This window comes from Bacillus sp. LNXM12-1, assembly GCF_003004375.1.
Lineage (GTDB): Bacteria > Bacillota > Bacilli > Bacillales > Bacillaceae > Bacillus.
Genome location: NZ_PVWX01000001.1, coordinates 403,317 through 460,987 on the forward strand (window position 1 = coordinate 403,317; position 57,671 = coordinate 460,987).

Annotated in this window: 61 protein-coding genes and 2 pseudogenes (2 of these 63 cut by a window edge); 23 read left to right on the forward strand and 40 right to left on the reverse strand. The window is 40.1% G+C overall.

Going from position 1 to position 57,671, the window contains the following annotated elements; genetic code table 11:
* The 3 genes from tkt to C6Y07_RS02050 form a co-directional block, all read left to right on the forward strand.
* Positions 1–1,952 carry the 3' portion of a transketolase gene (tkt, locus tag C6Y07_RS02040; protein ID WP_060596422.1) on the forward strand. 52 nt of this gene lie to the left of the window's left edge, so 1,952 of the gene's 2,004 nt are visible here — the last part of the coding sequence; its start codon lies off the left edge, out of view; its stop codon occupies positions 1,950–1,952.
* A 198-nt stretch (positions 1,953–2,150) separates the two neighbouring features.
* Complete coding sequence (gene sirA, locus C6Y07_RS02045; RefSeq protein ID WP_012010100.1) at positions 2,151–2,597, forward strand: sporulation inhibitor of replication protein SirA; 447 nt, start codon at positions 2,151–2,153, stop codon at positions 2,595–2,597.
* 84 nt (positions 2,598–2,681) lie between these two features.
* The gene (locus C6Y07_RS02050) at positions 2,682–2,900 is read left to right on the forward strand and encodes a YneF family protein (RefSeq protein ID WP_003212379.1); all 219 of its coding nucleotides are present in this window, start codon (positions 2,682–2,684) and stop codon (positions 2,898–2,900) included.
* A 263-nt stretch (positions 2,901–3,163) separates the two neighbouring features.
* On the opposite strand, the gene C6Y07_RS02055 is transcribed toward C6Y07_RS02050, so the two are convergent.
* Entirely contained in the window at positions 3,164–3,337 is a 174-nt protein-coding gene (locus tag C6Y07_RS02055) for an aspartyl-phosphate phosphatase Spo0E family protein (RefSeq protein ID WP_369810454.1), read from the reverse strand.
* A 208-nt stretch (positions 3,338–3,545) separates the two neighbouring features.
* On the opposite strand from C6Y07_RS02055, the gene C6Y07_RS02060 reads away from it, so the two are divergent.
* Positions 3,546–4,253, forward strand: a complete 708-nt coding sequence (locus C6Y07_RS02060; protein WP_060596423.1) for a cytochrome c biogenesis CcdA family protein — start codon at positions 3,546–3,548, stop codon at positions 4,251–4,253.
* A gap of 94 nt (positions 4,254–4,347) precedes the next feature.
* Positions 4,348–4,830: a CcdC family protein gene (locus C6Y07_RS02065; RefSeq protein WP_034660774.1), complete on the forward strand. Its 483-nt coding sequence runs from the start codon at positions 4,348–4,350 to the stop codon at positions 4,828–4,830.
* Between the two features lie 21 nt (positions 4,831–4,851).
* Here the strand turns inward: C6Y07_RS02065 and C6Y07_RS02070 are convergent, their stop codons facing one another.
* The 4 genes from C6Y07_RS02070 to sspO form a co-directional block, all read right to left on the reverse strand.
* Positions 4,852–5,280 carry a DUF2621 domain-containing protein gene (locus C6Y07_RS02070; RefSeq protein WP_060596424.1) on the reverse strand — a complete coding sequence of 143 codons (429 nt, stop codon included), beginning with the start codon at positions 5,278–5,280 and terminating at the stop codon, positions 4,852–4,854.
* Positions 5,281–5,540: 260 nt separating this feature from the next.
* The gene (locus C6Y07_RS02075) at positions 5,541–5,942 is read right to left on the reverse strand and encodes an Hsp20/alpha crystallin family protein (RefSeq protein WP_106071494.1); all 402 of its coding nucleotides are present in this window, start codon (positions 5,940–5,942) and stop codon (positions 5,541–5,543) included.
* Between the two features lie 102 nt (positions 5,943–6,044).
* Positions 6,045–6,191, reverse strand: a complete 147-nt coding sequence (locus C6Y07_RS02080; RefSeq protein ID WP_066030853.1) for a small acid-soluble spore protein P — start codon at positions 6,189–6,191, stop codon at positions 6,045–6,047.
* Between the two features lie 16 nt (positions 6,192–6,207).
* Positions 6,208–6,354, reverse strand: coding sequence for a small acid-soluble spore protein SspO (gene sspO / locus C6Y07_RS02085; RefSeq protein WP_003210995.1), 147 nt, complete (start codon positions 6,352–6,354; stop codon positions 6,208–6,210).
* A gap of 220 nt (positions 6,355–6,574) precedes the next feature.
* On the opposite strand from sspO, the gene acnA reads away from it, so the two are divergent.
* The 7 genes from acnA (at position 6,575) to C6Y07_RS02120 (ending at position 11,369) form a co-directional block, all read left to right on the forward strand.
* On the forward strand, positions 6,575–9,304 hold the full coding sequence (gene acnA / locus C6Y07_RS02090) for an aconitate hydratase AcnA (protein ID WP_106071493.1): 2,730 nt from the start codon (positions 6,575–6,577) through the stop codon (positions 9,302–9,304).
* Between the two features lie 72 nt (positions 9,305–9,376).
* The gene (locus C6Y07_RS02095) at positions 9,377–9,880 is read left to right on the forward strand and encodes a TlpA family protein disulfide reductase (RefSeq protein ID WP_106047847.1); all 504 of its coding nucleotides are present in this window, start codon (positions 9,377–9,379) and stop codon (positions 9,878–9,880) included.
* Positions 9,881–9,951: 71 nt separating this feature from the next.
* On the forward strand, positions 9,952–10,077 hold the full coding sequence (locus tag C6Y07_RS02100; RefSeq protein WP_003211002.1) for an FbpB family small basic protein: 126 nt from the start codon (positions 9,952–9,954) through the stop codon (positions 10,075–10,077).
* A gap of 51 nt (positions 10,078–10,128) precedes the next feature.
* Positions 10,129–10,272: an acid-soluble spore protein N gene (locus C6Y07_RS02105; protein ID WP_008357830.1), complete on the forward strand. Its 144-nt coding sequence runs from the start codon at positions 10,129–10,131 to the stop codon at positions 10,270–10,272.
* Between the two features lie 13 nt (positions 10,273–10,285).
* Positions 10,286–10,528, forward strand: coding sequence for a small acid-soluble spore protein Tlp (gene tlp / locus C6Y07_RS02110; RefSeq protein WP_003211760.1), 243 nt, complete (start codon positions 10,286–10,288; stop codon positions 10,526–10,528).
* 103 nt (positions 10,529–10,631) lie between these two features.
* The gene (locus C6Y07_RS02115) at positions 10,632–11,054 is read left to right on the forward strand and encodes an acyl-CoA thioesterase (protein WP_034660781.1); all 423 of its coding nucleotides are present in this window, start codon (positions 10,632–10,634) and stop codon (positions 11,052–11,054) included.
* A gap of 3 nt (positions 11,055–11,057) precedes the next feature.
* The gene (locus C6Y07_RS02120; protein ID WP_034660782.1) at positions 11,058–11,369 is read left to right on the forward strand and encodes a hypothetical protein; all 312 of its coding nucleotides are present in this window, start codon (positions 11,058–11,060) and stop codon (positions 11,367–11,369) included.
* Positions 11,370–11,408: 39 nt separating this feature from the next.
* Here the strand turns inward: C6Y07_RS02120 and C6Y07_RS02125 are convergent, their stop codons facing one another.
* A complete protein-coding gene (locus tag C6Y07_RS02125; protein ID WP_003210876.1) occupies positions 11,409–11,696 on the reverse strand; it encodes a HesB/YadR/YfhF family protein in 288 nt (95 codons plus the stop codon).
* A 98-nt stretch (positions 11,697–11,794) separates the two neighbouring features.
* Entirely contained in the window at positions 11,795–12,376 is a 582-nt protein-coding gene (gene plsY / locus C6Y07_RS02130; protein WP_060596428.1) for a glycerol-3-phosphate 1-O-acyltransferase PlsY, read from the reverse strand.
* Between the two features lie 154 nt (positions 12,377–12,530).
* On the opposite strand from plsY, the gene C6Y07_RS02135 reads away from it, so the two are divergent.
* The 3 genes from C6Y07_RS02135 (at position 12,531) to parC (ending at position 17,769) form a co-directional block, all read left to right on the forward strand.
* A complete protein-coding gene (locus C6Y07_RS02135; RefSeq protein WP_106156178.1) occupies positions 12,531–12,944 on the forward strand; it encodes a CoA-binding protein in 414 nt (137 codons plus the stop codon).
* Positions 12,945–13,360: 416 nt separating this feature from the next.
* Positions 13,361–15,328, forward strand: coding sequence for a DNA topoisomerase IV subunit B (gene parE, locus C6Y07_RS02145; RefSeq protein ID WP_060596429.1), 1,968 nt, complete (start codon positions 13,361–13,363; stop codon positions 15,326–15,328).
* Between the two features lie 2 nt (positions 15,329–15,330).
* Entirely contained in the window at positions 15,331–17,769 is a 2,439-nt protein-coding gene (gene parC / locus C6Y07_RS02150; protein WP_060596430.1) for a DNA topoisomerase IV subunit A, read from the forward strand.
* A 53-nt stretch (positions 17,770–17,822) separates the two neighbouring features.
* On the opposite strand, the gene C6Y07_RS19180 is transcribed toward parC, so the two are convergent.
* The 3 genes from C6Y07_RS19180 to C6Y07_RS02160 form a co-directional block, all read right to left on the reverse strand.
* Complete coding sequence (locus tag C6Y07_RS19180) at positions 17,823–17,948, reverse strand: hypothetical protein (protein WP_008343787.1); 126 nt, start codon at positions 17,946–17,948, stop codon at positions 17,823–17,825.
* 43 nt (positions 17,949–17,991) lie between these two features.
* On the reverse strand, positions 17,992–18,327 hold the full coding sequence (locus tag C6Y07_RS02155; RefSeq protein ID WP_034660789.1) for a hypothetical protein: 336 nt from the start codon (positions 18,325–18,327) through the stop codon (positions 17,992–17,994).
* 194 nt (positions 18,328–18,521) lie between these two features.
* Entirely contained in the window at positions 18,522–19,694 is a 1,173-nt protein-coding gene (locus C6Y07_RS02160) for an MFS transporter (RefSeq protein ID WP_066030851.1), read from the reverse strand.
* Positions 19,695–19,871: 177 nt separating this feature from the next.
* On the opposite strand from C6Y07_RS02160, the gene C6Y07_RS02165 reads away from it, so the two are divergent.
* Entirely contained in the window at positions 19,872–20,948 is a 1,077-nt protein-coding gene (locus C6Y07_RS02165; RefSeq protein ID WP_060596432.1) for an isocitrate/isopropylmalate dehydrogenase family protein, read from the forward strand.
* Positions 20,949–20,964: 16 nt separating this feature from the next.
* Positions 20,965–21,243, forward strand: a pseudogene (locus C6Y07_RS02170) (maltose acetyltransferase domain-containing protein); the annotation flags it as partial.
* 348 nt (positions 21,244–21,591) lie between these two features.
* On the opposite strand, the gene C6Y07_RS02175 reads toward C6Y07_RS02170, so the two are convergent.
* Both C6Y07_RS02175 and C6Y07_RS02180 read right to left on the reverse strand, forming a co-directional pair.
* Positions 21,592–22,461: an arginase family protein gene (locus tag C6Y07_RS02175; protein WP_223251249.1), complete on the reverse strand. Its 870-nt coding sequence runs from the start codon at positions 22,459–22,461 to the stop codon at positions 21,592–21,594.
* 48 nt (positions 22,462–22,509) lie between these two features.
* On the reverse strand, positions 22,510–23,367 hold the full coding sequence (locus tag C6Y07_RS02180) for an arginase family protein (RefSeq protein WP_106156180.1): 858 nt from the start codon (positions 23,365–23,367) through the stop codon (positions 22,510–22,512).
* A 193-nt stretch (positions 23,368–23,560) separates the two neighbouring features.
* Here C6Y07_RS02180 and C6Y07_RS02185 point away from each other — a divergent pair, with 193 nt between their 5' ends.
* A complete protein-coding gene (locus C6Y07_RS02185; protein ID WP_106042027.1) occupies positions 23,561–23,920 on the forward strand; it encodes a winged helix-turn-helix transcriptional regulator in 360 nt (119 codons plus the stop codon).
* 29 nt (positions 23,921–23,949) lie between these two features.
* On the opposite strand, the gene C6Y07_RS02190 is transcribed toward C6Y07_RS02185, so the two are convergent.
* A complete protein-coding gene (locus tag C6Y07_RS02190; protein ID WP_106042029.1) occupies positions 23,950–25,044 on the reverse strand; it encodes an NADH:flavin oxidoreductase in 1,095 nt (364 codons plus the stop codon).
* A gap of 134 nt (positions 25,045–25,178) precedes the next feature.
* Between C6Y07_RS02190 and C6Y07_RS02195 the strand changes: the two genes are divergently transcribed.
* Entirely contained in the window at positions 25,179–26,033 is an 855-nt protein-coding gene (locus C6Y07_RS02195) for a LysR family transcriptional regulator (RefSeq protein WP_106071490.1), read from the forward strand.
* 35 nt (positions 26,034–26,068) lie between these two features.
* Here C6Y07_RS02195 and C6Y07_RS02200 read toward each other — a convergent pair.
* The 10 genes and pseudogenes from C6Y07_RS02200 to C6Y07_RS02250 form a co-directional block, all read right to left on the reverse strand.
* Positions 26,069–26,404: pseudogene (locus C6Y07_RS02200) on the reverse strand (transposase); the annotation flags it as partial.
* 184 nt (positions 26,405–26,588) lie between these two features.
* Positions 26,589–27,170, reverse strand: coding sequence for a GNAT family N-acetyltransferase (locus C6Y07_RS02205; protein WP_106156486.1), 582 nt, complete (start codon positions 27,168–27,170; stop codon positions 26,589–26,591).
* Between the two features lie 409 nt (positions 27,171–27,579).
* A complete protein-coding gene (arsC, locus tag C6Y07_RS02215; protein ID WP_106071487.1) occupies positions 27,580–27,999 on the reverse strand; it encodes an arsenate reductase (thioredoxin) in 420 nt (139 codons plus the stop codon).
* Between the two features lie 14 nt (positions 28,000–28,013).
* Entirely contained in the window at positions 28,014–29,312 is a 1,299-nt protein-coding gene (locus tag C6Y07_RS02220; protein WP_106071486.1) for an arsenic transporter, read from the reverse strand.
* A 12-nt stretch (positions 29,313–29,324) separates the two neighbouring features.
* Complete coding sequence (locus C6Y07_RS02225) at positions 29,325–29,672, reverse strand: ArsR/SmtB family transcription factor (RefSeq protein ID WP_106156182.1); 348 nt, start codon at positions 29,670–29,672, stop codon at positions 29,325–29,327.
* Positions 29,673–30,229: 557 nt separating this feature from the next.
* Entirely contained in the window at positions 30,230–31,333 is a 1,104-nt protein-coding gene (locus C6Y07_RS02230; protein ID WP_066030841.1) for a threonine synthase, read from the reverse strand.
* A gap of 72 nt (positions 31,334–31,405) precedes the next feature.
* Entirely contained in the window at positions 31,406–31,780 is a 375-nt protein-coding gene (locus tag C6Y07_RS02235) for a RidA family protein (protein ID WP_106071485.1), read from the reverse strand.
* An 11-nt stretch (positions 31,781–31,791) separates the two neighbouring features.
* The gene (locus tag C6Y07_RS02240; protein ID WP_106071484.1) at positions 31,792–32,442 is read right to left on the reverse strand and encodes a helix-turn-helix transcriptional regulator; all 651 of its coding nucleotides are present in this window, start codon (positions 32,440–32,442) and stop codon (positions 31,792–31,794) included.
* Between the two features lie 164 nt (positions 32,443–32,606).
* Positions 32,607–33,287 carry a TetR/AcrR family transcriptional regulator gene (locus tag C6Y07_RS02245; protein WP_189293828.1) on the reverse strand — a complete coding sequence of 227 codons (681 nt, stop codon included), beginning with the start codon at positions 33,285–33,287 and terminating at the stop codon, positions 32,607–32,609.
* A 42-nt stretch (positions 33,288–33,329) separates the two neighbouring features.
* Complete coding sequence (locus C6Y07_RS02250) at positions 33,330–34,499, reverse strand: FAD-dependent oxidoreductase (protein WP_106047865.1); 1,170 nt, start codon at positions 34,497–34,499, stop codon at positions 33,330–33,332.
* Positions 34,500–34,766: 267 nt separating this feature from the next.
* On the opposite strand from C6Y07_RS02250, the gene C6Y07_RS02255 reads away from it, so the two are divergent.
* Both C6Y07_RS02255 and C6Y07_RS02265 read left to right on the forward strand, forming a co-directional pair.
* Positions 34,767–34,967 (forward strand): hypothetical protein, encoded by a 201-nt coding sequence (locus C6Y07_RS02255; RefSeq protein WP_106047867.1) that lies wholly within the window; start codon positions 34,767–34,769, stop codon positions 34,965–34,967.
* Between the two features lie 435 nt (positions 34,968–35,402).
* Positions 35,403–36,740: a TrkH family potassium uptake protein gene (locus C6Y07_RS02265; protein WP_106072788.1), complete on the forward strand. Its 1,338-nt coding sequence runs from the start codon at positions 35,403–35,405 to the stop codon at positions 36,738–36,740.
* Positions 36,741–36,967: 227 nt separating this feature from the next.
* Here the strand turns inward: C6Y07_RS02265 and C6Y07_RS02270 are convergent, their stop codons facing one another.
* Together C6Y07_RS02270 and C6Y07_RS02275 are read right to left on the reverse strand one after the other, a co-directional pair.
* On the reverse strand, positions 36,968–38,113 hold the full coding sequence (locus tag C6Y07_RS02270) for an alpha/beta hydrolase (RefSeq protein WP_106047868.1): 1,146 nt from the start codon (positions 38,111–38,113) through the stop codon (positions 36,968–36,970).
* A gap of 108 nt (positions 38,114–38,221) precedes the next feature.
* Positions 38,222–38,881, reverse strand: coding sequence for a TetR/AcrR family transcriptional regulator (locus tag C6Y07_RS02275; protein WP_060596454.1), 660 nt, complete (start codon positions 38,879–38,881; stop codon positions 38,222–38,224).
* A gap of 164 nt (positions 38,882–39,045) precedes the next feature.
* On the opposite strand from C6Y07_RS02275, the gene C6Y07_RS19265 reads away from it, so the two are divergent.
* Positions 39,046–39,201, forward strand: coding sequence for a pentapeptide repeat-containing protein (locus tag C6Y07_RS19265; protein WP_223250440.1), 156 nt, complete (start codon positions 39,046–39,048; stop codon positions 39,199–39,201).
* A gap of 255 nt (positions 39,202–39,456) precedes the next feature.
* Here the strand turns inward: C6Y07_RS19265 and C6Y07_RS02285 are convergent, their stop codons facing one another.
* Positions 39,457–40,383: an alpha/beta hydrolase gene (locus tag C6Y07_RS02285; RefSeq protein ID WP_106072789.1), complete on the reverse strand. Its 927-nt coding sequence runs from the start codon at positions 40,381–40,383 to the stop codon at positions 39,457–39,459.
* Positions 40,384–40,778: 395 nt separating this feature from the next.
* On the opposite strand from C6Y07_RS02285, the gene C6Y07_RS02295 reads away from it, so the two are divergent.
* Entirely contained in the window at positions 40,779–41,087 is a 309-nt protein-coding gene (locus tag C6Y07_RS02295; RefSeq protein WP_034660817.1) for a magnetosome magnetite crystal formation protein family, read from the forward strand.
* A gap of 55 nt (positions 41,088–41,142) precedes the next feature.
* Here the strand turns inward: C6Y07_RS02295 and C6Y07_RS02300 are convergent, their stop codons facing one another.
* The 14 genes from C6Y07_RS02300 to C6Y07_RS02365 all read right to left on the reverse strand — a co-directional run.
* The gene (locus C6Y07_RS02300) at positions 41,143–42,546 is read right to left on the reverse strand and encodes a sensor histidine kinase (RefSeq protein WP_106156183.1); all 1,404 of its coding nucleotides are present in this window, start codon (positions 42,544–42,546) and stop codon (positions 41,143–41,145) included.
* A gap of 2 nt (positions 42,547–42,548) precedes the next feature.
* On the reverse strand, positions 42,549–43,256 hold the full coding sequence (locus C6Y07_RS02305) for a response regulator transcription factor (RefSeq protein ID WP_106047872.1): 708 nt from the start codon (positions 43,254–43,256) through the stop codon (positions 42,549–42,551).
* Positions 43,257–43,387: 131 nt separating this feature from the next.
* The gene (xynC, locus tag C6Y07_RS02310) at positions 43,388–44,656 is read right to left on the reverse strand and encodes a glucuronoarabinoxylan endo-1,4-beta-xylanase XynC (RefSeq protein WP_060596459.1); all 1,269 of its coding nucleotides are present in this window, start codon (positions 44,654–44,656) and stop codon (positions 43,388–43,390) included.
* Positions 44,657–44,709: 53 nt separating this feature from the next.
* Positions 44,710–46,245, reverse strand: a complete 1,536-nt coding sequence (locus C6Y07_RS02315; RefSeq protein WP_060596460.1) for a glycoside hydrolase family 43 protein — start codon at positions 46,243–46,245, stop codon at positions 44,710–44,712.
* A gap of 223 nt (positions 46,246–46,468) precedes the next feature.
* Positions 46,469–47,929, reverse strand: a complete 1,461-nt coding sequence (locus C6Y07_RS02320) for a CoA-acylating methylmalonate-semialdehyde dehydrogenase (protein WP_060596461.1) — start codon at positions 47,927–47,929, stop codon at positions 46,469–46,471.
* 347 nt (positions 47,930–48,276) lie between these two features.
* The gene (gene melA, locus C6Y07_RS02325) at positions 48,277–49,608 is read right to left on the reverse strand and encodes an alpha-glucosidase/alpha-galactosidase (RefSeq protein ID WP_060596462.1); all 1,332 of its coding nucleotides are present in this window, start codon (positions 49,606–49,608) and stop codon (positions 48,277–48,279) included.
* 31 nt (positions 49,609–49,639) lie between these two features.
* A complete protein-coding gene (locus C6Y07_RS02330) occupies positions 49,640–50,470 on the reverse strand; it encodes a carbohydrate ABC transporter permease (protein ID WP_066030827.1) in 831 nt (276 codons plus the stop codon).
* Positions 50,470–51,402 carry a carbohydrate ABC transporter permease gene (locus C6Y07_RS02335; RefSeq protein WP_060596464.1) on the reverse strand — a complete coding sequence of 311 codons (933 nt, stop codon included), beginning with the start codon at positions 51,400–51,402 and terminating at the stop codon, positions 50,470–50,472. The genes C6Y07_RS02330 and C6Y07_RS02335 overlap by 1 nt, the downstream gene beginning before the upstream one ends.
* A 30-nt stretch (positions 51,403–51,432) precedes the next feature.
* Entirely contained in the window at positions 51,433–52,689 is a 1,257-nt protein-coding gene (locus C6Y07_RS02340) for an ABC transporter substrate-binding protein (RefSeq protein ID WP_060596465.1), read from the reverse strand.
* 216 nt (positions 52,690–52,905) lie between these two features.
* A complete protein-coding gene (locus C6Y07_RS02345) occupies positions 52,906–53,946 on the reverse strand; it encodes a LacI family DNA-binding transcriptional regulator (protein ID WP_060596466.1) in 1,041 nt (346 codons plus the stop codon).
* Positions 53,947–54,129: 183 nt separating this feature from the next.
* The gene (gene alsE / locus C6Y07_RS02350) at positions 54,130–54,822 is read right to left on the reverse strand and encodes a D-allulose 6-phosphate 3-epimerase (protein ID WP_106156185.1); all 693 of its coding nucleotides are present in this window, start codon (positions 54,820–54,822) and stop codon (positions 54,130–54,132) included.
* Between the two features lie 17 nt (positions 54,823–54,839).
* Complete coding sequence (gene ulaA / locus C6Y07_RS02355) at positions 54,840–56,102, reverse strand: PTS ascorbate transporter subunit IIC (protein WP_060596468.1); 1,263 nt, start codon at positions 56,100–56,102, stop codon at positions 54,840–54,842.
* Positions 56,103–56,126: 24 nt separating this feature from the next.
* Positions 56,127–56,393, reverse strand: a complete 267-nt coding sequence (locus C6Y07_RS02360; RefSeq protein WP_060596469.1) for a PTS sugar transporter subunit IIB — start codon at positions 56,391–56,393, stop codon at positions 56,127–56,129.
* Between the two features lie 15 nt (positions 56,394–56,408).
* Positions 56,409–57,671 carry the 3' portion of a BglG family transcription antiterminator gene (locus tag C6Y07_RS02365; RefSeq protein ID WP_223254137.1) on the reverse strand. The gene runs 810 nt beyond the window's last position, so 1,263 of the gene's 2,073 nt are visible here — the last part of the coding sequence; its start codon lies beyond the right edge, outside the window — the gene reads right to left on this strand; the stop codon is at positions 56,409–56,411.

Here is a 57,671-nt window from a genome sequence, read left to right on the forward strand (position 1 = left end):
ACGCAATTGAAAAAGCGAATTCCGGTCACCCTGGAATGCCAATGGGTGCTGCACCAATGGCATACGCTTTATGGACGAATCACTTAAACGTAAGTCCGCAAAACCCTAATTGGTTTAACAGAGACCGTTTTGTTTTATCTGCGGGGCATGGTTCTATGCTTCTATATAGCATGCTTCATTTAAGCGGATACAACCTGAGCATCGATGATCTAAAACAATTCCGCCAATGGGGTAGCAAAACACCTGGACATCCTGAATTTGGACACACAGAGGGCGTAGATGCCACAACAGGTCCTTTAGGGCAGGGGATTGCCATGGCAGTTGGTATGGCACTTGCAGAAAGACATCTTGCGGAAACGTATAACAAAGACAACTTTGATGTTGTAGATCACTATACATACAGCATTTGCGGAGATGGGGACTTAATGGAGGGAATTTCCTCTGAAGCTGCTTCACTTGCTGGTCATTTAGGCTTAGGCCGTTTAATTGTTCTTTATGATTCAAATGATATTTCCTTAGATGGCGACCTAGATCGTTCATTCTCTGAAAATGTGAAGAATCGTTTTGAAGCGATGAACTGGGAAGTTCTCTATGTGAAAGACGGCAACAACATTGAAGAAGTGACGGCTGCTATCGAAAAGGCGAAACAAAGTACAGACAGACCTACATTGATTGAAGTGAAAACAACGATTGGTTTCGGATCGCCTAACCGTGCAGGAACGTCTGGTGTGCATGGTGCACCGCTTGGCAGCGATGAAGCCAAGCTGACGAAGGAAGCTTACTCTTGGACGTTTGAAGAAGATTTCCATGTACCTTCTGAAGTGTACGATCATTTCAAAGAAGCTGTAAAAGACGCTGGTCAGAAAAAAGAAGCAGCTTGGAATGAACTATTTGAACAATATGAAAAAGAATACCCTGAGCTTGCAGCTCAACTGAAGCTTGCGATTGAAGGAAAGCTTCCTGAGAATTGGGATCAAGAGGTTCCTGTTTATGAAGCAGGTTCAAGTCTTGCCTCCCGCGCTTCTTCAGGCGAAGTATTAAATGGCATTGCGAAGCAAGTACCTTTCTTTATTGGTGGGTCTGCTGACCTTGCAGGTTCAAACAAAACAACGATTAAAAACACAGACGATTTTGGTAAAGATAATTATGCCGGCAAGAATATTTGGTTCGGTGTCAGAGAATTTGCAATGGGTGCCGCGTTAAACGGTATGGCACTTCACGGCGGCCTTCGTGTATTCGGCGGAACGTTCTTTGTTTTCTCAGATTACTTAAGACCAGCTATTCGTCTTGCTGCCTTAATGGGACTTCCAGTCACATATGTTTTTACTCATGACAGTATCGCTGTTGGTGAAGATGGTCCGACACATGAGCCGGTTGAACAGCTTGCTTCATTACGTGCGATGCCTAATCTTTCAGTTATTCGCCCAGCGGATGGAAACGAAACAGCTGCAGCGTGGAAACTTGCGGTATCTTCAACGGATAAACCGACAGCACTAGTTCTGACTCGTCAAAACCTTCCAACGATTGACCAAGCACCAGAGAAGGCGTATGAGGGAGTAGAAAAAGGTGGATACGTCGTCGTTGAAGCTGCTGATGCACAGCCAGAAGCACTTCTACTCGCTTCTGGATCTGAAGTCGGTTTAGCGATTGAAGCGCAAAAAGCACTTGAAAAAGAAGGGATCCGCGCGTCTGTTGTCAGTCTTCCTGCATGGGATCGTTTCGATCAGCAGTCAGATGAATACAAAGAATCAGTCCTTCCTACAGCAGTGCGGGCTCGTATTGCGATTGAAATGGGAGCTTCACTTGGCTGGGAGCGTTACACTGGTCTTGATGGTGACGTGATTGCCATTGATAAATTTGGTGCTTCTGCACCAGGTGAAACCATTATTGAGAAATACGGATTTACTGTCAGCAATGTGGTCAGCCGTGTGAAAGCAAAGCTGAACAAATAATCAATCTCCAAGCATCATGCTTTTTTTCCATCTGTTTGCAGAGCATTTTCATCCGCTCTGCAAACTTTTTTCTTTTTTCTTGTTTTTTTGACAAAACTAGTTTCTTCTTGCTTCATATATAGACAATTCTTTCTTTCACATTTTTGTATAATACAAGCAATAAACGAGATTGACGAAATGTGAAAGGAAGGGATAGACATGGAACGCCATTATTATATTTATTGGATTGAGGATGAATTTGCACATCATTATTTTGGCAGAGAATCAATTTTGTTTCATTTGTTTGAGTCGTTACACTGGACGAACCGCACGGAAGATGAATTGGTGATGCTTGTGAAACAAGTGGATTACGTGACGAAACGAATCCCTGCTTTTCATATGCACCAGCGATTAATGAACAACTTAACGAACATTCACTATACACAAATTGGCTCGATATACAGCGCTTCCTTACCTGATGGAAAAGGAACGGCTGCATTTATTATAAAAGACCGTTATATCCAAATGTCTGCCACCGGCAGTTACGAGGCAGAAGCGGTGTTTTTTGAAGTGCTGAGAAAAATTAGTCCTTGCTTTCTTGCGATGGACTTCGGTTCAAAGAAGCACGGGTGGCTCAATCCGGTAAAAGTGAGGAATTTTGTTTAAAAAAATAAAATTGAACGTGAAATGTTGTATAATAGCCTTTTGTTTAGTACACTTTATACGAGACAACATGAAGGAGGAAGAATTATGGATTTATGGGTTGTCATCCTTGTAGGCGTTGTTGCACTGCTTGCAGGAGTTGCACTCGGATTCTTTATTGCTCGTAAGTATATGATGAGCTACTTGAAAAAGAATCCACCAATTAATGAACAAATGCTTCGAATGATGATGATGCAAATGGGCATGAAACCGTCCCAGAAGAAAATCAATCAAATGATGAAAGCCATGAACAACCAAGCGAAATAATACGGTACGATATTATGATCATAGATGGAACATGGTTATAAAGAATGGACAAGCGTTGTCCTTTCTTTATTGAATTCACCTTCATCAGACGCTTTAAAACCACTGTACTTGCATGAATAAAGCAGGGAAGGTGGTTTTTATTTTGGCGTCAGCCTCCTTAAAAAACAAAAAACCCCTGTCATCAGAGGTTTTTGTTTCGTTTATGGTCACACATATCAACTGTTCTAAAAATCGTGCAGCATGATAGATATCATGAGATATGATTAGTTGGCTGAGTTTGAGTGTAAGTGTCGTTGATATTGTAAGAGGAGATGATCTAGCTGCTGGCTATGTTCGATGGTCACTGTTGATGTCATCCCATTATGCAAGACAACTTTCATCAGCTCTTCTCTTTTTTCTTCGATTTGAGTTAATAATGATGTTTTTACCAAAGTCATGTTCCTTTCATGCAAATCTTGATAAAAAGAATCGATTCTATTATATCCATTTTAAGGTTTATTTTCAAATTTAAAGGATTCGTTATCTTGATGTCAAATTAAATTATATAAGGTTTTAAGAGAATAGACCATCTTTATTGAGAGGATGTAAAAAAAATGAAATGATTTTGTCATCTCTTATTGTATATTGTAAGAAGGGGGTGTTCTTTTGACAGATTTGAATTACTTTTTAGCTTTTGGAGCAGGGTTTCTTTCTTTTATCTCACCATGCTGTCTGCCGCTTTATCCAGCCTTTTTATCGTATATTACGGGCGTTAGTATAGATGAAGTGAAATCTGAGAAGGTGATGCTGAGAAGAAGAAGTCTGCTTCATACCTTATTCTTTTTAGTTGGGTTCTCTATTATATTTATTGCGATTGGCTTTGGAACATCATTTGTTGGGAAGTTTTTTTATGATTACCATCAAGCAATTCGCCAGGTTGGAGCCATTCTCATTATTTTCTTTGGTTTTATGATTCTTGGTGTCTTCCAGCCTTCTTTCCTTATGGGGGAAAAGAGAATGCAGTTCAAAAATCGTCCTGCTGGTTTTTTTGGGTCGATTCTCATCGGAATGGGCTTTGCTGCTGGATGGACACCTTGTACAGGACCTATTTTATCTGCTGTTATCACACTTGCTGGCAACAATCCGGAGTCGGCTGTCACATATATGATTGCGTATGTATTCGGATTTGCCGTTCCGTTTTTTGTTCTATCCTTTTTCATCACGAAAATGACGTGGATCAGAAAGCGCCAGCAGCTTATCATGAGAATTGGCGGGATCATTATGATTGTGGTAGGGATATTGCTGTTCTTTGATCTTCTGACATGGATTATCATCATGTTCTCCTCATTGTTCGGCGGATTTACAGGCTTTTGAAATCGTTTTCTACAGTCGCGGCGAATGGTTTTTTTTCGTCAATTGGAGTATATTATACATAGGCTGACCTTAAAGAATAAAGGAATGATTTGATATGATGGTCTTGATCTCTTCTATAATTGCGATATGTATGGCGGTAGCCGTCATGTTTATTCGCATTAAGTCATCTGCAAAACCTGCAACTGCGAAAAAAATTATATTACCTCCTATTTTCATGAGCACTGGGGCACTAATGTTTTTTGTTCCTATGTTTCGAGTAACTGGGGCTGAATTTCTAGAGGCGATCACAGTGGGGATGTTTTTCTCCATATTTTTAATCAAAACATCGAAGTTTGAAATTAGAGGGAATGACATTTATTTAAAGCGATCAAAAGCATTTGTGTTTATTCTCATTGGACTTCTTGTTCTTCGTATCGGGATGAAGACCATCCTGAGTTCTTCTATTGATTATGGTTCTCTAAGCGGGATGTTTTGGATTCTTGCCTTTGGCATGATCGTACCTTGGCGCGTTGCTATGTATTTGTCGTTTAGAAAGCTGTCTAAGCAATTAGATCCGCAGCAGGTTCAAATGAATTAAACCTCCTTTTGATAAAGGAGGTTATTTTAATAACGATTCATATGGCGTGTGATCGATGTCTTTTTCTTGAAGGCGCTTCAGTAAAAACTTATGATCCCGCTTTGGGGTAGCGATAATATAGCCGCGAATGATTAAATCTAAATTAATGCTGGCAGCTTGTTCTTTTAAAGCCAGCTCGCCAATCTTTCCCGCAATTTTTTCTTTGGCGACATCTCTAAACAGCTCTGGAACAGGTAATACGAGTTCATTTAAAAGCTGTTTGTCTTCTTCCCGCCATAGGTGGAGGCTCTTTTGAATATATTCATCCTGCCAATCAAGCTCTGATTTCCCATCTTCCTTCGGCAATCGTTTTAAAAATTTGCGAAACATAAAAAAGCCACCGATTGCGAGTAATCCGATCATCACCGTGCCCCAAAATAAAATGAACCACAAAAACCAGCCGCTTAACATGTTCTCACTCCTTATACCCCTCGTCTCTCTATCTTATTTTACATGAAGAGATGATAGAAGAAAATAACAAAAATGTATGTCTCTCATCTCTATGAACGCCTTTTTTCATTCATAACTGCCCATTTACTAGAAAGACCCAAACCATCTAGTAGAAAAAGAATACATTATCATATAGCGACTCTACTATTTGGCCATGGTGGTTCGCAAAAGGTATTGACTTGACACGAACGGAAGAGAGCCCACCAAATGAAGGTGGGCTCTTAATGTTTGAAGTGCGGGATTTGAAAGGAAAATGCCCCGCTTGGATAGTCGGAACTTTTTTTAATTCTTATCGAAATGATTCGGTTTTCGTATTCTGTTTCAATATCTTTGTCGTTCAGATAAAAAGGGAGCATGACACTTTTTTCAATTGGCTGTTCGCCTTCATCATTTGGCTTTTGTACCGTGTAAGCGAGAGTCAGCTCATGTCCAGCGAAGGTCAGCTTTACATCAGTGATCGACAGGGTGGAGACATCAATCTCAATAATATAATCGCGGCTTGTTTCATAAAGATCAATTGGGAGGTGTTCATCATACCAGGCAAATGGATCATCCATTAAGACATTGAGCCAATCATCTATTTCTAGAAAATCAGAGGAATTCGATTGTTTTTCATTCTCCATAAACACTCCTCCATCACATCTCATAATAAATGATATGTTGAGAACTGAAATGTGTGAAAGACCTAAAACATCCCGCTTTGCCACGGGATGAGAGGAGGATGTTTACATATCATGATGAGAATTGTGCTTTTGTCTTGAATGGTTGCGGTTTTTTACTTTTTTACTGCCTGATAATGGCTCCGGCTGTCCGCTTTGATGTTCCTTAGGCGAGTTTTGACGGATGTCTTTTCCTGTGTTTTTATTCGTCATAATGTTTGCTCCTTTCTTATTGGTTTTTTTTACGTTTTTTATTATTTTGTCTTTGTTCTTCTGTTAAAACGAGTTGATCATTTTCAATATAGCCTGCACCATTTCCTTGGCTTTTGGCTGCGTTCATGCCGTCAATCACATGATTTGCTTTACGTTTTGTCATGTTCTATCACCTCAATTGTAGTATGAACCCGCTCTGCTTGGATTATGAAGAGTAATCATTTCCTAATGATAAGATAAACTTATTGAATTTAATAAAAGCATTGTTATTTACTTATGTATGAATTTGTTTTAAGATGAAATTGTGAGAAAATTGTGGTGAAATACGACGATTTTTCTGAGAATTGAAATTGATCTTGATCATCAAAAGGGGGATTTTGGACATGTCGAAACAGCAGCAAGTCGCTAAACAAGACGCTTTTCAATCTAGAAAAACGTTTTCGACAAATGGGAAAACGTATCACTATTATTCGTTAGAAGCACTAGAGAAACAAGGAATCGGAAATGTTTCTAAGCTGCCTTATTCCATTAAGGTACTTTTAGAATCAGTGCTTCGCCAAGTAGACGGTAGAGTGATCAAGAAGGAACACGTTGAAAACTTGGCAAAATGGGGAACTGCCGAGGTCAAAGAAATTGATGTTCCATTTAAACCTTCTCGTGTTATTTTACAAGACTTCACGGGTGTACCAGCCGTCGTTGACCTTGCTTCTTTAAGAAAAGCAATGGCAGATGTAGGCGGGGACCCGGATAAAATCAACCCTGAAATTCCAGTTGACCTTGTCATTGACCACTCAGTACAAGTTGATAAAGCTGGAACTGAAGATGCTTTAAACATTAACATGGATTTAGAATTCGAACGTAACGCAGAGCGTTATAACTTCCTTAGCTGGGCAAAGAAAGCGTTTAATAACTATCAAGCTGTTCCGCCTGCAACAGGGATTGTTCACCAAGTAAACTTAGAGTACCTTGCAAGTGTTGTTCATGCGATTGAAGAAGATGGCGAGATCATCACTTACCCAGATACATTGGTTGGTACCGACTCACATACAACCATGATCAACGGTATCGGCGTACTTGGATGGGGCGTTGGCGGTATTGAAGCGGAAGCTGGTATGCTCGGTCAGCCTTCATACTTCCCAGTACCAGAAGTCATTGGTGCTAAATTAGTTGGAGAGCTTCCAAACGGAACGACTGCAACTGACCTTGCATTAAAAGTGACACAAGTTCTGCGTGAAAAAGGCGTAGTGAACAAATTCGTTGAATTCTTCGGACCTGGAGTTGCACAGCTGCCGTTAGCGGATCGTGCAACGATTGCGAATATGGCGCCTGAATACGGTGCTACTTGCGGATTCTTCCCAGTAGATGAGGAAGCTCTTGCTTACCTTCGCCTTACTGGACGTGATGAAGAGCAAATTAATATCGTTGAAGAATATTCTCGCGCAAATGGCTTATTCTATACGCCAGATGCAGAAGAGCCAATTTTTACGGATGTTGTGGAAATTGACCTTTCTCAAATTGAATCAAACTTATCTGGTCCAAAGCGTCCACAAGATTTGATTCCACTTTCTGAAATGAAAGAGACGTTCCATCAGCACATTGAAAGCCCAGCTGGTAACCAAGGATTTGGCTTAGAAAAATCAGAGCTGGATAAACAAATTGAATTTGATCTAGCAAATGGTGAAAAAGCTGTGATGAAGACAGGTGCGATTGCGATTGCAGCGATTACGAGCTGTACGAATACATCGAACCCATACGTCTTAATCGGAGCAGGTCTTGTTGCGAAGAAAGCAAGTGAGCTTGGTATGAAGGTGCCAAACTACGTGAAAACGTCACTAGCACCAGGTTCTAAGGTTGTGACAGGATACCTCGTGAACTCAGGACTTCTTCCATACTTAAGAGACCTCGGATTTAACATCGTTGGGTATGGCTGTACAACATGTATCGGAAACTCAGGACCGCTTGCGCAAGAAATCGAGGATGCTGTCTCTGAAAATGATCTGCTGATCACTTCTGTTTTATCAGGTAACCGTAACTTTGAAGGGCGTATCCACCCGCTTGTGAAAGGAAACTACCTTGCATCTCCACCATTAGTTGTGGCGTATGCACTTGCTGGTACGGTGAATATTGATTTAACAAAAGACCCTATCGGTGTGGATAAAAATGGTGAGAACGTTTATTTCGATGATATTTGGCCATCAATGGACGAAATCAACAGCGTCGTCAAAAGCACTGTCACACCTGAGTTATTCCGTTCAGAGTATGAAACTGTTTTTGACAACAATGACCGCTGGAATGAAATTAAAACGACGGATGATGCATTGTACAAATGGGATGAAAATTCCACATACATTGATAACCCGCCATTCTTTGAAAACCTATCAGTTGAACCTGGTAAGGTTGAACCGCTTAAAGGCTTGCGCGTCGTTGCCAAGTTCGGTGACTCTGTGACAACTGACCATATTTCTCCTGCTGGAGCGATTGGTAAAGACACACCTGCGGGTAAATACTTGCAAGAAAGAGGCGTATCGCCTAGAGACTTTAACTCATACGGATCTCGCCGTGGTAACCACCATGTCATGATGAGAGGTACTTTTGCAAACATCCGTATTAAGAACCAAATCGCACCAGGAACTGAAGGCGGATATACAACTTATTGGCCAACTGGTGAAGTGACATCCATTTATGATGCATGCATGCGTTATAAAGAAGATGGAACAGGTCTTGCAATCTTAGCAGGTAAAGACTACGGAATGGGTTCTTCACGTGACTGGGCTGCAAAAGGAACAAACCTTCTTGGAATTAAATTTGTACTAGCTGAAAGCTTTGAGCGTATCCATAGAAGTAACCTTGTCTTCATGGGCGTACTTCCTTTACAGTTTAAAGACGGAGAAAGTTCAGAAACTCATGGTCTAACAGGAACAGAAACATTTGAAGTTCATGTTGATGAAACAGTTCGTCCACGTGATCTTGTCACTGTGAAAGCAATTGATACAGATGGCAATGAGAAAATATTTGAAGTGGTTGTTCGTTTTGATAGTGAAGTCGAAATTGACTACTATCGTCATGGCGGTATCCTTCAAATGGTACTTCGTGAAAAATTGGCAAGCAACTAATACTCATACAGCAAAGAAGAGAAGGCGCCTAGACAGCTTTCTCTTCTTTTTTAAAATAGTGGAGGATCAATCATGTGGAAAAAAGGAATGGCAAGCGCTGTTTTACTTGTGTTGATTGGTTTACTTGTGTGGAATTTACTTGAACCAAAAGAGCCCGCAATCGGTCTTGAAAAAGGGGATCAAGCCCCTGATTTTGAACTTAAAACCCTAGATGGTCAAACGGCCTCGTTATCTGATTATCAAGGGAAAAAGGTGCTCGTCAATTTTTGGGCGACATGGTGTAAGCCATGCAGGACAGAAATGCCGGATCTAGACGCAATTAGAAGCGAATATGATCAGGTCGAAGTACTTGCGGTGAATTTGACGACCACTGAAAAAAGTGCAGATCATGTTGCAGCATTTGCAGATGAATTAAAGCTGAGCTTTCCTATTTTATTGGATCAAAAAGGCATTCAAGCACGATATCAGGTGCTTTCATACCCCACGACATACATATTAGATGAAAAAGGACGAATCGTGTCTGTAAAGCATCAAATGCTGACAAAAAAAGAAATTGAGCAAGAGCTGGGTCTATAATGATTCAGCTTTTTTGCTTATTTTCTAAATGTTTTGGCGAAAATGAAATACAAACACTGGAGGTGAGTACAATGAGAAGAAGAAAACGACGTACATTTGAAGAGCTTGTACTTGAAAATAAAAAAGAATTATTAAGCAATGAGGAATTTTTAAACCAGCTTGAAGAAAAGTTGGAAGAGCGTTTTAGACAGAAATAAGTTATGAATTATCCTTTTTCGTTCATCCTAAAGAAGAGGGAGGGATGAATGATGGGCAGAGAGCATGATAAACAAGCGCAGTTTACACCAGACCATTTAGGGACAAAACCTGTAGCGTACAAACGTAATAAAGGAAAAAAGATGCATAATAAATCAAATGAACAGCCTGATGTCATACAGACGAAGGGCGAATAAGGAGGGAATCATGATGAATGGAAAGTCATATCAATCCAATCCAGATGATCGTTCTGATAACGTTGAAAAGCTGCAAGATATGATCGAAAACACCCTTGACAATATCGATGAATCTGAAGCAGCGATGGCCCTTTCGACAGATCAAGAAAAACAGATGATCAAGCAAAAAAATGAAAATAGAAAAATGAGTATTGATGCCATGCGTTCTGAGATCAAGGACGAAGAAGCAGCAAGAAAAAATGGCTATACCGAATAAACCAGGGATTCCTGGTTTATTTTATTGCCTCCTTTTAGAAGAACCATTTCGATTGTGGTAAAATGGCAGAGACCTTAGGTTTTGATAGGAGAGCGATGAAAACGTGTATGTATCTAAAAAAGAAATAGAAGTCCGTTATGCAGAAACAGACCAAATGGGCATCGTGTATCATGCCAATTATTTAATCTGGATGGAAGTCGGCAGAACAGCACTGATTAAAGAATTAGGATTCTCCTATGCGCAGCTAGAAGCAGACGGCGCTCTTGCACCCGTTATAGATTTACAGGTGCAATATAAAAAACCATTGCTGTACGGTGAAACAGCGACAGTTCATACGTGGATTGAAGAATACAATGGACTCAAAACGGTGTATGGCTACGAAATTCAAAAGCCTGATGGGCAAACAGCGATTACAGGGACAACCTCACATATTTGTGTAGACAAAGAAACCTTTAGACCTATTCAATTTAGAAAAGCTTTTCCTGCCTGGCACAAAGTATACGAACAGTCGAAGAAGCAGGTTTAATTCATGGCGTTTGGTATTAAAAGAAGCGATCTAAATGCGTGGAAATCAGCTGTCCAGCAAGGAGAACTGGCCTTTTTAACCCATTATTGGCTTGATGACCGTTTCCCGCATGCCAATACCGTCACTAAAGCAGCCTGTCAGGATATGAAGCAGTTAATTGAGTGGGGAGAAAAACATGGACTCAAAAAAGAATGGATTCATGACCGCGCAGGGTTTCCACACTTTGACTTGATTGGTGAACCACAAAAAAGAATCCTGCAAAAGGAGCGGTCTTTAGGAAACATTCATGAGTATGGGCTATATATTGAAGGATAAAACAAAAAAGATACCCGAGGGATGAGGTATCTTTTTTGTTTATTCATAATGAAACTCTGGTTCTTTCACGGACTCGTTATAATCAATATGCAGATCATGGTTGTCAAAATACCAAATATCACTTTCTTCAACAAAGAAAGTAATACCTTCTATTTCAGCGGTTGCGCCGGCATTTTGAGGTTCATCTTTTGCGACGCCGAGAGAAAAGCCTTTTTGTACATTACTGCACCCGCCATATCTCACAAAAAAGCGAACTTGATCACCTTTTTCTAAATCTAGTTCATCCTTGTACCAATTGAGTGCATCTTCTTTTATCGTTAATTTCAATGTGATCGCCCCTTTTTGAAGTCATGCTGTTTTTTTAAATGCAGGATGCAAAAACAGCTTTTCTTTCCTTTTACCACATAATGAAACTTATGAAACGGCTAGAGCCATTTGATTTTCGGTTCAGTTTTGTTGAGGATTCGTTTGAGGTTGGCGATGTGTCTGTAGATCACAAAACCAGCTAGAACGGCAACAACAATGATTAAGAATACGTCTTTGGTGAAAATGCTGTAAATGAATGTATAGATACCGGTCAGCATAGATGATAGTGAAACATATTTACTAATGTATAAAAATAAGAAAAAAGCAGCGATCATCGTGATAAATAAGAATGGGGCATAAAATAATAACACGCCGCCAGATGTAGCGACTGCTTTTCCCCCTTTAAATTTTGCAAAGACAGGAAAGCTGTGACCGATAACAGCAGCAACTCCTGCTAATAAGGGATGAATGTCCAGTTGCATGAAAAACGGTAAAGCAGAAGCAAGGGTTCCCTTTAAAATATCAGCTGAAATCACGATAGACCCTGCTTTTACGCCAAGTGTACGAAATGCATTCGTTGCACCTAGGTTTCCGCTGCCATGTTCACGGATATCGATACCCTTTGCAGCTTTCCCGACAATGAGACCGGATGGAATACTGCCGAGAAGATAAGCCAAAATAAACATCAAAGCAATTAACATCTGCATAACTCCTTTATATTCTCCCTCTTGTCTTACATTTTAACATGATCTTATGAAAAACATGGGGATCTTTTTTTGAAAAAATCAAAAGCAGATGGATTCAGCTTTGTTTTTAAGCAGAAGTTCGCTAAAATAGAGGAAAAGGGGTGTTTGGATGAATCATCCTACGAAACAAGAAATTGGCCGTATATTAAAGAGCAGTAAACGAATTGCTGTTGTTGGATTATCAGATCAGCCGCACCGAACGTCTTATATGGTGTCTAAAGCGATGCAAGATGCCGGATATGAGATCATTCCGGTGAACCCAACGATTGATGAAGCACTTGGTGTGAAAGCAGTCGCTTCTTTAAAGGACATCAAAGATCCTGTTGATATCGTCAATGTCTTTAGACGTTCAGAGTTTTTGCTCGAGGTGGCAGAAGAATTTCTTGAAATGGACGCACCTGTTTTTTGGGCGCAGCAAGGCATCTATCACGAGGAAGCGAAAAGGCTGATTGAGGAAAATGGCAAGGTCGCCATCATGGATTTATGTATCAAGGTGGCTCATGCAATGACAAAAACTCATTAAATCGTCAAAAATCCTTGGTTTTCAAGGATTTTTGCTTTTTTGTTGCAGAAATATATTTGCGATTCTAGAAGAAAGCGATAAAATAAGGCGACAGGGACATAGCGGTGACCTTGCATATCAAGAAAAAGAGCGATAAGATAAAGGTAGAACGTTTGTTCTGTTTTGTGAAAACCATCATATGATTGCATTTGGCTTATCAAACAGTCTTGTTTATAATGGACTTCTAGTTCTGATTGCAGAATGTAGAACATTTCTCATAGCCGTGCAAAAGAGCATGTTTTGTTGATTCACACATGCATGGTGATGATGCAGCTTATTAAAGTGGACAGTAATGAGCAGCATGATCATCATTAAAATCTAGAGAGATCATTTGATGGTTTGCCGGTTATGTTTGTTAGTGAAAGGGGATTAAGCATTTGGTTAAAAAGCAGCAAGTAGATTATAACGATGATTCTATTCAGGTGCTAGAGGGACTTGAAGCGGTCCGTAAACGTCCAGGGATGTATATTGGGTCTACGGATTCACGCGGTCTTCATCACCTTGTCTATGAGATTGTAGACAACTCTGTCGATGAAGTGCTCGCTGGCCATGGAGATCATATCATTGTCAAAATACATAAAGATAACAGCATTTCCGTTCAAGATAAAGGACGCGGGATGCCTACTGGTATGCATAAGCTTGGAAAACCGACACCTGAGATCATTTTAACGGTCCTTCACGCAGGCGGAAAATTTGGTCAAGGCGGATATAAAACAAGTGGTGGGCTTCACGGAGTTGGGGCATCTGTAGTAAACGCGCTGTCAGAATGGCTCACTGTCACAATTGAACGCGACGGCTTTATTTATCATCAGCGCTTTGAAAATGGCGGAAAGCCTGCCACATCACTTGAAAAAGTCGGAAAAACGAAAAAAACAGGAACACTGATTCATTTTAAACCTGATCCAACTATGTTCAGTGTCACGACCTATAACTTCGATACTTTATCAGAACGTTTAAGAGAATCTGCCTTTTTATTAAAAGGATTAAAAATAGAGCTGATTGATGAACGACATGATGTACAAGAAACCTTTTATTATGAGACGGGCATTGAAGCCTTCGTTGCTTATTTAAATGAAGAAAAAGATGTTCTGAGTGAAGTGGTCTCATTTGAAGGAGAGCATCAATCCATCGAAGTAGATTTTGCTTTTCAATTCAATGACGGCTACTCGGAGAATATTCTTTCTTTCGTCAATAACGTCAGAACGAAAGATGGCGGTACGCATGAGTCTGGTGCCAAAACGGCGATGACGAGAGCCTTTAATGAATATGCACGCAAAGTAGCCCTTTTAAAAGAAAAAGACAAAAATTTAGAAGGCACTGATATTCGCGAAGGACTGTCAGCCATTATTTCTGTCAGAATTCCTGAAGAACTGCTTCAATTTGAAGGCCAGACAAAAGGAAAGCTTGGGACAAGTGAGGCTCGCTCGGCTGTTGATGCTGTTATTTCTGAAAAGCTGGCTTATTTCCTTGAAGAAAACCGGGAAACAGCCACTCTTCTTGTGAAAAAAGCGATTAAAGCGCAGCAGGCAAGAGAAGCTGCTAGAAGAGCACGTGAAGAAGCAAGGAGCGGCAAGAAACGGAAAAAGTCCGAAGCAACACTGAGCGGAAAATTAACACCTGCTCAATCTAGAAACCCAGCAAGAAACGAATTGTACCTAGTAGAGGGCGACTCAGCGGGCGGATCAGCAAAGCAAGGGCGTGACCGTAAATTCCAAGCGGTGCTGCCGCTTCGTGGAAAGGTCATCAACACAGAAAAAGCGAAGCTTGCTGATATTTTCAAAAATGAAGAAATCAACACCATTATTCATGCGATCGGTGGAGGCGTCGGTGTCGATTTTAATGTAGAAGACATCAATTATGACAAAATCGTGATCATGACAGATGCTGATACAGATGGAGCGCATATTCAAGTGCTTCTACTGACGTTCTTCTACCGCTATATGAAGCCGCTGATTGAGCATGGCAAAGTGTTTATTGCACTACCCCCTTTATATAAAGTCAGCAAGGGCTCAGGGAAAAAAGAAATCATTGAGTACGCATGGTCTGATGAAGAAATGGATGACGTACTGAAGAAAGTTGGAAAAGGGTACACGATTCAGCGCTATAAAGGTTTAGGTGAAATGAACGCCGACCAGCTATGGGAAACGACAATGAATCCAGAATCGAGAACACTTGTCAGGGTCAAAATCGACGATGCTGCACGTGTGGAACGCCGCGTCACGACATTGATGGGTGACAAAGTAGAACCACGACGTAAATGGATTGAAAAGAATGTCGCCTTTGGACTTGATGAGGAAAGCAACATTCTTGAAAATGAAAACTTGTCGCTAGCTGAGGAGGTTTAAACATGGCACAACAAGAACGATTTCATGATTTACCATTAGAAGAAGTGATCGGAGACCGGTTTGGTCGCTATAGTAAATATATTATCCAAGACCGTGCGCTTCCAGATGCGCGAGATGGACTAAAGCCTGTACAACGAAGAATCTTATATGCGATGTACGCAGAAGGAAACACGCAAGATAAAAACTTCCGTAAAGCCGCGAAAACAGTCGGTAACGTGATTGGTAACTATCATCCGCACGGTGACTCATCTGTTTATGAAGCGATGGTGAGAATGAGTCAGAATTGGAAAGTACGAAATGTGCTCATTGAGATGCATGGGAATAACGGGAGTATCGATGGAGATCCGCCTGCTGCCATGCGTTATACGGAAGCAAGGCTTTCTGCCATTGCTTCAGAGCTATTAAAGGACTTAGACAAGGAAACGGTCGAATTTGTCGCAAACTTTGATGATACAAGCAAGGAGCCAGTTGTTTTACCAGCGATGTTTCCAAACCTTCTCGTGAATGGATCAACAGGGATTTCAGCAGGTTATGCCACCGATATCCCGCCGCATCATCTGGGAGAAGTGATTGATGGTGTCATTAAACGAATCGAACAGCCGCATTGTACGGTTGAGGATTTAATGACAGTCATCAAAGGTCCAGATTTCCCAACAGGCGGTATCATTCAAGGGGTCGACGGCATTAAGAAGGCTTATGAAACAGGAAAAGGAAAGATTATGATTCGCGGAAAAGCGGAAATTGAAACCATCCGCGGCGGACGCCAGCAAATCGTGATCACAGAAATTCCTTATGAAGTGAATAAAGCCAATCTTGTCAAAAAGATGGACGAGTTCCGAATTGAAAGAAAAGTTGAAGGAATTTCAGAGGTTCGAGATGAGACTGACCGAACTGGGCTTCGAATCGTGGTAGAGCTGAAAAAAGAAGCAGATGCAAATGGTGTCTTGAATTTCTTATATAAAAACTCAGATCTGCAAATTCCATATAACTTTAATATGGTGGCGATACATAATCGTAGACCAACCTTAATGACGCTGACAACTATACTTGATGCATATATTGCCCATCAGAAAGAAGTGGTGACGAACCGCTCAGCATATGAGCTTCGAAAAGCGAAGGAACGCCACCATATTGTAGACGGATTAATTAAGGCGCTTTCCATCTTAGATGAAGTCATTGCCACAATCCGCTCCTCTAATGATAAGCGAGATGCGAAAAACAACTTGATGGAGAAATATGACTTTACAGAAGCACAATCAGAAGCGATTGTTTCCCTCCAGTTATATCGATTAACGAATACGGATATTACGCAATTAAGAGACGAAGCTAGTGAGCTTGATGTGCGTATAACAGAACTTGAAGACATTTTAGGTAACGAGAAAAAGCTGCTAAAGGTCATTACAAACAGTTTGAAAAAGCTCAAAAAGACATATGCTGATGAGAGACGGTCTGTCATTGAGGAAAAAATCGAAGAAATTAAGATTAACCTTGAAGTGATGATCGCCTCAGAGGATGTTTACGTCACGGTGACGAAGGATGGGTACATCAAACGGACAAGTCAGCGCTCCTATGCTGCATCTAACGGTAAGGACTTTGGCATGAAGGATACAGACCGCCTGATTCATCAGTTTGAAATGAATACAACGGATGTCCTCCTATTGTTCACGAATAAAGGGAGCTATATTTATTGTCCAGTTCATCAGCTGCCAGACATACGCTGGAAAGACATGGGGCAGCATATTACGAATATCATTTCAATTGATCGTGATGAATCAATTCAAAAAGCCATACCAATTAAAGAATTTGATGAAACGTCGTATCTTCTGTTCTTTACAAAAGGTGGAATGGTGAAGAAAACAGAGCTTCTTCAATATAAAGCGCAGCGCTATTCGAAACCGCTTGTCGCCTTGAACCTAAAAGGGGACGATGAACTCGTGGATGTTCATGTGACAACAGGACAGCAGGAATTGTTTATTGCGACGAAGAATGGCTATGGATTGTGGTTTGATGAAGAAGAAGTAAGTGTTGTTGGTCCGAGAGCGGCCGGTGTCAAAGGTATCAACTTGAAAGATGGGGACGAAGTAGTCTCTGGCCAGATCATTGATCCGAAAAACGATGTCCTCGTACTGACGACACAAAGAGGGGCTGTGAAGCGAATGAACCTCTCTGAATTTGATAAAACATCTAGAGCCAAACGCGGAGTTCTGATGCTAAGAGAATTAAAGAAAAACCCGCACCGTATTGTGGCTGTTATTGCTGCATCACTGCACGATACACTTGAGATTGATACGGATAAGGGTGCAACGATTCCGCTTGATATCTCTACTTTAAGAGCGAATGACCGCTATAGCAATGGATCATTTATTGTAGATGAGGAAGAGCAGGGAGAAGTAACACATGTCCTTGTCACACCTCAACCTGCACCAGATGACAATAAATAAGCAAACGAAAACCCCCTGTTTATCGCAGGGGGTTTCTTTTATATACGGGTCATTTAGCTCTCGTGGTTGCCAAACATGCTTGTAATGGCGTGCACTACTTCAATTCCTTGGTAGACGAAAAGAGAAAGTGAAGTGACAGAGAATAGACCTAGAATGAATACTCTTAAGAAAAATAACATCGTGTAAAACCTCCCAATTTTTGTTTTGATTTAGATGGTTGGGTTAAACACGAGATAGTCGGAAATAAGAAGATTGATAGAATACTGCAAGTAAATGCTTCTTTTTCCGGTCAAATTGATCAGTATGAGTGATGCGTGCAAATCCAGCTGTCATACTGCCAATCATCAGCAGTACTGTAAATGCGGCAAATACTGCGCTCACATGTTTTTGTTTCTTTTCATCGCCCATTGTCTGAGCGATTTTCATTTCATGTGATTCTTGATCGGCAACCACCTTTGCATGATGGTATACCTGAACGGAATGAGGCATTGAGAACAAATGAAAACTTGCGAGTGCTATAAATAAGACAGCTAATTTTAGCAGCATATTTTTTTTCATTTTTCTCACCCCTTCCTGTTTATTTTCATGATCTTACCACGTTTTCTGTTATTTGAAAAGTCTTATTTTTTTACTTTCCCTCTTTAAAAAAGCGATAAACATCAGGACATTTATAGGACTGTTTCACTTCATGAAAGGTTTCAATTTTATTTTTTAAATTTAAAAAAAGTGCCATGATCGAGGATCAGACACTTTTAGTGAACTTGTAATGAACGCGGTTTTGCTACAGCTTTTGTAAAGATTCCTGCAATACATATGGCGAATAAAACAAAAATAAAGGCATGAAGCAGTCCTACTTGATTGGCAAGCAGCCCTAATATAGGCGGCCCAGAAAGAGAGGCTGTATAACCTGATAAGGTCACAATGCTGACGCGTTTCACGGCGTACCGGCTATCATCACCAGCTGCAGAAATGGTTAGCGGGAAGCCTAAAGAAGCGCCAAGTCCCCATAAAAAGATCGATATCATACATACAACAAGTGAAATCTTTAAAATGACCAGAAATAGTCCGGCGGCGGCTGATAAAATCGCAATTCTTAGCAATAACACCCTGCCGAAACGATCGATCAAACGTCCGCTAATTAGTCTGCCGCTAATCATCCCGCATAAAAATAAAGCATAGATGACTGTACTCATGGAATGTGAAACCTGGTAGCCATCCACCATTGCAAGTGGAATCCAATCATTGGCAGACCCTTCGACAAACGCAAGACATAAGGCGATCATCGCAAGAGAGACTGTTCGTTTGTTCAGCCATGGCGTTTGAGTATCATCTATTGTATCTGACTGCTTCTCATGCTGATCCTTTCCTGTACCGTGCGGAATAAACCGTGTGCAAATCAAGATGCTGAGAAAGAAAAGAAGGGCAATGACAAGTAGGTGATTCAGCACAGAGACCCCTAGATGGATAAAAAGAATGCCAGCTCCTGCTCCAATTAAAGTGCCAATGCTAAAGGAAGCGTGCAATATAGGCAAAATGGTTTTCTTGATACTGTATTCAATTTCTGTCCCTTCTAGGTTCATCGCCACATTGCACATACCTGAGCCTGCTCCAAAAAGAAATAGACCGGCAGTGACGACAAAGATAGAAGAGAGTGTTGAACCAATGGCAAGAGTGGTGAATCCAAGGAACATCAAAAAAGCACTGATCACAATCGCCACGCGGCCGCCTTTTTTTCGAACAAATACATTTGAAAGAACAAGCCCGACAATTGAACCAACGGATAAGCCAAGTAAAATAAGTCCCATCGTTCCTGTATTGGCTTGTAATAAATCTCTGACTTCCGGTGTCCGTGAAAACCATGTAGAGATGGAAATTCCAGACATCGTGAAAATGACTATTATCGCTTTATACCACTTTAATTCCATCTAATCCCTCACATTTAAAGATGTATCTGTCACTGAACAAATCTACTCGATTATAAATGAGATGGGCTGATTCGTAAATAACTTGAGGCAGGAACATGAACAATTCTAGTCAAAAGAAATCTTGCCTTCCCAATTCTTCTGACGAGAAGGTAAAATAAACATAAAGGGGGAGGAAGCATGAATTCATATCGTATCGGTGTGTTGAAAGGAGACGGGATTGGGCCAGAAATTGTACAAGCAAATATGCGCATCTTAAAGGCAGCGCTATCACAGTTTCAGGAGTCATTTGTGGAATATGTCGAATGTCCAATTGGCTTTGAAGCCATCCATTCTCACCAAGATCCTGTGCCAGCATCTACTATAGAAGAATTAAAAAAGTGCCATGGGTGGATTTTAGGTCCTCATGATTCTGCCTCATATCCAGAGATATTGACAGAGAGGAGAAATCCAAGCGGAGAGCTCCGTCATACGTTTGATTTATTTGCAAACATTCGTCCATCTCAATCATTACCTGGGGTACAGGGCCTTGTGCAAAACGTCGATCTCGTGATTTTTCGAGAGAACACAGAAGGCTTTTATCCAGATCGGAACATGTATCATGGGGTAGGAGAGTGGATGATTACGCCAGAGGTCGCTATATCCACAGGTGTGTTTACCAAAAAAGCGATTACACGTATTGCTCATGCAGCTTTTCAAAGTGCAATGGAGCGCAGGCGAAAGGTGACCATTGTTCACAAGGCAAACGTAATCAAATTAGGATCTGGTTTATTTCTGCGAACATGCCAAGAGGTGGCAAAAGCATATCCGCACGTGACAGTAGAAGATCTACATATCGATGCAATGGCAGCTCACTTAGTAAGACGTGCCGGTGATTTTGATGTCATTGTGACAGAGAATATGTTTGGGGATATTTTATCGGATTTAACAGGGGAACTAGTCGGAAGTTTAGGGATCGCCCCTTCATTAAATTGTAACGAAAACCAAGCGATGGCACAGGCAGCACATGGATCAGCACCGGATATTGCTGGGCAAAATATCGCCAATCCCATGGGGTTAATTCTTTCTACAGTCATGCTTTTTGACTGGTTATATGTGAAATATCATGATGACAGGCTGAAAAAGACGGCTGTTCTTATAAGACGCACTCTGGATGAGATGATGAAAATGAACATAAAAACGAAGGATTTAGGAGGAAGCGAAACCACGACACAATTCACAGATGCATTCATTCAAATGATGAATCAGGATAAATAGAAGTGAAAAGGAAAAAATGATCCAAGGAGAACATTATGTTTCTAGTGACCAAACCCTGATCGCAGATCGAGAAATTGACATTTGCATACCAGCAAACCAATCAGCCAGAAAAAAGAACATCCATTTTAAAGGAATTAGAGGTTGGCGAGCATTTTTTTGCAAATTTTGATGCATCGGCTGGACACCCGCTTGACCTAATAGAACGTGCAAAAGGCATTGAATTCGGCAAACCAGTCACCATTGGAACTATGTATGGATTGGCGGTGGCGCCATTATTAATCCAGATGTCACAATAAATATCTTGATAAATCAAAATCTGGCGAATAAACGTGGGATTTTGATTTTTTCTTTTTTTGTCTCAATAAGATAAGTATACTTAGATTTGAGACAAGAGAAATTCATTTGTGCTGTAACTTCCTAGAATATATATTATGTAAACTAAGAGAGCTCAGCTCAAGTTTAAGTTTTGGTTGTATTCATATTTTTTTACTACTACACCCTTTTTAGAGTTCTTATAATAGGAATGCTGCTAGCTTCAAAAAATATGCATTTTTGTAACCTTCCAAAAGGCTTGCTATTAAGCATAAAAAAGAGCAACTTTATAAGCTGCTCAAGAACTTCTTTTTCATTTTTATATCTATACTCAATGCTTTTTCAACAACGGTAAGTTATTAAGCATATTTGAAAGTGTAAGTGCATCCCAAGGCAGATGTTCCGTAATACCTAACCCAACAATATCAAATTCATTGCTAACATCTTGAATCAGGCGAGTTACAGATTGAATGGATGAACGTTTTAACCCTTTACTTACATATTCACCATAGCGCTCTGGTTTAGCAATACCTTGCGAACGGAACTCGCGTAAATCCAATACATCCAGATCAAAGTGAACGGCAATCCGAGAAGCACCTGTTGCTCGCAATGCTGCCAGTACATTTTCGCTAGATGAAGCAAATTCCTCTGAACTCACATTAGGAAATTTATATTTTTCGTAAACTGAAGGTGCTTTTTCTTTCTCATCATTAATCCCTGCAAATAGTAAATTGCTTGGATTAACTTTTCGAGGGACAAGCGAAGCTAAATTAGGATCCCCTTCTCCAAGAAGTGTTGCCAGTACCATGGCATGATAATGCGGATATAGCTCTGCTGTTTTAATGTCCGGGTGGGCATCTATCCAAAGTATAGCCAATTCCTCTTTATATTTTTCTGTAAGATAAGCGAACGGTGCAAGTTCTACGCTACAGTCTCCTCCTAAAACAACCACCCGGTCTGGATTTCGTTCATGAAGAATATTTAAAGCTGAATGAGTTTGCTTAATGATTTGCTTTTTGGCTACGATTCCCTCTTCTTTTTCATCATTAGTAGGATCCGTGGAAATAGGTACTTCGATTGTTTCATCATCTGTGGGTGGAGCAAGCCATGCTAGTAACTGAGCTCCAAAGTGATACGAAAGGTTGTTACCGCCCTGCCATTGTGGCATGATCAATCGTAATGTCTTCTCTTCGTTATCCATAATACCTCCATTTAAATTAATACATGTTTAGTAAGATAGGATTGTTACTTAAACAAAGATAGGTATAGTACTTAAAAGCTTTTTTAAATTAATAGAATCCCAAGGCAAATGCTCCGTGATGCCCAATCCTACCACATTTGTTTCTTTTGATGCATCCTGGATTATCTCCGTCAATTGTGGAAAATGCATTTTACCCATAGGAAAGTCTATCGTTTCTTTTGAATCCGGATTTGCAAAAATCAAAGAACGGAATGCACTAGGATCAAGAACATCTAAATCAAGGTGAATAGCTAGATGTTTAATATTTTGTTCAACAATCCACTCTTTAATAGCATTAGGATTATTTATCAGTTCTTTTGTACTTGCCGTTTTCATACCGAGTCTTTGTATTAATTCTGTTTCATGGGAAAATGTTTCTTCAAGTCCAGCAAAAAAGACATTGCTTGGCTTTAATGGAACTTTTACTTCATTTGCAAATTCCGTATCTCCCTCTCCTAATAAATTCCCTAATACCATAGTATGGCTGTTCTCAAACTCATTTGGACTAGATACATCAGGATGTGAATCAATCCATATCAGTCCTAGTTCTCCATTATAGCGTTCGTTTAAATAAGCAAAAGGTGCTTGTTCAACCAGACAATCACCACCAAACATAATGATGCTATCTGGCTGATGGGCAGCAATAATTTGTTGAGCAGACTTCAACTGATTTATTACTTGGGTTCTACCGCGAACCCCTCTTTCCAATTCAAGGGAACTCTCATCCGGGTCATAAACAGGAACTTTTATAAGCGGCTGTTCATTTTGTGGAGCTAACCAAGCGAGAAGTTCAGCACCAAATGAATAATTAGGATTATTTCCACCTTGCCATTGCGGCATTAGAAGACGAATTGTTTTATTTGTCATTTTTAATCTCCTTTACTTTTCAACTAATTTCAGTATAAACCAATTAAAATCAATTAATAGTACGCACTAAAATGAAAGGTACTATCTAAAAAGATAGTACCTTTTCAAGTCTTACAGTTCACTGTAAACTAATATAAGACATCTATACAATCATTTTAGTTCATACAGATGTTTATTTGAAAGGATGATCTCAATGACAATGAATGGATATCATGGTAAAATCAAGAATATACAGGATACTCCTTTTGGTTATACTTTGTCCTTGGTTGGCGGAAAATGGAAAATGGTAATCCTATATTTACTAGCAGAAAACCATCCGATCCGCTACAATGAGTTGCATAGAATGATTGGTAACATAACATTTAAGACACTTAGTTCACAACTCAAGGAACTAGAAATGAGTGAATTAATAGTTAGGAAAGAATATCCACAGATTCCCCCAAAAGTTGAATATTATCTTTCAGCTAAAGGAGCTTCACTCATTCCGATTTTGGAAGAAATGTGTGAATGGGGTATAGAAAATCAACCGCCTTCTGAAATAGAACCACAATAAGCTAACGCGTTTGGGTTAGCTTATTTGGTTTAATTGATTTCAAAATCTTTTATATTAGCTACTGGATAAAGAACTTCGTCTGGATTAAAAACGGTTAATGGTTCTGCCTTTTCAACTTTTTTTACCCAGTCGTGATTAGCTAAAGCACCTTTTCCTATTGTTACAACATCAGCATCACCGTTACTTAACATTTCAGTTGCTCTTTCAATACTATCTAATTGACCGTTTGCTATTATTGGTAACTGGCTATATTTCTTTGCTAAAGAAACTAAGGATTTTTCTCCTCCATCAAATGCATGCTGCCAGGCTTTATACTCCGTTACGTGAATATAGTCTAATCCTGATTGACCTAGAGAACCAAAAATGATTTTTGCATCTTCCTCTTCTCCTGACCATTTATAGGTATAATCATTTACTTGCGATTGAGAGATTCGCATGCCAACTATGAAATCATCTCCTACAGATTTAGTTACTTCGGATGCAATTTCAACTAAAAACCTTACACGATTTTCTGTGCTTCCTCCGTATTCATCTGTACGTAGGTTGGTATACTCTGTAAGAAAAGCATCTAAGAGATAACCATTGGCCCCATGGATTTCAACCCCATCAAATCCAGCAGATTCTGCCCTCTGAGCAGCTTTTACAAAGCTTTTTTTCACATTATCCATTTCCTCTTTAGTCATTTCTCGAGGTATTTTATACTCTCCTTCTCCGAAATAGAATTTTAGTTGTTCCCCTTGTGGCTTTACTGACGACGGAGCAATCGTTTCCTCTGAAAAATGATTTCCTTGTGAAAGTGGTCCACTATGCTGTAATTGCATAAAAATCTTGCTACCTTCTTCATGAACTGCATCTACAATCTTTTTCCAAACTACTGCTTGTCCGTCGAATGCAATACCTGGTTGATATTGATATGTCTGGCTATTTTTATCATCAATATACGTACCTTCAGTTATTATTAACCCAAATCCCCCTTTTGCGAAAGAACGGTAGTATTTAACCATCTTGTCTGTAACATAACCATCCTTTGTAGCACTAATTCGTGTCATTGGTGCTAGTCCAACTCTATTTCTTAACTCCGTTTTATTAATTTTAAAAGTATCAAATAATATATTTTTTTTCATTTCTTTTACCTCCTAAAATTATTGTTTGACAACCTCTTGGTTATTAGCTTAAATGAATAATACAGTTTAGTAAAATGAATATATTAGATAGGGTAGTTCAATATTATTAAACTATCCTAAGAGGAGATATTAAGTTGGAACTTCGACATTTAATTACTTTCAAGACAATTGTTAACAAAAATGGTTTTAATAAAGCAGCTGAGCATTTGGGTTATGCTCAATCGTCTATAACTACACATATTAAAGAATTAGAAAAAGAATTAGGTAGGCCCCTTTTCGACCGATTAGGAAAGAGAATAATATTGACTCACTTCGGAGAGCAATATCTTCCTTATGCAAATCAAATAATTGAACTATACGAACAATCACTAACTATTGATAAGGAACCTCAAGGAGATCTAACTATAGGAATATCAGAATCCTTAACTATTTGCCGGATTCCTCTTATTCTCCTCGAATTTAAGCAGAAATATCCGAAAGTGAGTCTTTACGTTAAGTCATTAGAAAATTACGATGTCACCAAGAGCCTTCAAAGTGGTGACATTGATTTAGCTTTGGTTTTGGAAAACAAGAACTGGACACAGGAGGAGTTGTATATCGAAGAATTAGTACGGGAGATAATGGTCTTCATTAGTCCACACAGCAAAGGGGAAACATTAAATACTGCATTATATTCTGATTTAAGATGTAGTTATAAATCAGTTTTCGATGATTACATTATATCAAATGAACTTTATATAAAAGATAGTATAGAGTTTCAAAGCATTGAAGCAATAAAACAATGTGTTAAAAATGGACTAGGGGTATCTCTTGTTCCCTTCTTTTCTGTAAAAGAAGAACTAAAAAATGGCCTATTTAAGGGAGAGAAAGTTTCAAACCAACAAAATTCCCTATCGACTTACTTGACATATCACAAAGATAAATGGCTATCACCCTCTATTACTAGCATGATTGAACTAGTTCAGAAACATGCAAAAACTTGGGAATAAGTATAGAAGGTGCTTTATAAAGCGCCTTTCAGACCGTAGTTTTTACCGAAGGTAGAAAAGTGCGGAATTTTCTCGGAAAACCCATACCCAATAAACCAACGATAAGCAACATTGGTTTCAATTTCTTTAATGGTTTGACGCATGGAGCGAATGCCAAATAGATATTGGATCAAAACCATTTTAATGAGAACAACGGGGTCCACACTTGGTCTACCATTTTTGAAACTATAATGATCTTTAACAAGATTATAAACGAAGTCAAAATCGATCGCTTGATCTATTTTCCGTACAAGATGATCTTCAGGCACTAATTCATCTAAAGCCACTACTTCTAATTGGTTTCGTCTTTCTTCTTCACGTTTCGATAACATGTTCATTCCCCACAGAATTGTGTTATTACCCTTTATTATTATATGTATATTTTTTAGGGTCATAATTGTTCAAGTAAAGTTAGTTGCTCCGTTTGTTCAATAAGAAAAGGAGGTGCCGCAGCTACCTCCTTTGTTAAGTCAAAGCACCCTTTAGTTTTATAAGCAACACTTCGAAAATACGAGATTATTGTAGCATACTCTCCAATTTGTCCTTCACTAGCACCCATTCTTGGTCGATTACACTGTAATACACAGAGTCTCTTAAATAACCGTCAGGCATAACCATATGATTCCGAAGCACCCCTTCTTTTACCAAACCCAACCGTTCAATTGCCTGCTGAGACCGCACATTTCTGCTATCTGTTTTCAACTGAACACGAATTGTCCCAAGTGTTTCAAAGCAGTGTTTCAAAAGAAGATACTTACATTCTGTATTTATTCTAGTTCGCCAAACAGTTGGAGACAGCCATGTCCAACCAATTTCCAAGTTACGATTTGGTAGGGATATATTAAGAAAACGAGTGCTTCCCACAATTTTCCCCGAATTCTTATCGAAGATAACAAAAGGAAATTCGCTTCCTTGCTCTCTCGCTTGAAGTGCTCCATTCACAAGGGACTTCATATCTTCAATCGATTGAACCCTCATTGGCATGTGTGCCCATATATCTGAATTGTTTCCCGCATCAAATAATTCCTGTACGTGATAATCTTCCATAGGTTGTATCTTTACTCTATCTCCTATTAATACTACAGGCGTTATCTCCATAATTCTTCTTCTCTCCTTTTTTAGATATCGGCTTAAAGAAGACCCTATACCTTTAGCTTTAGTGTTGATAGTATCAAATAAACTGATCTTTTCTTCATCTTCCAAATAATGAAAAGCTAAAAATGGCACATTAATGAATGCATTTGTTTCTTCTAAATATAACTTAATTCCACCTAATCGATGCTGACCATCCATTTGTTAAAGAGACATTTGAAAATGGTGACAAGTAATATCTAATCCAACTTTAAGGTAGAATCTATGTGCATCATGCCTATGAACACCAGAATCTAGATGAAATTGTTCACACTCATTTTCCTTTGCTTGACTTATTAGCCAATCCCATAGAATTTTTGCATACTCGATCATCGCAATCCACTGAATTGATGTCTCCTTTCACATATAAAAGATATTATTCTCCAGTCTCAGCAAACTGTTTCAATCGATCTCCAATTTCATCTCTTACCCTTTGGAAAAATGCCCACCTCTCTTCTTCTGTTCCTTCTGCTTTTGCTGGATCATCAAAGCCCCAATGGACACGTTCGACATGTGGTGGAGTCATCGGGCATTTATCAGCTGCATCACCGCATAGTGTGACGACTAAGTCAGCGTGATGCAATATCTTTTGATCAATCAGGTCAGACGTTTGATTAGAAATATCAATCCCTATTTCTTTCATTGCTTTTACAGCATTTGGATTTAATCCATGAGCTTCAATACCAGCGCTATAGACCTTCCACTCATCTCCAAGATGTTTTTTAGCCCAACCTTCAGCCATTTGACTACGGCAAGAATTACCGGTACATAAAAAGTAAATTGTTTTCTTTGACATGTTGATCGTCTCCTTTAATGTATAATCATTAGCCAGAAATACAAAGCTAAAAGCGTGATGAATAGTGTTGGTACAGTTAAAATGACTCCTATTTTGAAATATGTGCCCCAGGAAATCTTCACACCTTTTTGAGAAAGGACGTGGAGCCACAGTAGTGTTGCTAAGGAGCCAATGGGCGTAATTTTTGGTCCTAAATCAGAACCAATGACATTTGCGTAAATTAACGCTTCTCTCATTATTCCTTGTGTATCGGTACCGGATATGGCTAATGCATCAATCATGACAGTCGGCATATTGTTCATGACAGATGAAAGCATTGCTGCGATAAATCCCATACCAAGAGTCCCTGCCAATAAACCTTGATCTGCTACAGCTTGGATCACGCTTGAAAGAGCATCAGTGAGCCCTGCATTTCGCATGCCATAGACAACAACGTACATACCTATGGAAAAGAAAACGATCGCCCATGGTGCTTCTTTTAGAACGCTTTTTGTTTGGACAGCAGGGCTTTTTTGTGCAATGACCAAGAATAAAATGGCAATCACACCAGCTATGACTGATACAGGTATAGATAAAAATTCGCTTGCAAAATAACCAATCAACAAAAAAGCTAATATATACCAAGATAATCTAAACATCTTTGGATCTTTTATTGCTTCACAAGGATGCTTTAACTCAGTCATATCATAGCGTTTAGGTATACTCTTTCTAAAGAAAAGGTACAGTACAGTGATACTCGCTAGCAATGAAAAAAGGTTTGGAACAACCATTCTGGATGCATATTCAATAAACGTAATGTTGAAATAGTCGGCTGTTACAATGTTCACCAAATTACTAACGACAAGGGGAAGCGAAGTTGTATCTGCAATAAACCCACTCGCGATAATAAAAGGGAATACAATTTTTTCATTGAAGTGTAATGCTCTGACCATTGCTAAAACAATGGGTGTCAAAATAAGTGCTGCACCATCGTTTGCAAATAAAGCAGCGACGATTGCACCAAGGATGGTCACATACACAAACATACGCAGCCCACTGCCTTTTGCAGCCTTTGCCATATGCAATGCTGCCCATTCAAAAAAGCCGATTCGATCAAGTATGAGTGAGATGACGATAATGGCAACAAAAGCTAAAGTCGCATTCCATACGATGCCTGTCACGGTGATCACATCATCAACATTCACAACACCTACGATTAATGCTAAAATGGCCCCTCCACATGCGGACCACCCTATGGATAAATTTTTTGGCTGCCAAATAACCAATACCAAAGTTAACAAAAATATGAGTAATGATAAAACGGCAAAACTCAAACCCATCCCTCCTTACGAACAAGAAATGTTTGTTGCGTTATGTTGTATGCTTTTTAAAAGGTCATCTTCTTTATCAATTAGATTTAAGATGATACAAATCGTCTCAAATTCTGGACACAGTGTATTGATTGAATAATAACGCCACTGCCCTTTTCTGTTCTCATGGACAAATCCAGCTTTTTTTAATTTTCGTAAATGCTGACTAATCGCTGGTTGACTCATTTCGAACTTATCTACCAGTTCACAAACACAATATTCCTTCTCCAAAAACAATTTCATCATAATGAGTCTTGTTTTATCACTGAGTATTTTTAAACAATTCGACATATGTAACAAACCAATTGAAACATCTGAAGTCACAATGATTCTCTCCCTCTTTTCAAATATTGGTGACGGTCCCTGTTATCAACTCCTCCAATATTATATAACTGAATACTTATATAATCAATTGATTATATGGATTTGAACAAAAATTTGTTCGCGTTAAAAATATTGATTAATGTTTTTTTCTTTTATTTTTTATTCATCAAAAAATTGATTATTGTAGAATCCTTATTTGACTATTGTTTATAAAGCATAAAATGGATCTACATTTCTTTCAATGGTCTGTCATATGACAATTCCATTCTTATATAAATCCCAATGGCTCATTTTGTTGATGCGCTAGCTCCATTCCTCCTACCAAATAGAGAGCGTTCTTTTTATCTATATCATCATCAGACCAAGTGCGGATTAGTTGACGCAATCTAACTGCAACGGTCTTACACACATCTGGCATTAAGTAACTATCAGAATCCTAAAGATCCAGCAATGGAATGATGTCATCTTGATAGTTTTCAAATGGAAGTCGGTGTAAGACCAATCTGCTTCGCAATGGCGGATTTCCATATTTTTAAAGAGAGACAATTCTAATAGGGTTATTTTGATTTAATCCCTGCACCACAAAGAGGTATGACAATGGTTTCTTCTGATTCCTTTTTATATTTCATGTAGCCAGCCAAATTGACTGCAGATGTCACTTCTACATAAAATCCTTTCTCACTTAGTTTAGAGCGTGCATTTAGAATCTCATCTTCTTTAATATCAATAAACGTACCATTGGTATCTAGTACAGCTTCTAAAATTTGTTTGGAGCGTGCTGGAGCAGCAATGGCAATCCCTTCTGCTAAGGTCCCTTTATTCGTCACAGGTGATGCTGATTCCTCTTCATTTTGATAAGCTTTCACAAGGGGTGCACAGTTTTTCGCTTGTACGGCAACGATTTTCGGTATTTTATGAATGAAACCATTTTCAAATAACTCTTTAAAGCCATAATACGCACCTAGGAGGAGAGTACCGTTTCCAACCGGAATGATTAAAGCATCAGGTGCTCCTTTTAGTTGCTCATAGATTTCATAGGCATATGTTTTTGTTCCTTCAAAAAAATAAGGGTTATAGACATGGCTTGCATAAAAAACGTTTTCATTGTCTACTGCCTTTTGTGCCGCAGCTGCAATGTCCTCACGTGTACCATGAATTGTTTTAATCGCTGCTCCATGTGCTTTTATTTGAGCAACCTTTTTAGGCGAAGTTTCATCGCTTAGATAGATGTCACAGGCAATACCACAACGTGCTGCATAAGCTGCAATCGCCGTTCCTGCATTCCCACTACTGTCAGCAATCACTTTTGATACCCCTAATTCTTTAGCCTTTGTCATTAGAACAGCGGCTCCTCGGTCTTTAAAGGATAATGTCGGCATCATATAATCAACTTTTACATAAGTGTTTGGCTCATTAGGGTCTAGAACGATTAAAGGGGATTGACCCTCCCCCATTGTGACAGTTTCCCAAGTCTTTGAACCTTTTGTAAATGGCATGGTTTCAACATAACGCCATAATGAATTTGGATAGTCATCCCAAGCTGCAACATCTATTTTCGGAGTATCTTTCACCAGATTTAATACTCCACCACAATCACATTTCCATAGAGTTGGTGTCATCTCATACTTTCTCCCGCAATGGTTACAAATCAATTGATTCATCGATCATCTACCCCTTCGAATATTTTTTTATATGAAATATAATTTTTTATATAGAGTAGGCAAAAAAATATCTTAAATATATGCAATGGCATCAATTTCAATTTTGAAACCAAAATGTAATTCATTCGTTGGTACAATAGTACGTGCTGGTTTATGTTCACCGAAAAAATTAGTATAAACAGCATCTACTTTGTCCCATAAATGAATATTCGAAATGTATAATGTCATGCGCAAGATCTTCTTTTTTTTACTTCCAGCAGCCTCTACAATCATCTCTACATTCTTAAGCGCTTGTAATGTCTCTTCTTCAATGTGGCCGAACTCTTTTTCTCTCGTTTCGGGATTGATGGCAAATTGTCCTGAAACATAGACCGTGTTTTGATGAATGGTTGCGAATGCATAGTGTCCGTTTGATTTTAGATTTCCTACCTCGAGTATGCTTTTCATTTTGACACTCCTTACCTCGATTTATTTTTGATTTCATCCAAATAGCTATAGACGGTTACTTTGGAAATGCCTAACATAGATGCGACCTTCTCAACAGATCCTTTCATTAAAAAGATGCCCTTTTCATCCATAAATTTAATTAGTTCAATTTTTTCATGACGTTTCATGACTGGATGAACACTGTTTTGAATAATTTGTTGAATCAATTGATCTACTATTTCTTCCACATTTTCAAGATCATCATTTGATGTTGTTTCTTTCTCTTGAGCTTCCACTTGTGTAGAAAGAAAAGTATCCATAAATTGCTGCATTTGATTTAGTGCTTCAACATCAAAATTGATACAGAAAGCACCAATCACCTTTTGCTTTGAATCACGTATTAATGAAGTCGAAGAACGAATCGTACGCTTATCTTCTGTTACAAATGTATAACCAGCCAGATAATCTTCTTTAAAATCTTCTGATTGTAATACAGTCTTTACTAGATGATCAAATGATTGGCCGATTTCTCTTCCTGTCACATGGTTATTTACTGTAAACATGACAGATGCTTGAGGGTTCGTTAAATCATGAATAACCACTTCGCAATTTGGTCCAAACATTTTTGCAGTAGATTTTGCTAAAGGAATATAACTCTCTAATAAATTCTTCATATGTTCCATGTCTAAGCACCTCATTTTTTTATTCCATTAAATTATATATTTTTTTATATACAAAGGCAATATATATAGATTTATTTATATATCATGATGCTCACAAGATCACAAATGTGAAAATAACCATATAAAAAAAGCAGCCATTGACTGCTTTTTGCTTGTGCTCCTTTCTAATTGCTTTCTTTCTGGATTCCATACAAAATGACGTCAATTCCCCATCGGAACCGTTCCATTGATACGGGATCACCTGCAAACATTTCTTCTTTTACACTATGAATGAAAGGAAAACGCGTTTTGTCTGCATCATGAAATGCTTTTTTTGTGTCTGAAATCTGCGAAGAGCCTTGTTTCTTCCAAGAGACCTTTTCGTAAGCTACGGAAGATACGTATAACAGTAACAGGTCTACTCCCCATGCAGCGGATGTAGATTTGATCCCGCCTTCATGCAATGCAGCGAGAATATGTTCGGTCAACTGAAGAAAGTTCGTTCCTTGTGGAATGGTGGAAAGAGAAATTTCAGCAAGACCAGGTTTTTCAAATAGCAGCAGGAAATAAGTATGCAATATTTCACATAACTTTTCTTTCCATGTGCCATCCACTGAATCTGGATAAACCATTTGGCCGAGACCATAATCCAATACGTAAGCACTTAGTTCTTGAAAATTGTTCACGTAGACATACAAGGATGCAGGTCCCGTATCCAATGCTTTAGCCACCTTACGCATACTCATGCCCTCTATCCCTTGCTCCTTAAGAAGCGCATAGGCAGTTTTAACAATAAGCTCACGGCTTAAGGGCTCTTTAGCCGGCCGAGACCGGCGACTTATAATACGACGATTTGAATTGTTCATACTCTCTTTATATCATGTCAAAGTAAAATAGTAAATTGAGCATCAATCACCGTTTACTTGAAAAGAATTCATCATATCTGCAAGCTTGACCGCAGCGTCTTTTGAAAAACACAGTTTTAAACTATTCTCCGATTCCTGAGCCTTTTCCGATGAATATTCATACATCATTTCTTCGTACTCTTCAATAGCCTTTTCAATATCATTAGGATGTCGGACAATAGCAAGTGCAAGCTCCATTGCATCAAACATCGCCATGTTTACACCCTCACCTGCGAATGGTGTCATGAGATGAGCTGCATCACCGATAAGTGTTACCCCTTTATGACGGTTCCATTTAAAACCGACAGGAAGCGTATAAATACGTCTTGGAATGATGACATCTTCTGCATAACGAATATAATTTTTCAGCTGATCATCCCAATCACTAAATAACTCTAATAATGGTTCTTTCGCTTCATTCGCTTGATTAAATGGAATGCCACAAGTCTCGATCCAGCTGCGTTCTACCATAAGGCTTGCATACACTTTTATTCGTCCATCTCCATTTAACTGACCAATAATTCCTTTGTGATCAGCTAAAGCAAACATCTTACCACGTTTATTAAATTCAGCTAAATCAGGGTGGTTCTCCTCTACGTTGAGGACATTCAGTTCCAGCATTGTGAGCCCGGAGTATTCAATATCAATATCTGTTAACAGCGGACGTACACGAGAAAATGCACCATCTGCCCCAATCAAAAGGTCAACCGTCTCGACAACCCCGTTTTCAAAATGAAGTTCTGTCATGCCGTTTTCTAATGAAACACATCTATCTAGTTTATATCCGTATTTGATGTTTTCAGCATCAATTTGATCTAACAGCATTTTACACAAAACACCACGATCAATTTCTGGCCGAGTGCCTTTTTCATGTGATTCAGTTTCTTCGTCTAGATAGATTCTTCCTGCTTTATCAAATAACCGGAAATCTTCTCCTTCATAGCGAGCGTTCTTTTGAAATTTCTCATAAACTCCTGCTTCCTTTAAGGCTTTTTGACCTGTTTCTTCGTGAATATCCAGTGAGCCTCCTCTTTCAAGACTCTTGTCATGCATCTCCCGTTCATAGATGGTTGTTTGTATACCGTAATTTTGCAGAATTAAGGCGAGTGTTAGCCCTCCTGGTCCTCCTCCAATGATAGCGATTTGCTTTTGTTTTTTAGATAATGCCTGCATCGTATGCATCTCCTCTTCTTTATGGAAGTAGTGTAAAACCACATCTCATTTATATTATAACGAACATCGTTCGTAAAGAACAGTGTTCGTTTAAAATGGTTTATTTCATGAATGTGTGCTTTAATTGTAATGAACCCAATCATTCGACACCCAAAGGATATAAATTGGACACTTCGATTTAGGGATTTTAAAGGATTTCAAATCATAACATGATTCTTAGATCAGTCGGTTCCTAATGTTTCAATGCTGAGTCTGCGAGGTGTTTCTATGAATAAATTATTGGCAATGTTGATATTAGGATTGAGCTTTAGTGGTGCTGCTCTCATTCTTTCTGTCCCTTTGTTATTCAAATCCAAACCAGAACAATTTGAGCTGATGTTTGCTGCTGGATCAGCAGGCGCATTCGCAGTATTTGCTGTCTCATGCCTAGTTTCTCGAAAACAATTCAATCGCTCATTAGAACAATGAAAAATCGTTTTTTGCGGCGTTTATTCACTATATATCTTTTTGAGTTGGATCAAATGTTTTTATCTTGTCTGCTATCATCTTCCTGTTTCATTCAAGATGGCTGTAAATGTGCTATTACTAAATATCAAGTCTTTTAAAGTCACGCTACCTGAACGTCTTCAATTGATCGAAACAAAAATAAGCCATTGATTCAATATGGCTTATCATGTAAAACTATATTCAGTCACAGCAAACTGCTGTAATCAACCCCCAATTTCATCTCTCACCCTTTGGGAAAATGCCTATTTCTCTTCTTCTGTTCCTTCTGCTTTTGCTGGATCATCAAAGCACCAATGCACTCATTTGACATGAGAATGAGTGATTAATAGACAATCGTATCCCTATTCGTTATATAATAACATTAAAAATTTCATGTGGTTGAAAGTAGGCTAAGGAATGTTTAAATTTGATCATTTTTTAAGTAAACCAGTAAAATTAACTCCTCCCCAGATTTTATTGTTTGGATTTTTGACTGTTATTGTAATAGGATCCTTTCTTTTGTCTTTACCTATTTCTACAGTCAAACCTATCCCCATCATTGATGCTTTCTTTACAGCTGTTTCAGCAACAACTGTTACAGGTTTAGCTGTGGTTGATACCGGAACAACTTTTACTTTATTCGGCCAAATAGTCATTATGCTGATGATACAAATTGGTGGTCTTGGTTTTTTAACTTTAGCCGTCATGGTCATCCTTTTGCTTGGCAAAAAAATAGGGCTTCGTGAAAGATTGTTGGTTCAAGAAGCCTTTAACCTCACAAATATTGGTGGTATTGTACGTCTTGTAAAAGTATTGTTTATCTTTTCAATGACTTTTGAGTTATTGGCGACGTGTATATTATCGTTTCGATGGATACCTGAATATGGCTTTTTAAAAGGATTTTATATTAGTTTATTTCATGCCATTTCTGCTTTTAATAACGCTGGATTTTCTCTTTTTTCAAATAGTTTGATGAACTATGTCAATGATCCACTGATCAACTTGACGATTACCCTCCTGTTTATCATCGGTGGTCTTGGATTTACCGTGATTTTTGATATATGGGATAAACGTAAATTTAAATTATTATCCATCCATTCAAAGCTTATGATCATAGGAACCTTCGTCACAAATGGTGTTGCACTATTATTGATATTCTTAATGGAATTTGGTAATCCGCATACTTTAGGTCCAATGAATCTTTTTGATAAATTATGGGCGTCATATTTTCAAGCTGTGACACCTAGAACTGCGGGCTTTAATTCTCTTGATATCGGACATATGCATGAGAGTTCTTTAACACTTATGATGCTTCTTATGTTTATGGGGGCTGGTAGTGCGTCAACAGGAAGTGGGATTAAGTTAACAACAATGATCATTATTGTGATTTCTGTTCTCCACTTTCTGAAAGGAAATAAAGAACCCGTTATATTTAGACGTACGATTAAGCATGATGTTGTCATTAAAGCTTTAGCAATCAGCTTTATCAGTTTATGTTTTGTGTTTATCACCATTTTCTTATTGACAATGGCTGAAAAAGCTCCTTTCATTGATATTGTTTTTGAGACCTTTTCAGCATTTGGCACAGTAGGTCTTTCTATGGGATTAACGCCTGATTTAACGTTTTTAGGTAAGGTAATTCTTTCGATTCTGATGTTTATTGGCAGAGTAGGTTCTCTGACCATTGTATTTATCTTTATGAAACGAACCAAAAGCCCAATACGTTATCCGGAGGGAGAAGTATTTGTAGGCTAATATGAGCAATGCTTGAAATGGTTCCCTTTTAATTTAATCATCAAGATGATGGATTGATCCACTTTAGATTTTTTTCTCTTCATTCACTACAAGCTGTTTGGAATACAGATCTGTTAGTACGGTCTCTTCTTTTCCAAACAATCAGCATTCGGTATTTAACGGAAAAGCTGAGATATTCAACTTTAAGCTGACGCTTGAAACGGCTTTGATCAGCAGCTTCTCCGTTATTACTTGTTGCTCGTTTTCTTGATTAAGTCCACGCCATCATATGACAGGCTTTCCACACGTGCAGCCTTTTGCAGAATGTAATGATCACAAAAGGTCTTCGTATAATCCGTCATAAGATTTCGCATATCTAATGCATCCCTTGTGCCTCTGAGTTCCTCATCTACACCGGTAAACACGATGTCGCAGTAATCTAAATGGGCAGCGCGATCAACAGAGAAATAAAAGGTTTCCATGCTGTTGTTCACGCCAATGAGCGCATTCATATGATAGTTAGGTTCAGAAAACAACAGCAGAAAAGGTTTATTCAGGTCGCTATCGAGAAGGCCGAATGCCCCGCTGTCCAAGCCAATTCCGCAGGAAAACCGGTCGTCATCCCGGCAAACAACCGCTGCCGTAGGTCCTCCATAAGAGTGTCCGACGATGCCCATGCCGACGTCAAGCATCAGTCTGTCATGAAAGATAGAATCCAATTCTTCAGAGTTTAGTTTGTGAAGATGATCGGCTACGTACCTTACATCTTCTGCCTGTCGTTCACTATATAATGTTAACTGATTAATGATTGGCAGAGCCAGGACGTTACGGCACATCTCAATGGCCGTTTCATCGTCAGGCCGCATCTTCATCTTGCCAGCCAGCTCCATCATCTCCGGATCTTCAGAAAACGCCATAATGACATCCGAAAAATCCTTTGATACATTCAACAGCTTCCCATCTTTCCGTTTATACATTGTGCTATTCTGATGGCCGATACTGACGACAACATAACCCAGGCTTGCCAGGTCTGTACAGATGGCTGTCCCCCATTCCGGTGAACCGCCCCCGCCGCAAACATAAAATAACACTGGATAGCGCTTTTTCTTCTCAGAAAGAGCAAGGTCGTCGTAACAATGAGTCTTGATATCGATAGAGAAAAAATTCTTCTCTTTCAGATACTCAGTGACAAGTGGCTGCTCATGAAGCATTTCGTAGACTTCAGGAAACATGTACGTTGATGGAGTCTTCCCTTCGCTGCTATCGGACGGATAGTACACAAACGCGGTCAATTCTCTTTTTGAGTCATCTGATGCTGTGTACTCAAAATCCATCTGGGTACGAGCGGCGGTATAGCTGCCGATTGGTTCTGGGAATGTGTCATACCTTTTCATCCTTTTGTTCCCCCTTAATAAATGAAAGTGCGAATGTGAAATACACATGGCGATATAAGTGCTTTCAAAACTGTAAAATGGTTACATCCAATCTTCAGTTCATCATCCTTATTCCTTGGCTTCCTTGAGATCGCTAACAACTTCAGCATATTTATCATCTCTAAGAAGCCCATGACCCATAAAGTCAGCAAAGTACTTGCTCATCTTATGCTGCAGGTTAGAATCCTTAATATCGAATTCCCTAAAAAACATGACTAAATTAAACTGCATAGATTCAAACATAAAAGAAATGAGGTCGTCATCAATATCAGGTCGTAGATATCCATCAACCCTCATGCGGCGTAACATGTCCTTGATTAAGGGGAATGACTCGCCCTTTAGCACATTCAAATATACTTTTAGTAAGGTGTTCTCTGGAATGTGTAAAAATGTTTCAACGAGTTTGATTTCCAGTTCATTCAATGGCTCAGTCGCAATGCCATTAGTGTTGTCAAATAAGCCAGTAAGGAAAAATTGAAAAAGAGAATCTTCATTGTTGTTATGAAAATACGCAGCTCTTTTCTTGGTCACATGTCGTATTAAGAGACAATAAAGGTCATCTTTGTCTTCAAAATACCGATAAAAAGTTCCGGGATGCATGGACAAACGATCCAAAACCATCTTCATCGTTATATCCTCGTAAAGATGATCAACAAAAAGATGCATAGCACGATTACATATGTCCTCACGTCTTGCTTCATCCAATCGAAAGAAAGTATTTTTTGGCATAAATGACTCCTTTATGTAAAGTGTGAACTCATTCACACCATATCGATAATTGATTCACATGTCAAGCTGTATTGAAATAGATACCGGCTCTTTGCTCGGAGGGATTTCACCCCAACGGTAGTACGATTGATCATTGTACCTTTATTCGTTCCGACTTGCGCTCTGTGGACATTGCCAAAATCAAAGCCGTTTTCACCAATTGCGAATTCTCCTCCTGCGATATGAGAGGAATGACATTGGAGAATGCTATGTTTATCGATTGTACTTTTTATCAATGTAGATTCAATGACCGCGTTTTACAGGCAGCGAATATCAGCTAGTTGATATAACGTTTGAGGGAGTGGTGACACTTCGTCAACTCCAGTGAAGAAGTGAACATTCATTATATTAATAGGAAATATGTATGTTTTAAACAAAAATTGGAATTTAAGGATTGCTTAACCCGAAGTGAATTGACAATCTGAATGTATTTCATGTTGAATTGAAAAAGGCTGCTTTCAAGTAAGCAGCCCATTCACTAAACTTTCGACTATTTCAATCAAATCATTCTGCATCTTTTTGTGTGAACTCAACCCCTAACGAGTGATCACCTGAATGATTTTCTCCTGAGCATCTTGTGCCTCAGGGATTGGCATGACAACAAATACATGAAGCATTTCAGGATAAACAAAGATTTTTATGTCAATTCCTTGTTCTGTTAGTTTTTCATCAAGCTTTATGGCATCTGGATATAACATATCATGTGTTCCAATAAAATGAGTAATCTTCCCAAGTCCTTTAAAGTCACCGTAAATGGGACTGATCAATGGGTCAGTTACATTTTTATCAGCTGTCCAAATCTTTGCAATGACTTCCATTCCTTCAGGACCTAGAATCGGGTCCTTTTTTGCATATTCAAACATGAGAGGATTGTTTAAGCTCATGTCAACACATGCAGATAATAAAATAATATCCTTCGGCTGCGGCAGACCTTCCTTCTTTAAAAGGTGCGCCAGACCAAGTGAGATATTTCCGCCAGCTGAATCTCCCATGATCGTCAATTGATTGGCACTTCCGGCAGTTTTCAGAAGGTCTTTATATAAGTTTAGGATTTTCGGATAGGTATTCTGGCAGCTATAATGAGGCACTTTTGGGTAAATAGGAGCCACCACTTTCGCATTGAGTGATTGCGCCATCTTATCCATGAACCACCAATGGAAATTCAAAGGCTGATTTGTCCACGCGCCGCCATGTATATATAGAATGACTTTTTGTTTTTGTGACGTTTGGTCATTCAAAGTGAAAACTTGCATGCCTTCGAATGTCTGCTCTTTTATCTCACTAATTAACTTCACATCATCCCCAATGGCATAAGGCTTCGTATTTTCTATTCCTTTTTGATCAAGAAATTTTTTTGTGTTTTCAATACTAGAAAAACTCTCTTTATTACTTTGGGAAGCGAATAATTTTTCAAATTGAATACTTTCTTCAGAACGTTCTCCATTAACAATTTCCACACTCATTTGTTTTCTCTCCTTTAAGTCAATTGTTTTATTGTTCATCCTGATGTATCACACGAAATGATTCGAGGAAGACTTGTATTTCTTTATCAGAGGTCTTTAACAAGTTAGATAAAAGGTCTTGAATTTGACGGAAGCGTTTGATTTTCCTTTCAATTTCTTCGTGTTTGTGATGGACTATCCTTCTTAAAGTATCAGGTTCTATGTCTTGACTCAGCAGTTCCATAACTTGTATTTCCTTTATCTTTCATGTAGCGTTCGATCTTTTAACATTTTTAAGGTTGCTGTAAGGTTCGGATTAATACAAGTTAAGATTGAGGTAGTACAATGGGTTTGTAAGGAAGTGAGGGATGAGTCAAATGGTCCTCCTTCTAAATCAATCATAGAGGTGAAAAGGTTTGAGAGAAAATAAAATTTTGTCTTCATTATGTTACTTCAGTATCTTTTTTGCGCCATTTTTGTTTCCGATTATCGTCTATTTCTTAGGGAAGGACGAAGTGAAATATCATGCGAAAAAATCGCTATGGACACATTTTATTCCTTATTTGATTTTTGGCATTGGCATCCTTGGTTCAGGTTTACTTGGCATGAACGATATCAGACATGCTGGTCCGTTCTTAATTGCAACGTATGCTGTGACATTCCTTGTGGCGATCTACTTCTTCATTTGGAACATTGTCAAAGGCATTAAAGTGTTTTCAGAATAATAGATGGGAAAAACGGTTCTGTGATTGATCAGAACCGTTTTTTTTGTATGTCCATTCATGCGGGTAATTGGATATCAATCGTTGTTCCTTCCCCTATTATACTGCGTATCGTAATATCCCCGCCGTGCTTTTGGATAATATCCTTTGCAATGGCCATTCCGAGACCAGAGCCTGCATGTGTCCCTCCTGTATTCGTCCCTCTATAGTAGCGGTCAAACACTTTTTCTAGCTCTGCCTCTTCGATTCCTTTGCCGTTATCTTTAATCGTGATGTGGGTATTTTCTTTTTGTTCCAGCTGTACAATGATTTTCACATCAGAATCATTGTGGACAAGGGCATTTAATATAAGATTGGTGACCGCTCTTCGTATGAGGATCGTATCAATATTCAGTATCAGCTTGTCTACATTCGTTTGCAGCTCAATGGTCTGATTAGCATATCTCGAATCATTGAGGATATCAATTAACGTTTCACGCAGCAACGGCACAATGTTCACCAGCTCTTTATGCAGCATCACGTCGTTATTTTTCAGCCTTGTTGTTAAATTTAGATCCTCCATGACATCTTTGATGTACAGTGATTTATTCTCTATGATGCTGGCATAATCTCTGATGTCTTGATCTGAAAGAGGATAATTTGGATCTTTGATGATTTCTGCATAGCCTTGAATAGAGGATAATGGTGTTTTAATATCATGAGAAATATGACTGATCCACTCTTCCCGCATTTGCTCTAATTTGTCTTTTTCTTTTTGGCTTGAAGCGAGCTGCTCTGATAAGTGATTGACATTATAGAAGACATCTTTATATATTCCCTTAGTTGGCAGCTTTGTCGTATAATCTCCGTTTGCGAGCCGCTGGATTCCATGAATGGCACGGCCGAGCGGTTTGATGAGCTGCCGGCTGAATAAGTATCCAATGAAAAAGGCAATGATGGCATCGATCGATAATAAAATCATCGTCCCGATATTGAATCTTGATATTAAGTCCTTCGTGTCGAAAGAGAATAAATATTTTCCGATGGCAGGGTTCTTAAATCCGATAAAGTAGCTGTATTCCCTGCCCTTTCCTTTTTTTTCGCCGGCATAAATGGTCGATAACAATTGCTTATCTTTATATTTATGTATGTTCACGATTTCTATAGGTGTATATTTGCTCTTTATTCCTTTAGGTGCGTGTGCATGATAGACGTCTTGTCCATTTTCGTCTAATATTTGAATCCACGCATTTTGTTGTTTTAAGGCTTGCTGTCCTTCTTTGTTCACAGTGATGCCTTGATCGGAAAAGGTTATGTATTGTTCAAATGTTCTTGTGAAGGTTTCGGGCGTATTTTCTTCGTTTTGCTGGCTGCTTGCTTGTAGTACAAGCCAAATCATGAATCCAAATAAGTTAATAAAGACAGTGATAATGGTCACGATAATGACAGAGACCATATATCTGCCTGTTAATCGCCATTTCATCCTTACGCATCCTTTACAACAAATTTATAGCCAAGCCCTTTGACCGTCACGAGAAATTCTGGTATAGATGGGGAATTCTCTATTTTCTCCCGAAGTCTTCGTATATGAACCATCACCGTATTGTCAGAACCGAAGAAATCTTCTCCCCAAACGGTTTGATAAAGCGTTTCTTTACTGATCACTCGATTCGGATGCTGCAAGAAATAGGTCATCAGCATAAGTTCTTTCGGTGTGAGCTCAATTACCGCTCCGTTTTTCGTCAGTTCGGCTTGCTGCTCATTTAACTCAAATGGCCCTTTTTTGATCACGGGATCAGCTTGAGAAGGCTGTAAGTATGATGACCGTCTCAGCTGGGCTTTTACCCGGTAGGCGACTTCCTTTGGGCTGAAAGGTTTTGTAATGTAATCATCGCCGCCAATGGCAAGTCCTACAATTTTGTCTGATTCCTCTCCCTTTGCTGATAAAAAGATAATCGGAACATGCGAGACGTCTCTGATTTGTTTACAAATATCGTAGCCTTCACCGTCTGGCAGCATAATATCCAGTATGACGAGATCGGGATGTTCTTGATGGAATTGCGTGAGCCCATCACGGGCAGTTGAAGCTGTTATCACCCGGTCAATGCCTTCTCTTGTTAATACTGTATGGATTAATTCCAAAATTTCTTTTTCGTCATCTATAATCAATACTTTGCTTTGAAGCTTTGGCATTATGATCACTCTCCTGAAGTCATTGTTATTATTATACCCAAAGTGTAGACATCGTGAAAAATCAACTTTCTATTTGCACAGAAAAAAGCCAATTTTCTTTTTTAATGAGAAAATTGGCTTTTGGTGTTTTTTTAGCGTTTGACCACAAATGTTGTCACACTTTGAGCCGGGAGATGAGCCCAAAATTGATTACCTGATATATTTAAGTCAGTTCCAGGCTGAAGGTTGCTGTTACTACTCGTAATCCATCTTGACGCTTGTGAAGCGGTTCCATTTTGCATGACAAAGTGCTGGTTAACGCCTGTATTGTTTTTATTAATCGCTACAATGACGACCTTATTGTCCCCTTTATAGGCTGAGACGAAAACATTCGGTTCAGGGCTTTTCGTTGCATCAATCCTGACGTACCCTGGACGCACAAACTTGGAGAAATGCGCCATGTTGTAGCCACGTTTGCTAATCATTCCATCTTCCTTCATAGGACCGTATGATCTGCGGATGTACCACCAAACATACGCCTGAAAATCACCTTCCACCATCGAATGGTGAATATGCTCTGACACCCCTAATGCCTCAGGCCAGCGGTCCGCTGAATTGTTATCACTATTCGGGTAATATACCTCTGTCATCCACAGCTCTTTCCCCGCTCCTTTTTGTTTAAAAAGAGGATACGGAAGCTGGCTGATCTGGGTTCCATACAGATGGGCACCGAGAATGTCCATATTTCTAAGCGCCTGCGGATCGTTTAAGATAGGATCTGATATATTTTTAAGGTATTGAAAAGATTCTGGTGCAATCACGCGTGCATTAATGGAGCCGGCATTTTCTCTCATGAATCGCAGGATTTCCTGAGGCGTCCACCATGTCCATTCGTGTGCATAATCAGGCTCGTTTTGTACAGAAATGGCATAGAGGTTGACACCATTATTTTTCATGTATGTCACAAAATCATTGAGATGCTGAGCATACGCGGCGTATTGATTGTATCTCAACCGCTTTGCAGACGCACCATTACGGTTGAAAGTCTCCACCATATGGCTTGGAGGATTCCAAGGCGAAGCGATCACTAAAGCGCCATGCTCTATTGCTCTTTTGGCGGTAGCAACTTCTCTGTGCCAATTATTTCTGTTCTCGTCTACATTAATTCGTAGAATGGAGAATCCTAATTGATTCTGCCCATTGCCAAAGGCGGTTTCCCTTTGAGGGGCGGTTAAATCACCAATCCAAGCCGGGTGGTTCATTCCGCCAAAGCCGCGAATCACTTGTCTTTCCGCATTGACATTAATATTCGCATCACTTGCTGCTGAAACCTCAGTTACCCCAGGCCCTATGAACATGACAGACAGCATAGTGAAGCAGATCAATAAAGTACAAATTGGTTTTTTGATTATGGACATCAAATTTTCCCACTCTCCCATCAACCAGTGATCGATGCCGCAGCATCTGATTTTGTTTACCTTTGAGTAAACTGCCAGGAATCAAATTGGAATAGGTTGGCACCATTTCCTTTGAAGACAAAAAATACGTTGTGCACTCCTGCTGCTCCGTTCACTGCCGTTTCTATTTCTCGCCAGTTTCCGCCTGTGGAAGGGACATTGAGTGTTCCGGCAATTCTGCCGTCTGGACTGCCAAGACGTACTTCTATTTGTCCACCTGAAGCGGATGCTACATTGGCTTTAAAGGTTCTGGCACCGCTCGATCCGAAATCGACATTACTGACAGCCACCCAATCACCGTTTTGAATGTTTGTGATATGCTGGTTATTGACTGGTCCACCTGGTGCTGAGGAGGCCTCTGTTAAAATGCGTCCATTCCAAGCGAATGTTTCAGCTTCTACCCGTTGATAAGGATTCAGGTTGGAAAGCTGTTTAACTCCTTCAAAATTGGCTGCGACCTCTCGAAGGGAGCCGTCAGCATTATGCACAAGCTTATTAATGTGTGGAGATCTGTAGCCTTTCCCTGCTCCATATAAGGCTGAGCTCACCGTTTGCGTGTGATACACGACATACCACTCGTTTTTAAAATGGAACACAGCATGATGGTTGTTACCGCCGCCGCCGAAAAATGCACCCGGATTTTTCAGGAAGTGTCCTTTATACGTAAAGGGGCCCATTGGACTTGAGCTCGTCATATAACCGATCTCACCAGGTGGTTTATCTGCTGGGTGGGAGCCGCCAAAATTGATGCAATAGGAATAGTAATAGGTACCGTTATACTTATGCATACCCGAATCTTCAAACATAAAAGGAGCATCAATGGTTGATGCGCTGCCAACTACACTAGTCATGTCAGATCCTAGTTTCAGAACTCTTGCTGTTTTAGGATTGGCCCATTGTCCCTGCGTTGGATTTGAACCGCCTGGAACGCCTCCTCCGGCATATAGATAACCGGTTCCGTCATCATCTACAAATACGGCTGGATCAAAAAGCCATACAACACCGGACATCCCTGGTGTATTTGGCGTGACGAGCGCTTTTCCGATAGGATCTTTCCAAGGTCCAATCGGGCTGTCTGCTGTCAAGACGCCAATCCCTCCGCCGCTGTTAGCAAAATAAAGGAAAAATTTATCCTTCCCATTGATCTTTTTCACCGCAGCGGATGGAGCCCAGGAAGCGCCTGCCCATTTGGCAATCCCTCTCCCGCCATTGGCCCCATTTGCGCCAGCTACTGGAATCGCTCCGTGATCTGTCCAGTTCACCATATCCGCCGAAGAGATGACAAAGACCCTATTCAAATTCGCAAAAGAATTATCCTTAATCGTTCCATTGCTGTGATATTCATAGTCATCACTCGACATATAAATGTACACTCTGCCGTTATAGGTGAGCGCAAACGGATCCGCCCCCAGGTGATGGTCTATGAGTGGATTTGCATTTCCTACTCGTTTTGCAATGGGGGTACTTGCTGCACTCGCATCATATACCGGTATACAGCTCAGCACCAAAGCAAGAATCAAAAAACCTACACCGCACTTCATCCTCTTCCTCATCGTGTCATTTTCCTCCTGTTTTCATCTTCCTAATATTGGGGTTTACGCCCAATTTCAAATTATGTTGATATGCGCTGATGAAGAATGAATACAAAGGATGATTTCTAGGGGAAATCACTGCTAAAATCATCATGAAAACCCTTACTTTTTGACTAGGAGACAATAAAAAATGCAGTCCTCCACTTTGGAACTGCATTTTTTCTTCTTATTCAATGAATGTAGATTACATATAACGAGCGGTCACCATTTTCTTTCTTGTGTAAAACTCTACTCCGTCTGTTCCGTTCGCATGTAAGTCCCCGTAGAAAGAATCCTTCCAGCCGGAAAACGGGAAAAATGCCATTGGTGCGGGCACACCGATATTCACGCCGAGCATACCTGCTTCGATGTTTTCGCGAAATTCTCTGATGCTTGATGCGCTGTCCGTGTAAAGGCAGGCACCGTTCGCAAATTTTGATTGATTGGACAGGTCGATCGCTTCTGTTAGTGAAGAGACACGGACAACTGATAAGACTGGGGCGAAAATCTCGTCCTGCCAAATTTTCATTTGATTTGTGACATGGTCAAAAATCGTCGGTCCAACGAAATACCCTTTTCCATTTGTTTCAAGGTCATTCCTACCATCACGAATGAGGCTTGCTCCTTCTTCAATCCCTGACTGGATATATTGAAGCGTTCGTTCTTTATGTTCCTTTCGAATGACTGGACCAAGAAAGACATCTTCATTTATTCCATTTCCAATGACGAGCTCGTTCGATTCATCAACTAATTTTTGAATGAACTCATCTGCCACTTCTTCTTCCACCGCGACAACAGCCGCGGCCATGCAGCGCTCTCCCGCTGATCCAAAGGCAGCACCAATGATTTGTTTCGTTGCCGCATCTAAATCTGCATCTTTGAGGACAATGGAGTGATTCTTTGCACCTGCAAGTGCTTGGACACGTTTGCCATGCTCTGTGCCTTTTTTATAGACGTATTCTGCGACTGGCTGAGAGCCGACAAATGAAATGGCTTTGACCTTTTGGTGTTCAAGCAGACCATTGACGACATCGTGAGCCCCATTGACGATGTTGAGAACACCTTTTGGAAGACCCGCTTCTTCAAATAGCTCGGCTAACCGCGCGGCAAGAATGGGCGTTCGTTCTGAAGGTTTTAAAACAAACGTATTTCCGCAGGCAATGGCAAGCGGGAACATCCAGCACGGGACCATCATCGGAAAGTTAAATGGCGTAATGCCGCCAATGACACCAATCGGATAGCGGTACATGCCAGATTCGAGTCCAGATGCGATATCTGGTAATTGTTTTCCCATCATTAAGGTCGGTGCACCAGCGGCAAATTCCACACATTCAATCCCTCGCTGCACTTCTCCTTTTGCCTCTGTTATGCTTTTTCCGTTTTCAATCGTTACGAGTTCAGCCAGCTCATCCCATTTTTCAACGAGTAACTGCTGGTATTTAAATAAAATGCGTGCACGGCGGGGAACTGGTGTTTTCGACCAAGTGGTAAATGCTTCTTGTGCTGCCTGTACCGCACGTTCGACATCCTTTTTTGTTGAAAGCGGCACTTCTGCGATGATCTCGCCAATAGCTGGGTTATATACTGCCTCTGTTTGACTTGTTTCTGCCTCAATCCATTGTCCGCCAATATAATTTTTCAACATTTGTACATCTGTTTTGGTCATGTTCCCTCTCTCCTTTTTATGAAAGAATGTCATGCTTATAGGATGTGTATGGTTGTCATTGTCTCATCTAACGGGCGCCCATCTGTATACACTCTTTGTCAAATGAAACTGACGTTTTGGTTTACGTTGTGATAAAGAGCTTGCTCTAAAGTGTGAAAGGTTGCCGCCCATCGATTTGTTTGTGAGAAATGATTCCGGAATGTGATTTATTCATGGTGTATTTTTGATCAACTATTGGGTAACTGTAGAAAAATCATAATATTAAAAATGCTTTCAGTCAATCCTCTTTTTGCAACATAAGAAAAACCTGATGCGCGTTGCATCAGGTAGAGGCTGGTTCTTTTCTTTTATTTAGTTGATGCAGCATATTGATTCGGTTCTGCAAAATGCGGGAGCATCTCACCATGTGCTTCAATGAGTTCATCGCATAATTTGATGATGTCATCAATGGATAGTTCAGCGCTTGTGTGTGGATCAAGTAATGCCGCTTGATAAATGTGCTCTTTTTTGCCGCTAATTGCTGCTTCGATTGTCATGAGCTGTGAGCTGATATTGGTCCGGTTGAGTCCAGCCAATTGTTCAGGGATCTCTCCGACATAGCAAGGCATGATGCCGCTGCGATCTGCAACACATGGTACTTCGACACACGCTTTTTCAGGCAGATTGTGAATGAGTCCTCCTGTGTTCAGCACATTCCCGCCAAATTTAAAGGGAACGTTCGTTTCGATCGCTTCAATGATACGAGAACCATATTCTTTTGAGCGAGTATGTGTGATCTGTGTATTGCCCACAAGGTCATGCTTCATTGTATTCCAGTTGTTGATTTGTTCCTCGCAGCGTCTCGGATATTCATCGAGCGGAATGTTAAATTGACCAATCAGTTCTGGATAGCGTGCTTTGATAAAATAAGGATGGTATTCGGCATTGTGCTCTGAGGATTCTGTGACATAGTAGCCGAATTTATCCATCAGCTCAAAACGTACCATATCATGGTGCCGCGCTTGCTGCTTTTCTTTCGCTCTTCTTTTGATGTCTGGGTACAAATCTTTTCCGTCCCGTTTCACCTCTAATAACCATGCCATATGGTTGATGCCGGCAATTTTTTCTTCAATGCCTTCATGATCCATTTCAAGTGATTCAAATAGATCCTTTGTACACACCTGCACACTATGACAAAGACCCACCGTTTGAATCGGTGTATAGCGCAGCATCGCACCTGTCAGTGTGGCCATTGGATTTGTATAATTTAATAATAAAGCATTTGGGCAAACCTCTTCCATCTCCTTTGCAAAATCAAGCATCACAGGAATTGTTCGAAGGAAGCGGAAGATGCCGCCGATGCCAACCGTATCCGCAATCGTTTGTCTTAATCCGTATTTTTTCGGAATCTCAAAATCAATTACAGTGCTTGGCCGATAGCCTCCAACCTGGATGGCATTGATGACATATTTCGCATCCTTTAAGGCTTCTTTTCGGTTGTGATAGGGCTTAATGGTCACATTTGCACCGTAGTTCTCTTTTAAATGCCGAAGCATCGTGTCTGATTCATTCAGCCGGTTGTGGTCGATATCATATAATGCGAATTCAAAGCCGCTAAGTGCAGGGACGAACAAACAATCTCCTAATATATTTTTAGCAAACACGGTACTCCCTGCACCGATAAATGTAATTTTAGACATTGACGACTCTCCTTTTTACATCCATATTGAACTACCCTTTGACAGAGCCTTGTGAAAGCCCTGCGATAAAATATTTTTGCAACAGTAAAAACATCGTAACCATTGGCAGCATCGCAATGAGCGCAGCGGCACCAACGAGCTGGAGCTGATGCTGATTTTGACCAAAAAAATGGGATAAGGCGACTGTGAGTGTATGCATCTCTTTATCTTGCAAAAAGAAGATGGCAAATTGATAGTCGTTCCAAATATACACACAGGCAATGATTAAGACAGAAGCGGTAATGGGCTTCAGAAGAGGAAAAACGACAGTGAAAAAAACTCTGAGTGTCCCCGCTCCATCAATACGGGCTGCTTCTTCAAGCTCCTTTGGAATGGTCGACCGGATAAAGCCTGCGTATAAGAAAATGGTTAGCGGCAAAAAAGCAGCGACATTATTTAAAATAGAGATTTGATAGGTGTTCATCATCCCGATTTGAACGACCATTTTATAGAGCGGGACAAGGGCTGTGAGCGGTGGAATGACCATAATGGTGATGAATAAAACATAAACTGCTTTATTTAGCTTTGTGTTTCTTCTTGCGAGCGGATAGGCTGCAAGAGATCCAAGTATGATGAGTAATACAGCGGAGCTAAACGTAATCATCACTGTATTCAAAAAGGACTGGCCAAGCTGAGCCTCTGTCCATGCCGTGCGAAAGTTTTCAAGATGGAGCGCTTTCGGAAACAGCCATTTTGAACTGAAATCTCCTATCCCCTTTAATGATGTCGTCACCAAGATATAAAATGGAATGAGGTGAAGCAATGTCACCAAAAGTGCGAGGAAGGTGTACCATCTCTTTTTGCGTTTAAAGGCGTTATCCATCACACCTCGGTCTCCTTTCGTTTGAAATAAATCAGTGCTGCGACACTAATGACAAGGATGATGACCGCCATGAAGACTCCTTGCGTTGCTGCATAGCCTGCATCCTGACGTTTGAAATACAGATCATACATAAAGGTCGACATCGATTGCGAGGAATCTCCAGGTCCGCCGCCTGTTAGTGCCACAATGACATCAAAAAGTTTCAGCCCGCCAATGACGTTAAGCACAACATTAATGGTGATAGACGGCATAAGCAGCGGCAATGTGATCCGTCTGAATTGCTGGAGGCTTGATGCGCCGTCTAATTGTGCCGCCTCATAATAATCCTTAGGAATACTTTGAAGGCCTGCTAAATAAATGATCATCGCAATTCCGACGAATTGATAGGTGTTGACAAGCACAATGATCCATGTGTTTAATTGCGGATTGCCAAGCGCATTCATTTGGTCAAATCCAAAAAACGTCACCACATCGTTTAAGGCACCGCCTTGGTAAGCAAACACAAAATACCAAATATAGCCCATGGCAATCGGACTGATCATGACAGGTAGATAGATCACCGTCCTTGTGATGCCTCTTATCTTTAAACTTTGGTTTAATAAGAGAGCATATCCAAGTCCAATGATATTTTGTAAGATTGTACTCCCAATTCCGTAGAGAAGCGTGTTTTTGACAACAAGCCATGTCGTTGGGTCTTGAAGCAGACGTTTATATTGATCAAGCCCAATCCATTCATAAGTTTGTGAGAACCCGTTCCAATTCGTAAAAGATAGCTGAATGCCGTTCAAAAAAGGATAAATGATAAAGGTACTGACGACGAGTACAGCTGGCATGTACATCCACCAAAGTGATGAATTCCGGCTTTTTTGCATCTTTTGTTTTGGTAAAGAGGTAAATGCGGCTGGCTGCTTTGCTTTTGTGATGTCATTCATTGGCTTCACTCCTGTTTCAGCATGGGCCTGCTATTGTTTTTTCAGACGCTTATATTCCTCTTCCATCTTCTTCGATAATTGTTCTGGTGTGATGGAGCCTGCTAATAATTCTTGACCCGTCGTTGCCATGACAGCCCACATTCCGCTTGGTAAGTATTTTCGATCGAAGTAAGGTTCAATCTTCACCTGTTCGTATTGATCGTAAAACGTAGAGTAATAGTTTTTCACTTTTACATGCGTTAAGGCTGCTTCAGAGGATGTGCCTTCTGCGATTTTTTCCGCATTTTCAGGCTTTGCGAGAAAATCGATGAATTGTTTTGCTTCTTTTAGATGCTTGGAGTCCTTCCAGGCAGCGACAGTAAATCGTTCTCCCCCAATCCAGCTTTGCTCATCTCCTTCATGAATGGCAGGAACAGGTATCGTGCCTACTTTGATCGATTGATTGAGTTCTGACGCTTCAGGTCCTAAAGAACCTCCGACAAAGGTGAAGGCTATTTTGTTTTGTGCCATCAGTTCAGGTGCTTGAGATAGTTTCGCTGTCAGGACATCTTTGTTTAAAAAATCTTGATCCTTCAGCTCCTTCATGAACTGTGCAAGCGGTGTATAGTGAGACCAATCAAAAGATCCGTTTTCAAGTTCTTTTCCGTATTGATGTTTTGGATCGGTGATTAATAAAGGTGTGGCTAGTTCATCAAAGACTTGGGCGATATTTGAGTTATCTCCTCCTGGTATCCAGAGCGGCACAACCTCTCCTTTGCTCTTTTCTTTAACTGTCAGCAAAGCAGATTTTAATTCATCAAGTGTTTTAGGGACTTCAATGTCATAGTCCTTTAATAGATTGGCATTAAAGCTAAGCCCGTCTTTTGCTTGATTCAGCGGATACGCGTATACTTTGCCATCTTGGTCCTTTAAAATCTGATCGAGAGATGGATCAAGCTGTTTGACCCAATCCATCTCTTTTAAATCAGCCACATACTCGCTATAGCGCAGTTTGGCCCAGCCATGTGTGTCAAACAGATCCGGCATATCGTTTGCCCCCATTTTGACGCGAATCATATCTTCATAGCTGTTGCCCGGGAAGTTGGCATCGATTCGAATATGTGGATGCTCTTTTTCAAACTCACGAATCACTTCTTCAAATGCTTTTCTTTCCCCGCTGTTGCTCATCGTCGAAAAGAGAGTCAGGGTGACCTTTCCGTTTGCTTCGGACGTACCGTTATTGCCGCAAGCAGACAAAAGAATGGTCAAGACAAAGGCCGCAGTCAGCAGCATGAATTTTTTATTCATGGTTTCCTCCTTTTGATCACTGAAAATTCAGACGATAATCGGTAGAATTCATGCAGTTGCGGAAACAAAAGAAGTCCATTATACTGGAATTCTATTCTTTTCAAAGAGATAAGAGAGCATAACGGCAGGCTGCCTTGTTCTTAGCATGATCTGGCCATCATGCTGAGCAGCTGCTTTCTGCTTTTTTGTCTCTTTTTTGTTTGCTGAGATCTTGGTTCACCCCCTTTCATGGATGAGACATGTGCTGCCCCGTTCGATGAGTTTTGTTGGCACGACGACTTTTAGAGGGAGCTTTCTTCCGTTTATTCGCTCAAGCAAAAGCTTCAAGCCGACTTCCCCCATTTCTTCTGTATATACTTTTACGCTTGTAAGCGGCGGACTTGAAAATGAAGCAGCTTCAATGTCATTAAACCCAACAATGGATACATCGAAAGGAACACGCAGACCGGCTTCGTTGAGCGCACGCATTGCACCGATCGCCATTGAATCACTTCCGATAAAAAAGGCTTGTGGAAGGTTTCCTTTTTTAATGGCTTGCTGCATAAGCGTATAGCCTTCTTGCATGGAGTATTCCCCAATGTGGATGTCATCCAGATGAAGATATCCCGCCTCCTGCATTCTTCTCATAAACGTCGTTTGCCTTTCGTCCTCAATCACAGCGTTTCCTTCGAAATAATGCTCCCGCTCCTTTCCGCCAATATAGCCTAGATGTGTATAGCCAAGCGATTGCAGATGGCGAATTGCTCGATCTGCCGCTCTTACAAAATCAACATGTACACAATCATACAAATCTTCATCCGCATAGTGATTAATAAAAACAATGTGTTCCATTCGGTTTGTCATTTTTTCAACTGTATCGGGACTGATTCGTCCAATGACAATCAAACCGTCAATATCCTTTAGCATCGCCCCTTTGTCCATGCTTCTCAGGCGAAAGGTATGGAGGGTGGACAGCCCTTGTTTGGCATATTCTTTTTCAATTCCTTTTCGAATCGATGAAAAAAAGGGATCATTTAATTCTTCGTCAATGGATTGAGCGACAACGATACCGATGACTGGGGATTCAGATGGAGGTTTTTCTTCTGCTTGATCGGCTTTTCTTGCTCTCACTGGGGTATAGTTTAGCTTCTTTGCAATGTCGAGGATGTTTTGTCTTGTTGCGTGTGAAACGGCAAGTGTTTGATCGCCATTTAACACACGGGATACAGTGGATACGGACACTTTTGCATCATGGGCAATATCTTTGAGTGTGGTCATAGGCAAACTCCTCTTAGATTTTGACTAAATATTTACTAAAGATATTTGAAGGATAACATATAAGTAAAGCGCTTTCAATTGTGGATTTGTAATTTTTTTATTTTGTATTTGGTTATGTTTTGGTGAGATTGCGGTGTTTTAGTAAAATTGCGTAAAAAAGAGGATGGATTACATCCTCTTTTACTAACGTGATTCAATTGAGGCTGTTTCTTTTGCAAACAATTGCTTCATTGTCTCCCAAGCTTTATCGAGTTGATTGTGAAGTCCAAATAAACCTGAGTTGCCGATGATATAGATCTCATTTCCAGCCTCAGCAAGCAGCCGGAACGTGCTCTCATTACAAGAGCCGTCTACTTCAATTGAAAATGAGTATCCTCCTTGCTCTTTTATCTTTCTCACCTCTTTGATTTTACGAAGCATTTCTTTAATAAAAGGCTGTCCAGCAAAGCCTGGATCGATCGTCATGATCGTCACTCGGTCTATTAAATGTATAAAGGAATTTAACACCGCAATTGGTGTGGCGGGATTTAAGACAAAGCCGACCTTGCAGTCTCTTTGATGGATATGCCGAATGATTCTAAAAACGTCTCTTTGCACGACGTCTGGGTGTAAGCAGATCATGCTTGCGCCTGCATCAATGCAGGCATCGATTAAAAATTCTTGGGGGTATTCCGCCATAAGGTGAACATCAATTGGTCTATCTGTCAGTTTTCGAAGCTGTTCTATGAAAAAGGGCGATAAGGTGATATTTTTCACGTAATGACCATCCATGACGTCGACATGATATCGATCTGCTCTTGTGTTGAGTATATGAATTTGTTCGCGGAAGTGCGTTAAATCCATGCACATCAATGAAGGTGAAAAAATGGCTGTCATTCTGAGGCTCCTCCTTTTTAGAGTTGAAATAAAAGCTTGATCAATCCAATCAAGATTCCGATGATACCAAAGTCTGTATCTCCAAAAGTTGTCCCTTCAAAGCCAAGGGTTCCTAACACAGGTAATAAACAAGCAGGTAAAAAGGAAAGAAGCAATCCATTCACAAAGGCCCCAGCGACAGCACCTCTTACGCCTCCTGTTGCATTACCATACACTCCTGCTGTAGCGCCGCAAAAAAAGTGCGGGACAAGACCAGGGACAATGACAGTTAAACCAAACAAAGGTAAAAGAAAAATGGATACGATGCCTCCTGCAAAGCTGCATAAAAATCCGATAATGACTGCATTTGGAGCAAATGGAAAAACGGTTGGCGCGTCAAGTGCCGGCTTTGCCCCTTTCACAAAACGATCGGCAATCCCTTTGAAAGCAGGCACGATTTCACCGATTGCCATCCGCACCCCGGCTAAAATAATGTACACACCTGCAGCAAAGGTAATAGCCTGAATGAGAATGAAGACAGCGAAGTTCGTGCCCCCGCTAATTTGTTCTATAAAGGGAATCCCTGCAAACGGTGCAATCGCAAAGAACAGCAAAGCCATCGTGATCGAAATGGCAACAGATGTATCTCTTAGAAAGCCGAGTGATTTAGGCACTTGAATGGTTTCCGTTGATCTCTCTGGACGACCGATCCATTTGCCGATCATTCCCGCTGTAAAATAACCGAAGGTACTGAAGTGTCCGAGCGCGAGATCATCGCTTCCTGTGACTTTCCTTGTGAATGGCTGAAGGATAGCGGGTGCAATGACCATAGCTGTTCCTAATATAATCGAACCGGTGGTCACAAGAAATCCTCCTTGCATTCCGGCTGTCGAGAGAACGACTGCGAGCATTGCAGCCATATACAAGGTATGGTGCCCTGTTAAAAAGACGTATTTAAAGGGCGTGAATTTTGCCAATAACAAATTGACCAGCATGCCAAAAATCATAATGAGAGCCGTCTGTGTACCGAATTCCTTTTGGGCAATGGCCGCCATGGCATCTGTATTTGGGACAACCCCTTGAATGTGAAAGGCTGCTTCAAACATTTTTCGAAAAACTCCAAGTGAATCAGACACGACCGTGGCGCCCGCTCCTAATATTAAAAAACCCATGGTTGTTTTCAAGGTGCCTGACACGGTATCTGCGGCTGATTTTTTCTGCAAAAGTAAACCGGCCAGTGCAAACAAACCGATGAGAATTGCCGGTGTGCCCAATATATCGTTCATGATCAGTTCCATCATGATGTGATCCCCCTTTTTTGTGGCTTATATGTGTTTACGAAGGACGTCTTTAATGGCTTTCTGGTCTAACAAGTTATTTAATCCAGCGACCTTTCTTGTGCCGTCATCCAGCTGATCGATAATGTCTGTTGCTCCGATATATAGATCGGCCTGTTCATTTTTACTTGTGCTGAGATCGGTATGATCTACTTCAGCTACAAGTCCTAACTCTTCTAATGCTTTTTTGACATTCATTTCTACGATAAAGCTGCTTCCTAATCCGTTTCCGCACACAACAAGAATTTTTTTCATTCTCTTTTTCCTCCTTTATAGTTGTGAAAATTGATCAACTAGTTTTTGCACCGATGCTAATTCCTTTGCTTCAACCAGTTGTTTCCTCCGTTTTTCATCACTTAACAGCATGGTCAGCTGTTTGAGTGCTTTCAAGTGGGTCATACTGTCAATGGCTGCTAGCACAATGATGAGACGAACCTGTTTTTTTCCATCTTTAGAGAAAAAAACGGGCGGTTCAAATGACATGAGTGACATGCTTAATTTGTTCACGCCGTCCTCTGGTCTGGCGTGCGGAATGGCTACTTGTGGTGCAATCACAATATAAGGTCCATTTTGATGCACAGACTGAATCATGGCCTCCACATAACCTCTCTGAATGGCATTTTGATCGAGTAAAGGCTGCGCTGCTTTTGTGATGGCCTCTGGCCAAGTTTCTGCTGTTTGCTGGAGATGAATGGTTTTTTCTGTTAATAAATCGTTTAACACTGGTTTCCACCCTTTCTGATGGGATACATATGCGGGATGAAGCAGCTCTTTAAGATCACGAAGCAGTGCTTTTTCATTTTGTACGATGGTATGCTGCTGAATGATGTTGAATAAAGCGTCCACATTGTTCTCATCAAGCCTGATTTCTGCACCTTCCCCATATTGAAGTAAGGTTTTTTTCTCATAGGCAGTGAGAATGGGATGAACGAGGTGAACGGGTTTTCCTTTAAACGAAATAGGTGTTGTTGACACAACAAAGTCGACATCAATGGATGACATTTCTTCATATGAACGCTTTGATAATAGTTCACGTACTTCGATATAACCGATTAATTCGATAAGCTGTGTTTTCAGCATGTGACTTGTGCCAATTCCTTCGCCGCAGACAATGTATACAGAACGCCGCACAATTGGTGAAATCCCTTCTCTTCTCATCCAACCACCAAAATGCATCGCCACATATGCAATTTCATGGTCGCTGATCTTTGAACAGGTCGCCTTTTCTAAATGGCATACGACCTTTTGAGTGATTTCAAACACCTCTGGCTGTGCTTTTTTAATAGATTCTGTTAATTCATTGTTGATATCAATGTGATAGACGAGTCTGTAATAGGCCGGGATGAGATGCATTGTCAAGTTTTGCTCCAAGGCTTCGTACTCTTGAAAGGAAATACATGCATACCGCTGAAAGTCAAAAATCATTTGTCTGGCAATGGTGCGAATGAGATGCTCTTCTGGTTTTTTACTTGATGGAAGCTTTTGTTTCTTGGCGCTGAGCCATAGAGTAGTAAGAAAATAGATTTCATCATC

Excerpts from the sequence above, each read along its gene's own strand:
- C6Y07_RS02055 (WP_369810454.1), bottom strand. The coding sequence starts at position 3,337 with ATGACTTTGGTAAAAACATCATTATTAACTCAAATCGAAGAAAAAAGA.
- C6Y07_RS02245 (WP_189293828.1), bottom strand. The coding sequence starts at position 33,287 with ATGAACAATTCAAATCGTCGTATTATAAGTCGCCGGTCTCGGCCGGCT.
- C6Y07_RS02255 (WP_106047867.1), top strand. The coding sequence starts at position 34,767 with ATGAATAAATTATTGGCAATGTTGATATTAGGATTGAGCTTTAGTGGT.
- C6Y07_RS02190 (WP_106042029.1), bottom strand. The coding sequence starts at position 25,044 with ATGAAAAAAAATATATTATTTGATACTTTTAAAATTAATAAAACGGAG.
- acnA (WP_106071493.1), top strand. The coding sequence starts at position 6,575 with ATGTCGAAACAGCAGCAAGTCGCTAAACAAGACGCTTTTCAATCTAGA.
- tlp (WP_003211760.1), top strand. The coding sequence starts at position 10,286 with ATGAATGGAAAGTCATATCAATCCAATCCAGATGATCGTTCTGATAAC.
- C6Y07_RS02160 (WP_066030851.1), bottom strand. The coding sequence starts at position 19,694 with ATGGAATTAAAGTGGTATAAAGCGATAATAGTCATTTTCACGATGTCT.
- C6Y07_RS02165 (WP_060596432.1), top strand. The coding sequence starts at position 19,872 with ATGAATTCATATCGTATCGGTGTGTTGAAAGGAGACGGGATTGGGCCA.
- C6Y07_RS02320 (WP_060596461.1), bottom strand. The coding sequence starts at position 47,929 with ATGACCAAAACAGATGTACAAATGTTGAAAAATTATATTGGCGGACAA.
- C6Y07_RS02335 (WP_060596464.1), bottom strand. The coding sequence starts at position 51,402 with ATGAATGACATCACAAAAGCAAAGCAGCCAGCCGCATTTACCTCTTTA.
- C6Y07_RS02235 (WP_106071485.1), bottom strand. The coding sequence starts at position 31,780 with ATGAAAAGCATACTCGAGGTAGGAAATCTAAAATCAAACGGACACTAT.
- C6Y07_RS02340 (WP_060596465.1), bottom strand. The coding sequence starts at position 52,689 with ATGAATAAAAAATTCATGCTGCTGACTGCGGCCTTTGTCTTGACCATT.
- sspO (WP_003210995.1), bottom strand. The coding sequence starts at position 6,354 with ATGACAAAACGTAAAGCAAATCATGTGATTGACGGCATGAACGCAGCC.
- C6Y07_RS02080 (WP_066030853.1), bottom strand. The coding sequence starts at position 6,191 with ATGACGAATAAAAACACAGGAAAAGACATCCGTCAAAACTCGCCTAAG.
- C6Y07_RS02300 (WP_106156183.1), bottom strand. The coding sequence starts at position 42,546 with ATGAAATGGCGATTAACAGGCAGATATATGGTCTCTGTCATTATCGTG.
- plsY (WP_060596428.1), bottom strand. The coding sequence starts at position 12,376 with ATGTTAATTGCTTTGATGTTTATTTTGGCTTATCTTCTCGGCAGTATT.
- C6Y07_RS02205 (WP_106156486.1), bottom strand. The coding sequence starts at position 27,170 with ATGGAGATAACGCCTGTAGTATTAATAGGAGATAGAGTAAAGATACAA.
- C6Y07_RS02100 (WP_003211002.1), top strand. The coding sequence starts at position 9,952 with ATGAGAAGAAGAAAACGACGTACATTTGAAGAGCTTGTACTTGAAAAT.
- C6Y07_RS02285 (WP_106072789.1), bottom strand. The coding sequence starts at position 40,383 with ATGAGTGTGGAAATTGTTAATGGAGAACGTTCTGAAGAAAGTATTCAA.
- C6Y07_RS02270 (WP_106047868.1), bottom strand. The coding sequence starts at position 38,113 with ATGAAAAGGTATGACACATTCCCAGAACCAATCGGCAGCTATACCGCC.
- C6Y07_RS02105 (WP_008357830.1), top strand. The coding sequence starts at position 10,129 with ATGGGCAGAGAGCATGATAAACAAGCGCAGTTTACACCAGACCATTTA.
- C6Y07_RS02230 (WP_066030841.1), bottom strand. The coding sequence starts at position 31,333 with ATGAATCAATTGATTTGTAACCATTGCGGGAGAAAGTATGAGATGACA.
- C6Y07_RS02275 (WP_060596454.1), bottom strand. The coding sequence starts at position 38,881 with ATGCCAAAAAATACTTTCTTTCGATTGGATGAAGCAAGACGTGAGGAC.
- ulaA (WP_060596468.1), bottom strand. The coding sequence starts at position 56,102 with ATGATGGAACTGATCATGAACGATATATTGGGCACACCGGCAATTCTC.
- C6Y07_RS02330 (WP_066030827.1), bottom strand. The coding sequence starts at position 50,470 with ATGGATAACGCCTTTAAACGCAAAAAGAGATGGTACACCTTCCTCGCA.
- C6Y07_RS02250 (WP_106047865.1), bottom strand. The coding sequence starts at position 34,499 with ATGCAGGCATTATCTAAAAAACAAAAGCAAATCGCTATCATTGGAGGA.
- parC (WP_060596430.1), top strand. The coding sequence starts at position 15,331 with ATGGCACAACAAGAACGATTTCATGATTTACCATTAGAAGAAGTGATC.
- C6Y07_RS02180 (WP_106156180.1), bottom strand. The coding sequence starts at position 23,367 with ATGACAAATAAAACAATTCGTCTTCTAATGCCGCAATGGCAAGGTGGA.
- C6Y07_RS02360 (WP_060596469.1), bottom strand. The coding sequence starts at position 56,393 with ATGAAAAAAATTCTTGTTGTGTGCGGAAACGGATTAGGAAGCAGCTTT.
- C6Y07_RS02065 (WP_034660774.1), top strand. The coding sequence starts at position 4,348 with ATGATGGTCTTGATCTCTTCTATAATTGCGATATGTATGGCGGTAGCC.
- C6Y07_RS02075 (WP_106071494.1), bottom strand. The coding sequence starts at position 5,942 with ATGGAGAATGAAAAACAATCGAATTCCTCTGATTTTCTAGAAATAGAT.
- C6Y07_RS19180 (WP_008343787.1), bottom strand. The coding sequence starts at position 17,948 with ATGTTATTTTTCTTAAGAGTATTCATTCTAGGTCTATTCTCTGTCACT.
- C6Y07_RS02155 (WP_034660789.1), bottom strand. The coding sequence starts at position 18,327 with ATGAAAAAAAATATGCTGCTAAAATTAGCTGTCTTATTTATAGCACTC.
- C6Y07_RS02185 (WP_106042027.1), top strand. The coding sequence starts at position 23,561 with ATGACAATGAATGGATATCATGGTAAAATCAAGAATATACAGGATACT.
- C6Y07_RS02120 (WP_034660782.1), top strand. The coding sequence starts at position 11,058 with ATGGCGTTTGGTATTAAAAGAAGCGATCTAAATGCGTGGAAATCAGCT.
- C6Y07_RS02095 (WP_106047847.1), top strand. The coding sequence starts at position 9,377 with ATGTGGAAAAAAGGAATGGCAAGCGCTGTTTTACTTGTGTTGATTGGT.
- melA (WP_060596462.1), bottom strand. The coding sequence starts at position 49,608 with ATGTCTAAAATTACATTTATCGGTGCAGGGAGTACCGTGTTTGCTAAA.
- C6Y07_RS02315 (WP_060596460.1), bottom strand. The coding sequence starts at position 46,245 with ATGAGGAAGAGGATGAAGTGCGGTGTAGGTTTTTTGATTCTTGCTTTG.
- C6Y07_RS02305 (WP_106047872.1), bottom strand. The coding sequence starts at position 43,256 with ATGCCAAAGCTTCAAAGCAAAGTATTGATTATAGATGACGAAAAAGAA.
- C6Y07_RS02050 (WP_003212379.1), top strand. The coding sequence starts at position 2,682 with ATGGATTTATGGGTTGTCATCCTTGTAGGCGTTGTTGCACTGCTTGCA.
- C6Y07_RS02135 (WP_106156178.1), top strand. The coding sequence starts at position 12,531 with ATGAATCATCCTACGAAACAAGAAATTGGCCGTATATTAAAGAGCAGT.
- alsE (WP_106156185.1), bottom strand. The coding sequence starts at position 54,822 with ATGACAGCCATTTTTTCACCTTCATTGATGTGCATGGATTTAACGCAC.
- C6Y07_RS02240 (WP_106071484.1), bottom strand. The coding sequence starts at position 32,442 with ATGGAACATATGAAGAATTTATTAGAGAGTTATATTCCTTTAGCAAAA.
- C6Y07_RS02265 (WP_106072788.1), top strand. The coding sequence starts at position 35,403 with ATGTTTAAATTTGATCATTTTTTAAGTAAACCAGTAAAATTAACTCCT.
- C6Y07_RS02345 (WP_060596466.1), bottom strand. The coding sequence starts at position 53,946 with ATGACCACACTCAAAGATATTGCCCATGATGCAAAAGTGTCCGTATCC.
- C6Y07_RS02070 (WP_060596424.1), bottom strand. The coding sequence starts at position 5,280 with ATGTTAAGCGGCTGGTTTTTGTGGTTCATTTTATTTTGGGGCACGGTG.
- C6Y07_RS02175 (WP_223251249.1), bottom strand. The coding sequence starts at position 22,461 with ATGGATAACGAAGAGAAGACATTACGATTGATCATGCCACAATGGCAG.
- arsC (WP_106071487.1), bottom strand. The coding sequence starts at position 27,999 with ATGTCAAAGAAAACAATTTACTTTTTATGTACCGGTAATTCTTGCCGT.
- sirA (WP_012010100.1), top strand. The coding sequence starts at position 2,151 with ATGGAACGCCATTATTATATTTATTGGATTGAGGATGAATTTGCACAT.